The sequence below is a fragment of the Acetobacterium bakii genome, from assembly GCF_001263355.1.
In the GTDB taxonomy this organism is placed as follows: domain Bacteria; phylum Bacillota; class Clostridia; order Eubacteriales; family Eubacteriaceae; genus Acetobacterium; species Acetobacterium bakii.
This window is the reverse complement of record NZ_LGYO01000067.1, coordinates 1-57,671: the sequence shown is the minus strand read 5'-3', so window position 1 is coordinate 57,671 and position 57,671 is coordinate 1. Positions and strand designations below refer to the sequence as shown.

The following is a 57,671-nucleotide window of genomic DNA, read 5'->3' as shown; positions in this document are numbered from 1 at the left end:
CCCATTTTCCGGCATGGCAGCGGCGGCATCAATGATCTCAACTTTGGAAATGCTCCGGTCGGTATCAAGATTTAATATAATTGAGGATATGGCATACGCTTCTTCATTGGTATTGACATTCTGAAATTTTGAAGACAGGGACATCAGTGCATCTTCCCGCTCCCGGTAGTCGAAGCCCGCAATGGATTCATAAATTTCATCGATGGAACTGTCGTAGCTCCCATCGGCAATGGAAATAAAATGGGCCCCATTTAATCCGATATTTTTATTTTCAATAAAGGTATCCAGATTTGAAAGCACGCTGATGCCAACATACAGAAAAATGGTAGCCATGGCAATCAAAATGATCAGGGTGGCGGTGGCGAGTTTCGCTTTCTTGATATTGTTTTTTGCAATCATAAAAATATTCATGGCTACCAGCCCATGCTTTCAAGAAACTCCCGCAATATCTGATGTCGCTCCGGGTCATCTTTCACGTATATCCCTAGGTTCAGTTCATCGATAATGACCCCATCTTTTAAATACAGAATGCGGTTAGCCCGCCTTGCTGTTTTGATATCATGAGTAACCATAATCACGCTTTGTCCCGCGGCGTTGACATCTGTCATCACATCCAGAACATTGATGGCATTGGTGGAATTCAGGGCGCCGGTGGGTTCGTCGGCAAAGACGATTTCCGGAGCGTTGATCAGAGCTCTGACAATGGCGACTCGCTGGGCTTCACCTCCGGATAGCTGGGACGGATATTTGTGATAGCATTCTGCGGTCAACCCAACTTTCAGCAGCATGTCTTTGGCTTTTACAGCAATTGCTTTTTTATCCCGGCTCACCAGCAGTCCACAGATGATGATGTTGTCCAGAACACTCATGGTTTCATTGAGATAAATCTGCTGAAAAACAAAGCCGCAGTGTTTTCGTCTAAAAATGGCCAGCTGATCATTGGAATAGCCCGAGATTTCCTGACCTTTAAAGGTGATGGTGCCCAGGGTCGGCTTATCCATGCCCGACAGGGCATAGAGCAGGGTCGACTTGCCGGATCCCGAGCTGCCCATAATGACAGTAAAATCCCCGGCTTTGATATCAATGGTCAGATTTTTTAAAACATGCTGCATGATGCTACCGTTTGAATAGGTTTTGCTGAGCAATTCAGCTTTCAGAATTGTATTTTTCATTTTGTTTCTCCTCGAATGATTAATTGATCCATTCATTAGTTTAACGATAAGGACCATGGTCGGCGTTGCGCTTTCCATGGTCCTATTATATATGAATCCTTCTTAACAGATCTTTTTCCAACTCTTATTAAATCCTTAGCTGTTTCTTAACAATGCTGTTTCGGAGTGCCGGCAAGCTTAATATGCAGCTCCGCCACAAAGCCATTGTTGTTGTGGCAGTCAAGACGGCCTGCCATGGCTTCCATAAACTGCCGGGCGAGGTAAAGGCCAAGCCCGGAGCCTGGGGTGTTTTGAATTGTTTCGCCGGATCCCCGAAAGAACTTTTCGCACAAAAGGGGACCTTCGTCGGTTTCAAATCCGGGGCCGTAATCCCTGATTGTTATGGCCAGAAATTTTTCGGACTGATCGATGCAAAACCTGACATCGATGAAGGTGTCCGCATACTTACAGGAATTGCTGATGACATTGTCAATGACCTGACTGAGCCGTAAGGGATCGCAGCGGATCAGGCATTCAGGTATGGCGTTTTGAAAACGGATTTTCCCGTAATGATTGATATCCCCAAACATCCGGGTGATGATGGTGCTGGGTTGTTCGCTCACCGTGACTTTCAGCATTTCCAGTTCTTCCAGGGTTGCCTGAAAGAGGTTGCTGATGAGCGCATCGATGGTATCAGCCCTAGTATTGATGACCGCAATTTTTTCAATGCTTTCTTTGATGGCCGTATTCCCGGCACTGGTTTGAGTGGTTATCGTCTGACCCAGCTTGGCCTGGAGTAATTCACAGATGGCCTTAATGGTAGCCACCGGTGTTTTGATGTCATGGGAAAGCTCGGCCACCAGTTCCTTTTTGCTGATGTTGGCCAGGTATTCGCCCTGGCGGGCCTTTTTGAGTTCTTCCCGCATCAGGTCAAAGCTCTCGGTAAAGGCCCCGAAATAATTGCCCCGGTCCATTGGCAGCCTGAACTCCAGATCCCCATCGGCGATTTTTCCGGCAAACTGCTGCATCACCGCAAAGGGCCTTAATACCCACACATAGACCATTCCCAGAGTAACATAGACCAGGGCCAGAATGCCCAGCACCAACAGCGTCAGCAGGGCCAGCAGTTTTTCCTTAATTTCGTTTTCCGGGTTGACAAAGAGGACTTTGCCCCGGCTGGCGGCCCCGTCGGAAAGGCCGGGAACCGTGAGATCCACCATGGTCTGGCGGTTTTTAATGGCCTCAAATACCGCGGCGTTGTAGTTTTCATCGGTTTCAAAAACCAGGTTATAGGACAAGCCGTCCATTGCGCCAGTTCGGGCCAGCCCCTCGCTCTCAGCAGTCAGCTGTTTTTCAATGGTCTTAACCGTATTGTTAACCTGAATCACATCAATGGCGCCCAGACCGGTCTGGCTGATATAGGCAAACCCCAATCCGTAAATGGCCAGCAGCACCGCCGTAAAGCCGATGATCAGTCCCTTTATTTTCATAACTCACCACTGGTTTCCCAGGTGTCCGGGGTTTCAAATATGTACCCGGTGCCCCAAATGGTTTTGATAAACTTCGGTTTGTTGGGATTGTCTTCGATTTTCTCCCGGACTTTGCGAATGTGCACATTCAGGGTGCCGTCGCTGAAAAAGGCATCCCCCCAGATATTGGCAAAAAGCTCATCCTTAGTGATGACCCGGTTGCTGTTTTCAAAAAGGTATTGAAACAGCTTGAATTCCTTTGTTTTGAAACCGGCGTCCCTTCCATTGACAAAGACCTTCATGGCATCGGCATCAATTCTCAGATTCCCGCAGCGGTTGTGATCCTCAATCATAGCACCCGGATCAGCAGCATTTCCCCCGCTCACCGCAAACCGGTCACAGCGTTTGATGATCGCTCTGACCTTGGCCAGCAATACACTCAGAGCATAGGGTTTCTTGATGTAATCATCCCCGCCGATGTTCAGGGCGATGAGCACATCATCATCACTTTGCCGGGCACTGATAAAGAGAATCGGCACCTCGGTTATTTTACGGAGTTCCTTACATAGAGCAAAGCCGCTGTCATTGCCTAGATTGATATCCAGCAAAATAAGTTTGACCCCATTGTTTTTGATAAAATCAATGCAGCCCTGGGAATCAGTGATATAGGCCGCTGTCACCCCAAACATTTCAAAATATTCACTGGTCGCCTTTGCCAGCTCAACCTCATCATCCACGATTAAACAGTCAACGTTCATAGGTCCTCCAATCCGGTTTTTCAATCCACAATAATTATTTTTCACAACGCCGCTTCAGCTGAAAGCTGCTTTTCCAAAAATGCGATGCCATTGCACAGGATTTCGCTTTTCAATTTGGGGAGCTGTATTCTTCGGGCAACCGTTAAGCCCTTTCATTTCCTTTACCAGAAGATACCCAGGCAACTCACATCGGTACCCTGATCCACCGGTACTGTAAATGGTGCATCAATGGCCGTCACAATGGCACCGCCTCCGGCTAAATTGGTCGTGCCGCCGATATACAGTGGGGTTGAAATCCCATTAAAGGCCTCTTCACCATTAAAACCAAATGATCCCGTATCGGCCTTAAGAACCATTGCCGCTCTGTAATTGGTTAAAAATTCGCCAAAGGTCAGCTGGGGATCAATATATTTCTGAATGACACTCTCAACCGCTGCGTTGCCATTTCCAGGGTCCGTAATGATTTCATTAAACACCTTCACCCCGTTTCCGCTGCCCAGAGCTTCATCCACCTGGGTCCGGAGATATTGTCCAAAGAAATAGGAAAGGGCATAATTTAAATTGTCCGCGCTAGTGTTCCAATCAAGCAGGGATTTCCCATTACGAATGGCGTCCGATTTATTATAACTTGATAGTCTCATCGTGTGAACGTCTTTACAATCCTGGCCAGCTGATTCCGCCAAAACCTGATACATATACCCGGCTGCCTCGGACAAGGCTTCATCCAGCCAGGTATCCATATATCCGGATTTTTCTTCGATTTCATTGCGATTGAAATTCACCATATGCTGGAATTCATGAGCCAGTCCCACAAAGATTTGGGACACATTCGGATTGTTTACATCGTTTCCCATGGTTGGATAGGTATCCATGCAGAAAATTTCCATGCGGTTCGAATCCGCTCCATCATATAAGTCCTCTGGACTGAAATATCCATTGCAATATGCGTCACCGGGAATAGCATAATTGTCTTGAATATCAAAGCACAGGATGGCAATCTTACCATCGGCGTTGACATCCGATTCAGTATAAAAATTTTCAGTGATTAATGGATAGATGCTATCATCAAAGGCTTCGCCGATTAAGCAGGCATCGTCATCGGTGATGAACATGGTCGGGTTATCCGCATCAACCCAGACTTGCCCATGAGTGCCATTATAGGCCAGTCTGGCATGGGTTTGATCCATATTGCCGGTTATGAAACTATAGGTATAAAAGTCTTTGGTGCTGTTCAGTTCATAGACTTCACTGGTTTTAAGAAGAGACCCATTACTGGGATCAATGGGTCGCTGACCCGCCGAGGGTTCAAAAGGAAGTATTGCATCGAAGCCGTATGAAGCCAGATCTAATTCTGACGTTTCCATCACGTCAGCACCCGAACTCAAAGTGCCGGTTGACTGGGTGTTTTCAATATCGGTAGACTCATTACTGATTAAAAGCTGGTTTCCCAGCAAAACATTGCCCTGATCATCCACACTGGCAATGGCGGTGGCCGCTTCGGTAAGTGGGCTGTCTACATCACCGGCGGTGGCTTTGACCTTGTAATAATAGCGCTTTCCGTCTTCCAGATTGGGTACCACATAGGTGACTGCGGCTATTCCCGCTGCCACTTCGGTATAGTCCCCATCACTACTTGTTGCTGACTGATAGATAGTGTAGCTGTCGGCCCCATTAACCCCTTTCCAGGTCAGGGAAATGGCATGACTGGCAGCTTTTGCGTTCAAACCTTCCGGTGCTAAACCGTTTTTAACCAGTCTGATTTCAATGGCCTCGAGCCGGAGACTCTGACCTTCGGTTCCGGCACTCTCCCCATTGGCAGTCCAGGTGGTGTCCCAGCCTTGATTCTGAACGTGAGTCCGGTATTGTACCGCATAACCCGGCATCGCCACCAGTCGAATCTGAATAGCTTCCAGCCGCAGGCTCTGGCCCTCGGTTCCGGCTCGATTGCCGTCACTCGTCCAGGAACTTTCCCAGCCGTTGTTCTGGACATGGGTGCGGTATTCAATCTTAGCCCCGGTTGGCAGATTTGCCCCGGTGAGATTAATCTCAATGGCCTCCAGGCGCAGACACTGACCTTCTGTTCCGGCGCTACTGCCATTGGCTGCCCAGTTGTTTTCCCAACCGTTGTTCTGAACATGGGTGCGATAGGTGACCCCCAGATCCTGGGTGGCACTGGTTCCCAAAATGTCATTCGATGTTTCTGAATCCACGGTCTGTCTTTCCACGCCGGCAGCAAAAACACCGGGTGAAAAGACCATCAAAGTCAGGATAAAAACGATTACAATCAAGGAGTAAAATTTTTTCATGTGATTTTTTCCTTCTTATCTAAAATAAATTTTTGCAATTGCTGTGAAAAAAATCAGCAAGTTCAGGTTTGACAATGATATGCGCCGGCTTAATTTGATTGCTGGTCCCGGCTTTTTTATTCAGCATATCAAAATAGCGGCTGTAGGTCCCAGTTTTCAGATAACAGAGTGTCAGTCTTCCCATCTGCTTTGTGTCGATATAAAAGGCGATGGTGCTGTTGGCAAAGTTGAGTTTATCTTCCAGCATATGACGGTATTTGTTTTCCTGTGCCTTTGTGGCTGGAAGCATCGGGGTTTCAATGAAAATAACATAGCAGGGCGGTTCGGTTTCCTTATCAACCCAGACGCCGTAATCGATGATATCCATGCCGGTTCCCTGGGACAGTTCCTTGACCGCATAGCTGAAATGTTCCTCTGTGGTTTTTTCGCCCACAATGTTGGCGCTTTTATCTTTCCGGCCGGCAAAATTAATGATCGGCAGTTCATTCATAAAGCCTTTGATTAAAACCATGTCCCCCATTCGGTAACGATAGAGCCCCGAAAGATTGGTGACCACAAGTTCATAGTTCTCGCCCACAGTCAGCTGATCCATGGTTAGCGGTTCACCGCCATCCTCGGGAATAAATTCATAAAAGGCACCATCCTGTACTAACGGAAAATCACCGCTGTTCATTTTGTCGGCAACGGCAATGCCACACTCCGAAGCGCCGTACCCGAAATAGGAAAACGGAAGATCTCCCACATATTTTTTAAGCTTATCCAGATAAAAGGCAAAACTGCCGGTGAAGATGGCGGTTGTAAATGAATAACGGGGCCAAATTTGCGGCAATACCGGAGTATCAAACCCTTTTTTGAAGATGGCCCGCAATTCCGCAGCACGTTTTGGATTTGGTTTAAGATAAGGCCTTAATTCCCTGCGATTCGCCTCGGATAGCTGCACCCCGGCGCTGATGATCCCCTTTTCGATATCATCGCATAACAGCTCCCAATACTCTTCGAGGTACCGCATGTGTTCATAGACAACAATGCCGTAAATGGCATTGATATAGGTGACATCTCTTTTTTCAATTGAAAAACGCATTTTCAGATATTTCATATCCATATTTTTGATATCCGACGGGAATATCACCGGCAGCGGTGTCGCACTGATCAAACGCAGAAACGGTTTGATTTTTTTAAGCGGGGTCTCAGTGATGCAGCCCAACTCCGCCCCATTGGAAAGTCTATCCGCGGAATATTCCTGCATGAACAAAACCGAGCCAGTCGATAATTTTTGGGAACGTTGTTTAAAGTATTCCCAATCAATGGCAAACGGCGTGAATATCGTATATTTTGTCATTTCCAGGGCTGCTTTTCGGGTAACCGGAATCCGTTTGGGGTTTCCGGTACTCCCGGAACTGTCCGCATAAAAATCAACCGCCGCAGCGGTTATCAGGTTCGTTTCGCCGTCAAGCATCCGTTTGATGTATCCATCATAGTCGCTGTAATCCGACAGGGGAACCCTTCTTCTGAAGTCATCATAGGAATGGATCTCGGCAAAATGATATTTTTTTCCGTATGCGGTGTTTCTGTTTTTGTGCAGAAGCCGCAGGAGTTTCCGATGGCTGCGCTTGTTGGCATTTTTCGAATTTTTTCTTAACTCCAGCATAATACAACGTCCGATCAAGGTCATGATCTCATACATCAGGTATTTCATTGGTTCTTTCATCTAATCCCCCTGTTTGACTGTGTCAGCCGAATCACCGATCAAAATACAGTTGATGACCGCATCGGGAATCAGTTTCCTGATGTCGCCTTCGATTGTTGCATTTCTCTGCAATATCTCTCTGGCGGTCAAAGCATCATCATAGCCGATGAATAAATCAATGAAGGTGGTACTGGCCGATACCCGGGTATGATAGGTCTCGAAAAGTTCATACAGTTCGAAATTCACAGCCAGGACTTTTAAAATTTTCTGGGCCACCTTTTCATCGGTACATTTGTCCAGCAGTGAATTGACACTGGTTTTAATGGGCTCCAGACTGACATAAAAGCAATACCCAATAATCACCAGACAGATAATGTACTGAAACCGGTAAATGCCCATGCTATCCGGGAACAGGGTGACCAGAGCCATTGCCCCAAGGGTTACCGCCAGCTGCAGACCCTCATTGAAACAATCCACAATCTGAGACTTAACGATGCCATTGTCACTGCGGCTTTTCTTTTTCAGAATGATAATAACCGCGGCATCATAGAGGACAACCGCTGATGAATAGGCAAACGCCAGAAAACCAAAGGAAATATCCATATCCACATGGATAAAGTCGTTCACCGCCAGCACTGCCAGGATGATCAGGTTCACATCCTGGATAATGAATCCCGCAAAGGTGCTGATGGCCTCGAATTTTCCCAGGCCATATTCATAGGCATAGGATTTATTGTCCGCCTGTTTTTTTAAGACCAGGGCATACATGCCGAAGGTCACCGTGGAACCAAAGTTGGCCACAACCTGAATCAGAAACAACAGTGAACCCGTTGAAAAATAGAGATAGGTCATAAATCCCAGTGCCAACACACCGGTTATCAGGAAATTCATTAAGGTTATTCTGAACAGTGCTCGGTAGTCATTTTTTTCGCTCATCATTATGCCCTTCTGCGTTATTTATAAATTCTATTACTTCATCTATTTTGAAGCAAACTCATTTTATAAGTGCAAACCGTTTTCTGTTGTTTGTATATCTCTTAAATGCCTTAATCTGTTGTCTTTTTTAGATGGATCCATAAAAAAAACCACCGGACAGCCTAAAACCGCCGATGGGATCAGTCGTTTGGTATTTCATCAGAAGCATTATATGCCAATGCTGATCGTCTTAATCACACTGTTTGCCCTTGGCCTTTATGTATAATCCCAACCCCAGCAATCCCATTATTGCGCTGATGGGTACCCCAAGGGAGCTATTGGTACCTGTTTTGGGATTATTTGTTGAGGCCGTCAGTACTTTCTCAGTGCCAGTTTGGACCGGCGGAATGACCTCATAGGCTGCGGTCACCTCAACAACACCCGCCGGCATGATAAAGGTTGTACTTGCAGCTTTCGGATCGGCAAGGATGACGTCGCCGCTTTCAACCGTCCACATCGTCAAACGCTGTCCTGTTTCAGGAGTGTTAGCTTCGATTGCAACACTTGAGCCGACTTCATAATCACCGCTTCCGGTGCCGCCGTTTACCGTAACAGCATAGGTTAATGGCATGTCAACCGCTAACACCCAGCCATACCAGTAACCCTCCCGGGCATCACCATCGTTAACGGCATTGTATTTATCCACAGCCGCCTGGGTGTTGCCGCCAGCAATGGTCAGGGTGGTACACGGACACAGTGCAAACCCGTTGATGCCAACAGTCGGTGGCGCTGCTCCCACTGTGAGGTTGGCAAAGGCCGGGCATTCATTAAATGCTTCCGCTCCAATTGCAGTTATACTTGGCATTGTCACCGTGGTCAAGGCCGTGCAGCCGGCAAAGGCCGATTCTCCGATTGACATTGCCCTGGGCAGGTTCACCGTGATTAAAGCTTTGCAGCTGGCAAATGCGGCATACCCGATTGCCGTTGCCGCGGGCATTTCGACTGTGGTTAAGGCTCTGCCTCTATTAAATGCCATATCGCCAATTGAGGTAACCACAGGCATTTTTACCGAGATTAAAGCCACACAAGTATCAAATGCACCTTCGCCGATTGATGTTGCAGCCGGCATTTCAGCCGTTGCTAATTTTTCACAGTGAGCAAATGCTCCGACGGCGATAGTTTCTGCTGCCGCTATGTTGATATGAATTAAAGCATCGTCAAAAGCAAAGGCACTCTCGTCGATTGAGGTTACCGCTGGCATTTCGACACTGGCTAAAGCTGTGCAGAAATTAAACGCCCCGAAGCCAATTGAGGTAACCTTTGGTATATTAACCGTTGTTAAAGCGTTGCAATTATTAAATCTCCAGTCACCGATAGACGTGACATCTTCGGCGGCAAACAGCACTGTGACAGTATTTCTAAACGTCGTTTTATCGATTGCAACACCGTCTGTTTTGGTATTGTCGGCATTGGTTTCATAGACGATACCGTCACTTCTTAAAACAGCGAAGACATCTTCTGCTGCCTGTACCGGAATTGTCATTTGAGGCAACAGCCCTATCGACAATACCAGGGCTAAGACTAAGGACCACATTTTCTTTCCCTTTGTTTTACTGATTGTTTTTTTAGTTTCCATGTCTTTTCCTCCTGAATTTCTTCCCTATGTTGCAAAGCACCATTTTAAAGCAGATTATTCTACGCTAATACTATCACATAAACAGACGCGGTAACAGTACTCAACATAAATAACCGCTTTGCCGTCATATTTTTCATAATCAATGCATTTTTTGGTAAACTAAAGAAAACAAAAGCGATATAAAAGCGAGACGACTCCAGTTCCGCAGAACCCGAATCGTCTCGCTTTGTTTTAGTGCCTCACCAATAAATTAAGTGTCCCTGTTCCGTATCGGCACTCAGTCATTTGTTTTAACCAGTCTGATTTCAATGGCCTCCAGCCGCAGACTCTGACCTTCGGTTCCGGCGCTGTCGCCGTCGGCGGACCAGGCAGTTTCCCAGCCTTGATTCTGAACGTGAACTCGGTACTGCACCGAATACCCCGGCATATCCACCAGCCGGATCTGGATGGCTTCCAGGCGGAGGCACTGTCCCTCTGTTCCGGCGGGCTGACCATCTCTTGTCCAGTCCGTTTCCCAGCCAGTATTCTGCACATGGGTTAAGTATTCAATGTGTGCCACGGCTGGCAGATTTTCCCCGGTAAGATTAATCTCAATGGCTTCCAGGCGCAGGCTCTGGCCCTCGGTTCCGGATCGATTGCCATCCGATGTCCAGGCGGTTTCCCAGCCGTTGTTCTGGATGTGCGTCCGATAGGTTACGCCATCAGGTAACGTGATTTCGTTTTCGGTCCATTGGGCATACAGGGTTGTCGTTGCTGCGGCAGTAAAGTCTGCCCCGTCGGCATAAGCTGTGCCAGTGCCGTCTTGTTTGGTGTTCCAGCCGGCGAAGCCGAAACCGGTGCGTTCAAATGTGTTTTTAATAAGGGCCTGTTTCGTTGATTCGGCGAAGACCTGTTCCTTCATGATACCGGTACCACCGTTTTCGTTATAAGTTAGGGTATATGTTTGGACCGGGCTTGGTCCTGGGCCAGGATCAGGAACAGCTTCAGCATACGCAACGGCGTAGGTGGAGAATTTTTTGGCGCTCAGTTTAATGGTTGCGCCGTCGTCAATCAGCTCAATTTTCTCGCCCTGTGCATTAGGAATTTTGGTAATCGCCTCGACAGCCGAACCATGGTAGCGATAAATCGTATAATCTGTTTTGCCTTGCAGGGAAGCATCAAGTGGGATCAATACCTCAATCAGAGAAGGCAGCTCGGGAAGTGAGTCTGGCGCGGCCGAACCGATTGTTTTAAATACGGAAAAATCAATAAACATCCCCACGGTTCTTCCAGTTGCTGCTGCAGCGGCGGTTATATTGCCAACATTTGGCGCCGTTTCGTCTTCTGCTTCCGCAGTAAACTTGATCTCAACCAAATCGCCTGCTGCTGCTAAAACTTTATCTGCATCGGTAAACTGCTGTTCAAGATTTCCGACAACAATCGCCGGCGTATTTTCTTTCACCACGACCTCACTGTTCATCTTTTCGTCAGGAAGGATGATGGCACTTGAAAAGCCGGGATCGGCATTATTAATATTTACAAGGGTTGTCACCACAACACCATTCTTACTGACCACCAGATTATAGTTGCCGTTGGGCACGTTATTAATGGTAAAACCCCCGTCTACATCAGTTGTGATGCTTACGCCGATCTGAGCGTTGCCCTGCATCAGCTTAACAACCGCACCAGACAACGGTTGGTCTGCGCTGTCCGCAACCGTTCCCGACACCGTGAACGTGTTTTTGTTGTCGGTCCACTGAGCATACAGGACGACACTTTCTGTTACGGATGCACTGAATTGTGCACTGTCGGCGTAGGCGGTGCCGCTGCCGTCGGCACTGGTGTTCCAGTTTTTAAAGCTGTAACCAACACGTGTGAATGTGTTGACACTCAGGTTTTGTGGACTGCCGGCGCTGATCTGCTGTGAAGCCGTGGTGCCTGCGCCGCTGTTGGCATCAAAGCTGATGCTGGTTACCGGAATGGCCTCATAATTGGCAGTGACTTCGACTGTCTTCCCCGGCATGGTAAAGGTCGTTTCTGCGTCCGTGGCTTTAGCAAGCACAACGTCGCCTTTTTGAATCGTCCATTCCTTGAAGCGCTGTCCGTCTTCCGGTGCGGTCGCTCTAATGGTGACCGTTGTGCCGATACGATAGTCGCCACTTGCTGTCGCCTCGTTTACGGTTCCCTTGTTTACCGTTAGTGGATAGGATAACGCCCAGCCATACCAATAACCATTGGGAGTACTGGTATCCGCTGCCTCGTATGCGGCTATAGCCGCAGGCGTTTTGCCGACAATGGTGAGATTGGTGGGTTTGCATGCTTTAAACGAATCTTTGCCAACCGTTGGTGGGGTTGCCCCCACGGTGAGGTTACTCAATAGCGGACATTGAGAAAATGCTTCCATACCGATTGCTGTTACCGTTGGCACTTCCACCGTGGTTAAGGCTCCGCAACCAGCAAATGCGGCAGTACCGATTGAGGTTACCTTCGGTATTTCCACCGTGGTTAAGGCTTTATCATTTATAAATAACTGGTCGTTAATTGAGGTGATCAAGGGCATTTTTACCGTTGTTAAAACCCTGCAGTTAGCAAATGCAGCGATTCCAATTGAGGTTGCCGCCGGCATCTCAGCTGTTTCCATTTTTTCACAGTTAGCAAAGGCGCCGGCGTTGATTGTTTCTACCGCTGCCATATTGATATGAACCAATGCGTCATCCATCGAAAATGCCCCCTCGTCGATTAAGGTTACCGCTGGCACTTCGACGCTGGTTAACGCCTGGCAGCCATTGAAAGCCTCTTCCCCGATTGCAGTAACCTTTGGCATCGTAACGGTGGTTAAAACCTCACAATTACAAAATGCCGAATCTTCAATTGATTTGACATCATCTGCCGCAAACAGATGTGTCACGGTTGTTTGAACAGTCGCTTTATCGATTACCACGCCGTCTGTTTTGGTATTGTCCACATTTGTAGTATAGACTCTGCCGTCATGTCCTAAAACACCGTAGCCTGGTTCTGCCGGCGTGTTTTCGGTCCACTGGGCATACAGGGTTGTCGTTGCTGTGACGTTTGATGCGCTGAATGCTGCACCGTCTGCGTAGGCGGTGCCCGTGCCAACGGCACTGGTGTTCCAGTCTTTAAAACTGTAGCCGGCCCGGCTGAATGCGTTTTTAGTAAGGTTCTGCGGACTGCCTTCGCTGATCTGCTGTGATGCCGTGGTACCCGTGCCGCTGTTGGCATCATAGCTGATGCTGGTTATCGGAATGACCTCATAATTGGCAGTCACTGCGACGGCGTTGGCCGGCATGGTGAAGGTCGTGGTTGCCGCGGCGGCATTATTAAGAGTAACGCCTTCGCCTGCAACCGTCCATGTTGTGAAGCGCTGTCCGGCTGCCGGTGCGGCCGCTGTAATGGTGACCGTTGCGCCTTCGCCGTAATTACCGGTTCCGGTGCCGCTGTTGACCGTCAGGGTTTGATAAAGGACAATCGCCCCCAGTTGGATGTCTGCGTCATTGACCGTCACTGGCGTTGTGACCGTGAAGCCATCTTTACTGACCACCAGGCTGTAACCGCCTTTTGGCACTTGAACAGAACTAAAGCTTCCGTCTGCACCGGTTGTGACGGCGGCGCCGATGGTGGTGTCGCCCTTCTTAAGCTCAATCTTCGCACCGGACAGCTTGTCGCCGTTGCCGTTTACGACGGTTGCCGATACCTTGTAGGTGTTTTCGGTCCATTGGGCATACAGGGTTGTCGTTGCTGTGACGTTTGATGCGCTGAATGCTGCACCGTCTGCGTAGGCGGCGCCCGTGCCAGCGGCACTGGTGTTCCAGTCTTTAAAACTGTAGCCGGCCCGGCTGAATGCGTTTTTAGTAAGAGCCTGTGGACTACCTTCGCTGATCTGCTGTGATGCCGTGGTACCCGCGCCGCCGTTGGCATCATAGCTGATGCTGGTCACTGGAATGACCTCATACTCAGCTGTTACCGTAACAGCATTTCCTGGCATAGTAAATGTTGTTATTGCATCCGTTGCCAACACAATCCCATTTTGAGTCCATGATTTAAATCGTTGTCCTGTTGTTGGTGGGGTTCCCGCGGTGATCGTCACTTCAGTGCCTTCAGCGAAGTGACCGCCTCCGGTTCCGCCCGTTACAAGAAGATCGTAAGCGTTGGCTTTGAGTGGCCAACCGTACCAGGAATTGTCAGAAGTACCACTAATATTTTTGTATTCCGTTATTGCTGCCAATGTATTACCACCGACAATGCTCAGATTAGTACAAGGACAATTAAAAAACGCAATGTCCACACCCAAAACTGTTGGTAGCTCAACATGTGGCGGTGTGGTGCTCACGATAATATTTGCAAAAGATTCGCAATCAGCAAACGCACCAACTTTAATCTCGGTTGCTTTTGGCATATTGACACTTTCTAAACTACTGCACAAGCTAAAGACACCCGTCGAAATTGTCGTAACCTCCGATAAATCAACCGAGGTTAAGCCCGTACATGAACAGAAAGCAAAAGCATCAATTGTTATTACTTTTGATAAGTCAATTGTCGTTAAACCGCTACATTTAAAAAATGCGTGATCACCGATAGATGTTACTTTTGACAAATCAATCGTCGTTAAATTGATACACTCAGCAAACGCCGACGGTCCAATTGCGATCGATGTTGCCTGTGATAAATCAACTGTGGTTAGGTTGATACACTTATAAAATGCACTATTATCAATTGCTGTTACATCAGATGATACGAATAAATGTGTCACCAATGTGTTTCCCATTTCTTCTCCATCTGTTTTAGTGTTATTTAGATTGGTGGCATAAACCTTATTATCATCCCTTAAAACACCGTAACCGGGTTCAGCAAGTAAAGACCACTGCGCGTATAAAACGATATTTACGGATGTCGTAAAGGTATCGCCATCAACATAATGTGTACCCGAACCATCAGCACTGGTATTCCAACCGGTAAAAGTGTAACCGGTGCGCGTAAATACGTTTGTGTTTATGGTTTGCGAAGGATTACTAACCTGTTGTTGTGGCATAGTTCCGACGCCCTCGTTAGCATTAAAATCAATGGTGATTATCGGTATGGCTTCATATTCAGCCGTTACCGTAACTGCATTACCGGGCATAACAAACGTCGTTGTTGCATCTGTTGCTTTTGCCAGTGTGACCCCATTTTGAGACCATGATTTGAAGCGTTGTCCATTTGGTGCTGTTCCCGCTGTAATCGTTACGTCGGTTCCTTGAGCGAAGTTACCGCCTCCGGTTCCGCCATTTACAGTCAGAGCATAAACATCAATCTTAAGTTGCCAGTCATACCAATAATTCTCACGGACATCGCCGTCATCAACGGCGTTGTAATCACCGATTGCTTTAATGGTGTTTCCACCATCTATTTTAAGATTCGTTTTGTTTGAACAATCTTTGAACACTTCAACCCCGACGGTTGGTGGGGTTGCGCCGACGGTTAAGTCTGTCAAAGCCGTACATTCCTCAAACGCACACGTTTCAAGTTCGGTTACTTTTGGTATACTGACCGTTTTTAAAGCCGTGCATTGGGAAAATAGTGACTCGGGAAGTGTTGTTATGAGTGGGAGTTCAACATTTTCTAAGCTTGTGCATAAACCAAACGCTGCAAAACCAACGGTTGTTACCGCTGAAAGATCAACCGTTTTTAATTTTGCACAAAGAGCAAACGCTAACTCATTAATAGTCGTTACCTTTGATAAATCAATTGTTGTTAAATTCGAGCACTCATAAAATGCACCCTTTGGTATCGAAGTCAACTTCGGAATGTTGACCGTTGTCAAACCAGAACAATTACCAAATGAACCCGTTCCAATTTCAGTCGCATTTTGCAGATCAACCGTTGTTAATAACTCGCAACCTTCAAAAGAACTTTCACCAACGCTTGTTACATTCTTTAAATCAATAGTCGTCAGACCGGTACAGCCATGAAAGGCGTCCTTTTTAATTATTAATGAAGCAACCTTTGAAAGATCAACCGTTACTAAATTAGTACAATTCTGAAAAACCACTTCATCAATTATTGTTACACCCGCATCGACAAACAAATGTTTCACTGAATTTCTATTAATTACTTGACCATCGGTTTTGGTATTATCCGAGTTGCTCAAATAAATCTTACCGTCATTTTTTAAAACACCATAGTCGTAAACCCATTGAGCATATAATGTAGTATTAGCCGATGCCGTAAAGAATGCATCATCAGCATAAGCGGTTCCTGACCCATCCGCACGTGTGTTCCAACCAGCAAACAAACAATCGACACCTGTAAACGCATTATGCGTAAGATTCTTTGTCTCAACGTCATTAAATATTTGAGCGAACATACGACCAGAACCGCCGTTTGCATTAAATGTTACCGTATATTGAGTAAACGCTTCAAAACCGGCACTAACAGATGTATACCGTCCCGGCATAACAAAGGTTGTTGTTGTGGCCTTCGCATCAGCAAACACCACGTCGTCATCACCAATACCACGATCCTGCATCGTCCCCCAATTTACAAAACGTTGTCCCTCGGGAGGTGTATTAGCTGTAACCGAAATCGTTGTTCCGGTCGGATATAATCCGGTATCAGAGGGACTATTTACCGTTCCATCAGTTACGCTAAGCGTATGTGGTAACGCCCAACCATACCAATAACCAACCCGTTCATCAGTCGGGTTAGCTATCGCATATGAAACGTCATATGCACTAACGACCGATTTGATTTCCGCGGTGGTCGTGACCCCAATAAATGAAATATTTGTTTTCGGACAACCTTGAAATGCATCTTCGCCAACCGTTGGTGGCGAAATAACAATAGCAAGATTAGCTAAAACAGGGCAATTATAAAATGCACCCACGCCTATTGATGTTATTGCCGGTAATCTAACCGATGTCAAACCATTCATAAAACCAAAGGCATAGTCAGAGAGTGTCGTAACCGACGGTAGATCCACCGTTATTAGGTCATTACATTTATTAAAAGCGTATTTGCCGATTGTTGTTGCAACCGGTAGATTGATAGATTTTAACCCACCGCAATTAAAAAATGCATAGTCGCCTACTTCCATTACCGCAGGCAAATCAACCGTAGTCAAACCCACACAATTAACAAAGACCTCTGTACCAATCGTTATCACTTTTGGTACTGTTATTGTACTTAACTTTTTACAACCAGAAAACGCTTTTTCACCGAGGGTTAGAGCCTCTGATAAATCAACAGTTGTTAAATTACTACAATCCATAAATACATATGCATTTACAGTCGTTACTTTTGGTAGCGACACTGTGGTTAAACCCGCGCAATCTCGAAAGGCTTCATAACCTAGTGATGTTACAACGGGAAAGTTTATTGTTGCTAAGTTAACGCAACCAGAAAAAGCACTCTCACCAATCGAGGTTACACTGGGGGCATTTACTTCAATCAAATTAAGACGATTAGCAAATAATACTGGAGCAATTGCTGTAACACCATCGGCAACATACAGATGCGTTACATCGGCGATATTCATTTCAACACCATCAGTTTTAGTGTTCGTCACATCAGTTGTATAAACTTTGTTACCGCTTCGCAATACGCCGTAACCAGGTTCTGCTGCCGGCGAAGGCGTATTTTCGGTCCACTGAGCATACAACGTCGTATTTGCCGTTGCCGTAAATGATGCACCATCAGCATACGATGTACCTGTACCATCAGCCGAAGTATTCCAATTGTTAAAAGCAAAACCGGCTCGGATAAACGTATTTGTCGTAAGTGGTTGTGCCGTTGCGGGTGCAAAACTCTGTGGTGACATAGATCCGGCACCATCATTTGCGTTATAACTCAGGGCATATGTTTGACCGACTAACTGCCAGCCGTACCAGAAACCCGGTGACCCGTTGGCATCAGCCGTTTCATATAAAGCTATCGCATCCGAAGTATTGCCACCAGCGATATTAAGCGATGTTCGTGGACACTTATCAAATACGTCAGGCATTACGCTTGGTGGTGTTGCTCCCAAAGTAATGTTATTAAGATTGACGCATTCGGCAAACGCCCAAAAACCGAGTGTCGTTACTTCAGGTGCATTAATCGTTGTTAACTTAGTACACCCATAAAATGCCTGGTCCCCGATTGATGTTACATGTGGCATATTTACTTCAATTAACGTTGGACAACTAAAAAACGATAACATACGAATGTTTGTTACATCATTAGCGACAAAAAGATGCGTCACTATATTCCTATCAATTATGCCTCCATCTTTTTTGGTATTATCAGCATTGGTAGCATAAACTTTGTTATCAACCCTTAAAACGCCGTAACCAGGTGTTGCCGGCACACTGGCTGTCCATTGGGCATAAAGCGTAGTATTTGCCGTTGCCGTAAAAGAAACGCCATCAGCATAAGATGTCCCCTGACCATCAACTGCTGTATTCCATCCAGTAAAACTATAACCGACTCGGGTAAACGCGTTTGGCGTCAAATTTTGAGGGGTGCCGGCGCTGATTACTTGTGACGTCGTAGCATCAACACCATTATTTTCATTAAACGTAACCGTGAAAGTAGCTACTGGATCAGCCACATACCAAGCGGTTACTTCGGCATCCTTACCGGGCATAACAAAAGTCGTAGTTACCTTATTTTTATCAACTAACTCAAAACCAGGACCTTTATTATCAATCGTCCAGTCAATAAAAGACATTCCATCTTCCGCGGGATTCGCCGTAACGGAAACAGTAGTACCGATGCGATAATCACCACTGGTGATTCCATTATTTACCGTAAGATGATAAGGTAATGCCCAATCGTACCAATAACCCTGAGTACCGAAAGCATCCGCTGATTCATAGTCAGACACACTATTCTCAGCAACCGTAAGATTTGTGCGAGGAGCTGCACCAAACGCACAGGCGTCAACCGTTGGCGGTGTCGCACCCAATGTTAGATTCGCAAAATTATTACAGTTATCAAACGCATAATCACCAATGGTTGTTAACTTCGGTGAATTTACACTCGCTAAAGCCTCACAACCAGAAAACCCATAGGCACCAATAAATAAAACCTCCGGCAAGTCAACACTGCTTAGCGAACCACAACCCTGAAATGAATTATTACCAATAGATATAACGTTGGGTTGAAACACAGATGTTAATTTGGAACAATTCGAAAAAGCTGAATCACCAATTGTCGTTACAGAAGGCATACTCACCGTAGTTAATTTCGGACAATATTGAAAAGCATTTTGTTCAATTGATGATACGCCATTGTCCACATACAAATGTGTCAATTCATTCCTATCAATCTCGTCGCCCGGTAGTTCCGTATTTCCTTCATTAGTTGCATAAACAAGACTGTCACTTTTTAATACGCCGTAAACGTTATCCGCAGCCTGCACCGGTATCGGCGGAAACAAACCCACCACCATAATCGTCACCAACATCAGGGACAAAATCCTCTGCCCCATTGTTTTACTAAACATTTTTTTAATCTCCAAATTATCTCCTTCTGATTTTTGTCATTTTATTCTGAATTTCTCACTTCATTGCAACGTTTTTGAAAAATGGCGCTATTTTAAGGCGATATTGATTAATCTGCCGCACTTTTGAAAGCAATTTTTGACACAGAGATAATCTTATCAAAAAAACAGGCCAGATAACCGTGCTCGACATAAATAACCGTTTTGCCGACATATTTAACATCATTACCGTAATTTATATGGTAAACTAAAGAGAAAAAGGCACGGAGCCAATATCGCGCCCTGCTGTTTTGCAACTTTTAAGGAGACCTCAACATGACCTATTTAATGCAAGTCTGGGAAATAATATGGCACAGTCCCGGAATCGTCATCGTCGCAGTTGGCGGGATACTCGTGTACGCCTGCTTCCTTCGCCCACGCTGGAAGTGGTGGTGCTACCCGGTGATGGCCGCGTTAAGCTTTATGGCCCTGCCCCTGCTGTCCGATTTATTTACTGCAGTGTACCATCAACAAAACGCTTCCAGTATTGTGATAGTGGGTCTCGGATATTGGATTAGCATTTTGGTCCTGATGACCTTCCGAGATCATTTTGGGGCGATTATTATCCTTCTTACCACCCAGGGCATCTTCAACCGATTGGGCACGTTCTGCGGTTATATTCTGCATATTCCCCTAAATGCAGCACTTGGCGGTAATTTGGCAATCAATCTGTCCGCGGCGCTTGCGCTTGGGGTGATGTACACCCTGATTTTACTGGTCAGCTGGCTGATGCTGCGTGAAAAAGGCCGTCGGCTGATTCAAACGTTGCTGCCGCGTTACAACTGGGCCGCCGTGGCCGGCTTCGCATTTTTTGCCAAGCTGATCATCGATTTCTGCTCGAACTTTGCCTTTAGGCTAAACCCCTCCTCCGATATCAAGATCATCTGGGCCATGATCGCCGTCTGCCTCTTTTCCCTGGCATTCCTCGGTTTGTACCTCTATGTCATTATGTCCACCCTGAAACATTCGGAACTGAAGGCCGCCGCAAACCGGCTGATCTTTGAGAAGGAGGCCCAGCAGCGGTATTACGAAGCCCAGCTTCATAATCAGGAGGCGCTGTTCCGGATGAAGCACGATATGAATGGACACCTGTCCACCGTCGCCCAGCTGCTTCAGGAGGATAACCTCGACGAGGCGGTGCTCTACCTCGCCAGTCTCGGGGATTACGCCGAGAGCCGTCAGCAAAAGCTATCTTCCGATGACCCTTATCTTAATGCGGTGTTGACCAACTATGCCGCACCCTTTGCTGAGAACGATACCACCTTTGAGCATGATATCCAAGCGGGTAAGTATGGCGCTGCACCCGATCGAAATGAGCCTGTTGCTGAACAATGCCCTGAGAAAAGCCCTGGCTGTTTAGCCACAAGATTAGTATAAAAAAAAGCCGCTAAAAAGCCATCAGCAACCATAAGGTTTCCGATGGCTTTAGTCTTTTCAATGGGTATCCGGCTTTATCGACATAAATAACCGTTTTGCCGTCATATTTTACATCATGACCGTAATTTCTATGGTAAACTAAAGAGAAAAAGGGAAGGATGTAACGACTCAATGACACTTAAAATTGCGGTATGCGATGATAACCCCAGCGACAGACAACGTTTGATCGCGCTGATTAAAGCAGACCATCCCGACTGCGCGTGCACTGCCTATGAAAGCGGTGAAATGCTGCTCTGGGATTTTGACAGCGGCGCTCACTTTGACATCATCTTCCTTGATATTTATATGGCCGGGATAACCGGTGTGACGGCGGCCCAACAGATTCGATTGACGGATGCTGAGACGCTGTTAATCTTTGTCAGCAGCAGCGATGAGTTTTACCGGGAATCCTATGATCTTTACGCCTTTAACTACTTGATTAAACCACTGACAGCAGACAAGCTGAACGAGGTTCTGGGCCGGGCCCGGGAACAGCTCAACCGGGATGCCGATCAGGTTGTCTACATCACTTTCATGGGCAACCTGCATACGGTTCGCTGCAGCCAGCTGCTGTATCTTTCGAGCAAACAGCACACGGTGAATTTTTGCCTGAAAAGCGGTGAAATTCTGAAATCCTATGGCAAACTGGACGACTTTGTCGCACAACTTCCTGATGACAGCTTCATCCGCTGTCATCAGAGCTATCTTGTCAATTTGAACCATGTCACCGCCATGACAACCGGTGAATTCACCATTGGCGACATCCGTATTCCTATTTCCCGAAGCTATTCCGGACAGGCACGAAACCAATATCGTGCCCTGTTGTTTCGCAACTTTTAAGGAGGCGTAAAATGACCTACCTCAATCAGGTCTGGGAAATGATATCCCACAATCCCAGTACGGTTACCGTTGCCATTGGCGGGATGCTGCTGTATTTCTGCTTCCTGCGGCCACGCTGGAAGTGGTGGCTTTACCCGGTGATGCTAGCACTGACCTTCTTTTCCCTGCCGCTGCTGTCCGTCCTGTTTACCACAGTGTTTCATCAGCCCAACGGCTACAGCGTATTGATGTCCTGCCTCGGTTATTGGATCGATATGATGGTCCTGCTTGCCTTCCGGGAGCATTTTGGCGCGACGCTTGCCCTTCTGTTCACCCAGGGTATTCTCAACCGCTTGTTCACCTTCTGGGGTTTTATTCTGCACATTCCCCTGAGTACAGCACTTGGCGGCAATCTGGAAATCGGTGCATCGGTGGCGCTGGTAATGGTGGTGATGTACACGGTGATGTTGCTTGTCTCCTGGCTGGTCCTCCGTGAAAAAGGCCGCCGGCTGATTCAAACCCCGCTGCCGCGTTACAGCTGGGTCGCTCTGGCGGGCTTTGCAGCTTCCGCCAAGCTGATCATCGATTTTTGCTCGGACTATGCCTTTGAGCTAAACCCCTATTCCGATAGCAACATCATCTGGGCGATGATCGCCGTCTGCCTCTTTTCCATCGCCGTCCTCGGTTTGTACCTCTACGTCATAATTTCCACCCTAAAGCACTCGGAACTGAAAGCCGCCGCGAACCGGCTGGTTTTTGAAAAGGAGGCCCAGCAGCGGTATTACGAAGCCCAGCTCCAAAATCAAGAGGAACTGCGCCGGATGAAACACGATATGAATGGACACCTGACCACCGTCGCCCAGCTGCTTCAGGAGGATAACCGGGACGAAGCGGTTCATTACCTCACCAGTCTCGGGGATTATGCCGAAAGCCGCCAGCAAGAGCTGTATTCCGATGACCCATATCTCAACGCCGTGGTGACCAACTATTCCACACTCTTTGCAACGAACGCTACTCCCTTCGAACTCGACATCCAGTCAGGCAAAATGGCCATGCACCATGTGGAAATGTGCATGGCCATGAACAACGCGCTGGAAAACGCCCTGGAAGCATCCCTTAAACTGCCGCCTGACTTGCGCTGTGTGAAATTGCAGGTCAAAACAAAGCAGAGCCGTTTTCTGTTCCGGGTCACCAATCGCTTCAACAGCGAGATTATCATGAACGGCGAGGTCCCGGGATCGACCAAGAAAGACCTCGGCCACGGCTACGGCCTCCGAAGCATCCGGGACGCAGCAGAATCGCTCGGCGGCTTTATTACCTGCAAAATTGAAGGCGATCTGTTCGTGCTGGATGTGGCGATATAAAAGAGTCCCAATCAATGCTCTGCATTTACTTTATTTGCAAATCAAAAGAACCACCTGCTTCACGGCAGGTGGTTCTTTTGATTTGAGCAGACAAACACAGACCTCTGAAAAGCACCCGGTTTCTTCCTTATGATCGTCCTTCCATTAATTTCGCATTCATTTTTTTGACACCGGCGCTGATTCCCCAAAACATTCCCAGAAAGGCCAAAGTGCCGATCATATATACCGGTTCGTTTTCCGCAAAAGCGACAATGAGATAAGTAATCGCCGCAACGATTACGGTGATGTTCAATCCCTTGGCTAATTTCCCCCAGCGCTTCAGCATTTCGTCAAAAGACTGGCTATCGGTATAAATGGCGTAGTCACTTTCCAATGTTCCGACTCTGATCGGTTTTCTGAAATAGCACCAGCCATTAAAGGTGGCATTTACAAATTCCCAGCCCTGTTCTTCGAAAAATTTAAGATAGCGCTTTTTTTCTTCATCATTTGATAAAACACTGGGATTGTAATCGATGCGGTTGCGGTAGGCGGCAGCTTCATCTTTTTTGTAGGTGCTGTGAAGACAGCCCCCTTTCACCAGCTGCCACCCCGCTTTTGATAATTGGTCCAGATCTTTTTCTTCCTGATCATAATCCCATGCGGCATAAGTTTTAAATGATGTTTTTTTTGTTTTACTCATTGGCTGATCCCTTCTTGATGATTTTTTCACCACTTTTAATGCAGAATATTAACCGTTCATATTCTGCCAGCAGAATTTCTTTCCCCGGAGCTGTGAGACAATACAAGCGTTTTCTGGCGTCAAGCGGATCATCGCTTTTAGTTTCCTGGATCCACGCTTTTTTGATCATATTGCCGGTGGCCCCGTACATGGTACCCGAGCCGATAGTGACTCTTTCATTGGACAGTTCTTTTACCTTTTGCATAATGCCGTACCCATGATTGGGACCCTCCAGCAAACACAATAAAATATAAAAATAACTTTCGGTCAGCGGTTCGTTTTTTATCAAAGACCTCATTCCTCTCTATGTCGTGTTGTGATATATCATAACACGTGTTATGTCGCCTGTCAACATATTTGCCGCACCGCCGAATAAATTCCTTGATTGATTTAAATATTCCATATAAAAAAACCATCGCCAGCCCTCAAGCTTCGATGGTTCATCTTTACATCACTTTGTTCTTTCCTGCATTTTTAGCCAGATACAGCCGTTCATCGGCACGCTGAAGAACCTTATTCAAATCTTCATCTTTTTCAAAAACTGCCACCCCAAAGCTGCAGGTAACCTGTCCGATTTTCTCAAAGATATGGTCGGCTATATACTTCCTCAGCCGTTCAGTAATTTCAATGGCTTGCTGCAAATGCATATTCGGAAAAATCAGCACAAATTCTTCTCCGCCCCATCTGGCGAAAATATCGGATTGCTGCAGATTTTTGCGGACGATATCAGCTAAAGCGATTAAAACCGCATCCCCCACCAAATGTCCGTACTGATCATTAATCCCTTTAAAATTATCAATATCAAACATGACCACCGATAAATCAGCATTTTTCTGCTGGGCGCTGTCTGCCAGCCGAGCATATTCTTTATTAAACTTGGCTTTATTGTAGATTCCTGTTAATGAATCGTTTTCTGCCCTATTTAATAATTCAATGGTGTTCAGGTACTGGATTCTTTTATAATAGTTGATGCTGTAGGAAGAAATACTGCTTAAAACAATAACGATTAATATGTGTACAATCGCCGCTGAAAACTGGGAAAATGGCACATCCGTAAAACAGAAAGCGGCAAAAACAAAATAACCGATGCTGACAAACAGTGCCGCAAAAATAGAATACCGCCATCTGTTATTAATCAGGAATATAACCAGAATAATAAGCATTACCCCAAAAGCCTGGATTAAAAAATCAGGGGCAGTATAGTGATTGGCAATGGAAATAAATGACAGGGAAATTATAATTTCATAGGCGGTAAACCAATAGATCAGGGAAAAATACTCGCTGCTGCGCTTCACTTTAAAATACAAAATAACCAGCAATCCCAGAATGACACTGCGGTTGAATAAAATCGCCATAAAAGCATTCACGTCGGTAATGAGAAAATAATCTGGAATAATAAATAGGAAGTATGCAATTCCCACTAATAAAAGAATGAATTTAACATAGTTTATATTTTTTTTAATTTCAGCATTGTAGAATTCTTTTTCCAATGCTTTGTCCCTGAATTCTCCAAAATAAATGGGTAATCCGTTGCTTTTTTTCCTATTCAAATTCTTCATCAGCTCCTTTTAATATGCTTAGCCAGCTCATTATTCTGGAAACAATAAATTTCTATGTAAATATTTGATAAGCAGTGATTAATTATATCATATACTTTTCCATGTGTGCTATCCTAAATACTAAGAAATTTATTAAAATTAATTATTCCGGTATACCGGTAATTTTCATCTGCCCAGCAGTCCAATCAACACTACGATCATCACACCGCCGATGCCGATTAACGCGGCGCTGAAATAAGAACGGCGGTCTCCGACGATCATTATTTTTTCCGGGTTTTCCGGCTGGCAGCGAATCCGGATAAGCTGACCCAGCTGATATTTTCCGTCATCCTGGGTTGACAGTGCTTCGGTTTGATAGGTCTTTTCGGCAATCGTATATTCCAGAAGCGGCGTATACTCATCATAAACCTGTCTTCCGGTGCGCACTTTATATTCTTTTATTTTTACCACCACCGCCTCAACCGCAATGCCCTGGGACTCCAGTTTTCTAATCCGTAACAGCTTGATCAATGACCAGGCAATGAGAATTATTCCCCCAAATCCTATGAGCAATCGAATAAATGCCATCATCGTGATTCTCCCTTCATCTGATAATTTATAACACTCCATCGCGGCCGTAAAGCTGCTGCTTATGGCCGCCTGATAATCCGCCTGCTCACACGAGCCACACAAGCCCCTTTGCGATGCGGCCCAGGGCGTCTTCAAAATGATTTCCAGGATTCAGCTCAAAGATCGTCTCCGCGCCCAGGCTTCGCAGCTGCTTTTCTGCCTGGATGGTATTTTCCTCGACAGCCCCCAGCCGCTGATTCCGGGTGATTTTCTCCCGGTCGCCCAGGGAAAAATAGACCCGGTCCGGTATCCGCTTTGGTTGATTTTTTTTCATAAATTCCCGAAAACCATCGTACCACAAGGATCCGGAGACGGATCCGATACTGCTGAAAAGATCGGCCTGGTAGATGGCGTACAGCGCAAACAAACCGGCCAGCGAATACCCGGCCAGGATCCTCCGGGATGGTGTAAAGCCAAGGCGCTCTTCCACCGCAGGGATAATAGTTTCGGTGAGTTCCTTCAGATAATTATCGGCACCCCCGGCGAAATCCTCGCCGCCCCGAAAGGCTCTTGGCCTGGCCCAGGGGGATAATTCACGGTTCCAGTCAACCCCATCGATTGCCACCAGCACCGCATTTACATCATCCAGTTTTTGAAAAAGCCGTTCCATATCCTCTGCATTTATGTGCAGATAGACGATGGTCTGATCCTTTAAATCATCATCCAAAAAAATCGAAACCCTTCGTTTCCCTATTTCCATGGTCTGTTTTTTCATTTTCTTAGCTCCATTCTCTTTATTATGGGCATCGTATGAATGCTTTTTTTCGGCAGGTGATGGAAAAAATCCAGGCCGATTAAATCACCGGTCTGGAATGAAAATTGTTTAGCGTAAATTGGCAGGGTCGTTCACAGTAATTTTCAATTTCCTGTCATTCTTAATTAATCATTACCCGGGGATTACATCTTTAAACAAAAACACGCCTTTAGTTCACCACCAAATCGATATCCCCGTGCTTTGGGGACTGAACGCTCCCAGAATACCCGGAGAATTCGGAATTTTGTTATTATTTTCGCAGTTTAATTCATTTATGTCCATTTAAAACCTATGTTTTTCTTTACATTGCCGCCGTCGCTGGTTAGAATTAAATTATCTATATCCCAATACGAAAGTAAGAGGAGATGTGTATGAGCGAAAAAGAAGGAATGATTGAACCCGGAATATTGGCAATCGACCCCTGGTTAAGTCCTTACAAGCACGATTTGGAGTTGCGCATAAAACGTTATCAAGAGGTAAAAAAAACGCTTCTTACTGATGTCAGCTGTTTAAAGGATTTTGCCAACGGACATCATTATTTTGGCTTTCATTGTACCAGCAAAGGCTGGTATTACCGCGAATGGGCGCCGGCAGCAGAGGCCCTGTTTTTGATTGGGGATTTCAATCACTGGGATCGTTCATCCCATGAACTGGTAAAAAAAGAAAACGGTGTCTGGGAAATATTTCTTCCCGGCAAAGGTTCATTGAAACATGAATCCCGGGTGAAGGTCTTTGTTGTCACCAATGGCCAGGGCCGGGATCGCATTCCCTTGTACATTAACCGAGCAGTACAAGATCCAAAGACCCTGGATTTCAGTGGTCAAATCTGGAAACCGTATCGAAATTACATCTGGCAGAACGCTGCTTTCCAAAGCGATCACACAAACGCTCCCCTTATCTACGAAGCCCATATTGGCATGGCTCAGGAAAAAGAGGCCGTCGGAACCTACCGGGAATTCGAAGAAAATATTCTGCCGAGGATCAAAGCCCTGGGATACAATACCGTCCAATTAATGGCCTTGATGGAGCATCCCTACTACGGCTCATTCGGTTACCATGTTTCCAACTATTTCGCCGCGTCCTCCCGTTTCGGGACCCCCGACGAGCTGAAGTCCCTTATCGACAAAGCCCACACCATGGGCATCAGGGTACTGATGGACATCGTCCAGTCCCATGCAGTCAAAAATATCAGCGAAGGGATTAATGAATTCGACGGCTCCGAAGACCAGTTCTTTCATAAAGGAAGCAGAGGCGATCACAGCGCCTGGGATTCCAAACTATTCAACTACGGCAAACCGGAAGTCATTCATTTTCTGCTGTCAAACCTGAAATATTGGATGGAAGAATATCATTTGGATGGTTTCCGGTTTGATGGCGTCACCTCGATGATCTACCACGATCATGGGCTGGGCACCGACTTTGATAACTATGGCAAATATTTCAGTCTGAATACCGATATCGAAGCCATCACCTATCTGCAATTTGCCAATGAGCTGATCAAGGAAATCAATCCCAGCGCTATGAGCATCGCCGAAGACATGAGCGGGATGCCGGGCATGTGCCTGCCCATTGAGGACGGCGGCATTGGTTTCGACTATCGCCTGTCCATGGGCATGCCGGACTTCTGGTTTAAGCAAATCGAAGTCAAGGACAGTGATTGGAACATGAATGCCCTTTGGCATGAATTGACGACCGGACGGCCCCAGGAAAAACGCATCGCTTATGTGGAATCACATGACCAGGCTTTAGTTGGGGATAAAACCCTAATCTTCACCATGGCGGATCAGGAAATGTATTGGCACATGGGCAAGAACAGCCAGAATCTGATCATTGACCGTGCCATTGCTCTGCATAAGATGATACGTTTTATTACTATCTCTGCCAGTACCGAGGGATACCTGAACTTCATGGGCAATGAATTCGGCCATCCCGAGTGGGTTGATTTCCCTCGGAAGGAAAATGGCTTTAGTTACCAGCATAGCCGCAGACAGTGGAGCCTTGCCGACAATCCAACCTTGCACTATGAAGAACTGAACCAATTTGATGGCGCCATGATTCATTTTATGGATGAAAAAGCCATGCTGGGCGTGGTGCCAAAACAGTTATGGCTGGATCAGGAACGAAAGATTATTGCCTATAGAAAAAATGACTGCATCTATATCTTTAATTTTCACCCCACCGAATCCTATCCCGATCTTGAAATACCGGTCCATGAAAATGGCCGCTTCAAGGTTTTCCTGGACACCGATGAAGAGCAGTTCGGGGGATATAAGCGGATCTCTCATGATGCCGTCTATGAATCTTATGCTTTGAAAATGAATCCGGAATTTATGGGAATTTCAATCTACTCACCAAGCCGGACCGCCCTGGTGCTGGAAAAAATTTAAGATCGTTTTTACTGTGCTGATAACGCACAGCCTAATAAAAAGCTGTGTAGCAGGACTTTAATGCGCTGCGCTGCATTTAGGCAAAACTATCATTTTCAGGCAAACTATAAATTATTTTAATAAAACCGCCGCATCTACATGGATGCGGCGGTTTTATTCAAAGTCAGCTGATTTATATTCATCTTCCGATCAGCTTAACATTGCCGCCAGTAACCCCAGCATTACCAGACCAAACGGCAAAAAGTACCAGCGGGCTTTTCGAAAGGGTTCATGCCTGATAATAAGATAGATGCCATAGCCGGTTATGGCACCAATGGTATTGTGGAGGATATCATCCCATTCGAACAATCCGGTTTGCGTCACAAGCTGGAGAAACTCCACCGCAGCCGAAACAGCAAAGCCGATAATTATTACCATCTTTCGTGTTCGTACTTCATCACGACCCAAATAGTTTTCATAGGCAAAGGGTGTCAACAGTCCCACCGGGATAAACATCAGACAATTCATAAAGACCTGTAAAGCCAAGCCAACGCTATGAGTCATCCAAATTTTTCGATAAGACCATAAGGGAATCAGCTTGTAATCAAAATAATCATTTCCTGATCTGCACAAGACCGTGTATGAAAATATTAAATAGATGTAAAACCACAGGGCTGTTCTAAACCACTTTTCTCGTCTGGTCCATTTGCTCTTATTCACAATTACCATCGCTGCAAGAATTACTACAACCACCAGTGTTAACAGTGATTTCCAGTTATTTAATGGATTATAATGCCATAAAAAATCCAGGGGGAAATTTAAATCATCCATTTTTATTACTCTTTAAGGTTTCTTTCTCCATGCCTTATTCCTTTCGCTGCTTTATTTGCTTAGGTAATCATTACCCCGGGTTTGAATTTTTAAACAAAAATGAACCTTAAACTCCCTACCAATCACATCATCTAAAATTTATTGAATGTATATCGATCCATCCGGGACACCGGTGGCGATCTGGGTTGTGATTGAGTGCACGCCGGCGCTGATCAAAAATGCTAAATTCACTAATCTCAGTCCGTTGCTGGAAACAAGCGGTCTGTAAATCAACAGAAAAAAGGCCCCAACCGTCATCGACGGTTGGGGCCACACCACGTTCAGCTGAAAAACAAATACGCTATTTTTAATTTATTTCACCAGACTATTGTTTTGTGTACTTAAACATCATCCAGGGTATCTGCCACCTGATTCACAAATAAAGCGGCAATTTGGGGATCAAATTGGAAACCGGCCTGACTCCGGATCTCCGCAAGTGCATCATCTTTAAGCCACGCCTGTTTATAAGATCGCTGGGATAAAATGGTGTCATAGGCAGCTCCCACCGCAATAATCCGGGACAGCACCGGTATCTGCTCACCAACCAGACCCTTGGGATAACCGGTACCATCCCACCGTTCGTGGTGACATAAAATAGCGCTGGCAATTTCAGCCATATCCGGCGATGTATTGGTAATGTGGTAGCCTATTTCAGGATGACGTTTGATCACCTTCCATTCTTCACCGGTAAGCTTCCCTGTCTTTTCCAGGATTTCTTTTTCAACGGTCACTTTCCCAATATCATGAAGCAAACTGACCGTTCTTAAGGTATCCATATCTTTTGCACTTAAAGCCATTGCCTCTGCTATTCGTTTACAATAGTAGCCGACACCATCCGCATGTATTTTCTCTGTTTCGCTCTTTTGAAATAAGGATGCCATAATGGTATTAACTGTTTTTGCAATGACTTCGGGCTTCATCATGAGTTTATTTTTATACATCAGATTTTCCGCTTTTTTGAATATGTCAATAAACGCCTCGGCGTTGGAATATTTTGTCGCCCAGCCAAAAGATACCGAAAGAATCCCCGGTTCCGCCTGGGATACCGCCATTGCCTCGTTCATCATCTGCACCTGTTTTTTCGCCGTCTGTTCATCAGTATTGGGCAATAATAAAACAAATTCATCGCCGCCCCACCGCACCAGCACATCCCCGTTACCACAACACTGATTCATGATTTCCCCGGCTGCTTTTAATAAACCATCGCCGGCTAAATGTCCAAATGCGTCATTGGTCATTTTCAGACTGTTGACATCCCCCATAATAATCGAAAGCGGATAATAATCGGCATTGTCCAATCTTTCACAGGCTTTCTTGAAAAAATGCCGATTGTACAAACCGGTTAATTCATCGTGATCACTCAGAAATTCTATTTTTTCATTCTGGGCCTTTCTCTGGGAAACGTCTCTAAAAATCAAAACGACCCCGGTGGTAATCCCTTCGGTGTCTTTAACCGGGGTAGCACTATCTTCAATGTGGAAATGATTGCCATTGCGACTGGTAATGATGGCATGATTGGTTAATTCATAGGGCAGATCAGTTTTAAGCACCTCGTCCACCGGATTTAAAATAAAATACTCAGGATTTTCATGTCTCAGATCAAAAACTTCTTTAAAATCTTTCCCCAGAGCCTCGGCACCGGGCCATCCCGTCAAGTCCTCGGCCACCTTATTGAGCAAGGTCACCTTTTTTTCCAGGTCAACTACAATAATTCCGTCCCCCACACTTCTTAGGATACGGTTCAGATTTTCATGGGTACACTCCAGCCGGGAGGTTAAAAGATAAACGACAGCGGCCACGAATAAAAAAATAAATCCGCGTAAAATTGGCGCCGGGAGCAAAAAACCATTGCTTAAATAATCGAGGATAATATGAAAAATGCCCAGAAAAATAGCTAACTGGATCACAAAACGTTTAAACCATATCCCCACCATAATAATTACCACATAAAATAAATGGGTATAGACCACATCAATACCCCTGTAGTAGTTAAAATAAACCGCAACGAACATAATCGTGATCAAACACAAACTAACCAGTACCAATCGTATTTGACCATTGATGGTAACTTGAATCTTTTCCAATAAAGTATCCCCTCATGCTTTCATCTGAGGAAATTATAACATTATTTTGAAAAATAACAACTATTTTTTACTATATATTGGCAATTATTTACTTTTATTTTTAATTAAAACCGAAAATAATCGGAAAGACAAAGGCTACAATTCCCAGCCACAGAGCATAAACATAAAGGTACTGGGTCTGGAATTTTTCAATTTTGAGAAAATCAATTTCTGTTAAGTTGCCCCGACCCCTTAAATAATCGCTCCAGGATCGGACATTGGTTTCCAAATCAAACATAGATTAATTCCTCCTTATTTTCAGCAAGCTTCAGCCAGGTTTTTGAAAGGGCGGAATGAACAATTCCCCATTGCTTTTTCCGGACTTCCAACTCTGCCGTCCCTTTTTCTCATATCAATCACAGCGCCTGAACCTGGTTTCGGCCATTATTCTTGGCCCGATAGAGGGCCTGATCGGCGCGGAAAATGATGGTGTCAACCGAGGCATCGTCACTAAAAACCGAAACACCCAGACTAATGGTAATACCTTCCTGTTTGGGAAAACGATTTTCACTGACTTCTTTTCTGATCGTTTCCGCCAGTTCCACGGCCACCTTTTCATCCGTATCCGGGAGGATCACCATAAATTCCTCCCCTCCCCATCGCCCTACGATATCTGCAGGCCGGATGCTGGTTTTAAAAAGCTCTGCCAGCTCCACTAATACCGCATCGCCGGCCAGGTGTCCAAAACTGTCATTGATCTGTTTGAAATTATCAATATCAATCATAATCAAACCAAAGACCGCGGTACTGTTTTTGGTCCGCTTTAATTGATGCTCCAGTTCAGCATCCAGTTTAACCCGATTATAAAGCTGGGTGAGTTTATCGGTTTCTGACAGTTTTTTAATTTCCCTCCGCATTTTCACTTTTTCAGTAATATCCCGACTGACCGCCAGTAATTCCATAAATTGATTGTCGTCATCGTAAATCCCAGATAACACGGTATCGGTATAGATACTCTTGCCATCCTTACGAACCTGACGCTGCTCAAAATTGATAGCATCGAAGGGTTCACCCTTTTCCACCATTTCCCGAATACTCTCCCTGACTCGATCCATATCCTTTTGGACCCCAGGGAGAAAATAGCCGATTGCCCGATAATCCCTCAATACTTCTTCCTGGGTATAACCGGTTATTTTTTCAACCGATGGACTGATGTAGGTGAAATTCCCGAACAGATCCACCGTCATAATAATATCACTAGCGTTATCGGTCAGCAAACGGTGCTTTTTCTCATTCTCTTTAATCTTATTTTCCAACCTTTTGATGGCGGTAAGCTCCTGGAGTTCACATGAAGGATTCTTTTTGCCCTTCAACTTGAGGATTTTCAAAAATTTACGTCTGGGAACTTCTTCATTAGACAGTTTACAGGCCTTTAGAAAAATCTGAAAAGAGTCCAGCACAAACCCATCCCCCGGGATATCGTAATGAACATCTCCGACGCGCAGGGCTTCGGCAACATTTCTGATGGTTCGCAGGCTTTGGTCCAGGGCTAAAAAGTCAGCATCCCCGGCGGCAATCGCCGGGAAATTATTATTCATTTTTTTATCATTCAAAATCCCACTAACATAGTTGATCATGGCTTTTGCATTATTATTTAACATTCTCTACCCTCATATTCTGCTCTCTTCGTTATACAAATGGAACTAAATGGAAATTTATGATATTCATCGCAATGAATGCGATTTCCGATCTTATTTACCTTAAGGTTGCCAACTCTTTAATAATACCATAAACGATGCATTGTTGCTTTTGAAAATTTTTTTTAAGCATTTAATAAACTTCTTTTGTATTATTCCATCAAACGTTTGCATAGATACTCATATTATATTCAATAATGGTTTATTTGCAATGATAATCCATGTAAAAATGTCTGTGTCCGCCAAATTCAGCGGCCAGAACGAAAGTGTTTTCTGCCTCCATCCGGGAAATGATACGGATCCGATTCTGCCCATTTATCTAAAAATCAATGAGGACTGTCTGCACAAATCCATCAAGGCCCTGGACGGGCTAGGATTTTTTGACATCGACGAAAATTAATTATCAAAGAAAGGGTTATGGGCGCAACGCCCATAACCCTTTCTTTCGCTTTTCTGTATATAATTTAATCTCAGGAATTAAGCAATGCTTTGACCAGATCTTCCTGCTGGAACAAAGCACAGCCGCCATTGTGTTCGCCGCCCACCAATTCCTGCTCCTGCAGCTTTTCGAAAAACGGTGATGACAAGACCTCTAAAATGGTATGTTCTTTAAGGCTGCGATCCGAATAGGGCGAAAACGGACAGGCCTCGGCGGAGCCATAGGGGTTGATGTGAAAAAATCCCCGGCCGGCGGCCAGACAGCCACCCATGAACTGCTCATCACCGGGAAACGACACAAACACCATGGAATCATAGACTTCTCTTAACTCATTTTGCCTGTTTTCCATAAACAGCCGCTCTTTTTCCCCGGGGGCCAGATGCTCGGTGGCCGGGTCGACCGGCACATATTCAATGAAAAACACGATCCGGCAGCCCAGGCCGGCCAATACATCCAAAAATTCCTTTGATGTCACTTCCAGCCTATTTTCGGTGGTGACGGTAATGGAAGTCCCAAATACTATTTTATGCTGATCCAGCGCTTTCATGGTTGTCAGCAGTTTCAGGTAAGTCCCTTTCCCACGCCTAAAATCCGTGGCCGGCTGGTTTCCTTCAAGGCTTAACACCGGGATCAAATTGCGGTGGGCGTTAAACAGCTTTAAATAATCCGCATCGATGAGGACGCCGTTGGTGAAAATCGGAAAAATAGTATTTTTCACACTGGCCGCCGCCTGAATCACGTCCCGTCTTAACAACGGCTCACCGCCGGCAAGCAGATTAAAGGAAATACCCAAATCTTTGGATTGCCTGAAAATATCCAGCCATTGGGCTGCCGTCAGTAATTCCGCGGTTTTTTCGTCATTGCACATGCCGTTATCCCGGGCGTAACAGCCTTTACAAAAGAGGTTACAGGCATTGGTAATGCTGGAAATAAGAAAGGTTGGGATATGCTGACCCGATGCCTCGAAAAAATTGCGTTTGCGGAAATTACGTTTGCTTACTTCTTTATATTTTAGCAGAAAAGCGGTTTCCCGAGGATTTTTAAAAGTCCCTTTTAAAATATCCCGGATTATTATTTCTATGGATTCATTCATATAGTTTGCAAGGTCAAAATGCTCAGTCATTAGTTTTTCTCCTCTATCACACAAATTAGATTTATCAAAACCCCAGGCTGCCATAGGATTGGCAGCCTGGGGTTGGCGACAAAATCGTCCCGTGGACAATGGTAAATCGTTGTCGGCTGCATGATCGTACAGGCGAGCCTGTTCGCCATGATGCCGACTAACTGATGTTACCATTGTCCCCGGGACTTACTTTTCTACTTTATCTCCAATCATCGGCGTCAATGGTTATACCAGTCTTTTAATTTTCATTCTGATGGATAATATATGTTATATTGCCAGACTCGGCCCAGGCCGCTGCGAATTGATCAAGTCTGTATTTAACGCGAACACCGGCATTGCTGCCAGCTGCCGGGTCATTGATAATGATATATTCGGTTCCATTTTCATTGGTAAACCCACAGACGACAATCAGATGACCGGGGGTTGATGATATGGGGGCGCCATCAACGACGGGTAAATTGCCACCGACATTGGCACTGTTTTTATAGGCCACCGCCGCGATGGCCGGATGACCGCTTTTAATTTCACGCTTCAGGCCGTCGATGGTTGAGTAGTCGACATAGGCCCGATAGCCCCAGCTTGAAGCAAAGGCGGTATTAAAGGGCCAGTTGCCATATTCATCAGCTTTATGATCATATGCCCCTGCGGCGACCTGTTCGGGTGTTAGCTGGATGCCATAATAATTCAACACCATGGCCACGCTGGTGGGGCTGCAGATGGAATCGGCGATGGCCGGATCCCTTATCATCTGGGATAATTGGGGTACAGCCAGGACACCGACATTTGATAAATCGGGATTGTCCGGAAAGACTTTATTGATCCCCTGGGCTGAATTTCGCAGAGCTCCGGCTACCAGACGAACTGTCGGCGTCACACCGGGCTGATTGGAATACAACAGGACCCGATATTGAACGCTACTGGCCGTCTGGCCATTCTTCACCACCAGGGTATCGATATCAACATTGGCCACCGGATCGCTCATATCAGTAACCGACCTGTTTTGGATAGATGTGCCCCAGGTTCCCCAGGAGCGCCAGCTGGACCACTGGCCATTGGCGGTTAATGCGACCCGAGCCTGAACCTCAACAGTGGTGCCCGAGGGCGTATCACTGTTCCAGGAAAGCACCAGTTTATTAAAGGCACTTGTGCTTAAACTGTTTGATGTATAAATCCCACTTTGGGTACCTGCTTTCAATACGATGGCGCCATCCCCGGCATTCTCGGAAATTTCGACATTGTCAAAAACAGCATCGACAACATTAAAATCAGCGGGCGTTGACTTAATGAATAAATTCCCCGCAACGGTGCTACTTTTTTTATCGGAAAAGGCCGGGACTGCCGAGGCCGATGGTGCCCCCTGGCCTTTGGGTACGAGGACAATTTTTATGGCTTCCAGGCGATAACTGTATCCGGCCGTGCCTGCACTTTCACCGTTTTTAGCCCAACCCATCCAGCCAAAATTCTGGGCATGAACCTGATAATAGATATCAAAGCGATCGGCATCGGTACCGGTCAGCTTGATCTGGATGGCTTCCAGACGTTTGGATTCGCCCTGGGTTCCGCTCATAGCACCATCGCTTTTCCAGCCGCGATCGGTATCCGCTTCCCAGCCGATATCCTGGATATGGGTCTGGTAGGTCATCCCGAAATCAAAGCCCTGGGTATCCGGATCAATCTTAATGCCTTCTAAACGCAGGCTTTGGCCGAAAGTACCGCTGGCTTCGCCGTTGCTTTTTAAGCCAATGCCGGCGTCGACTTCCCAGCCGATGTTTTCAATTTGGGTCTGATACATCACCCCGGGGTAGGTTATAAAGGCAGGGGTGTCGGTGATGGTTGGCGGACCCTGATCTTTGGGGACAACCACAATTTTTATGGCTTCAAGGCGATAACTGTATCCGGCGGTGCCGGCACTTTCGCCGTTTTTGGCCCAACCCATCCAGCCGACATTTTGGGCATGGACCTGATAATAGATATCAAAGTCTGTCGCATCGGCTCCGGTCAGCTTGATTTGAATAGCTTCCAGCCGTTTGAATTCGCCCTGGGTTCCACTCATGGCACCGTCGCTTTTCCAGCCGCTTTCGGTATCGGCTTCCCAACCGACATCCTGGATATGAGTCTGATAGGCAATCCCCAGATCATCGCCCTGGGTATCCAGATTAATCTTAATGCCTTCCAAACGCAGGCTTTTGCCCGATGTTCCGCTGGCCTCGCCATTGCTTTTTAAGCCAATGCCGGCATCGACTTCCCAGCCGATGTCTTCAATATGTGTCTGATAGAAAACATCGGGACTTGATGCCGCTGCCAAAACCCCCGCCGGTGCTAATCCAATGATTAACAACAAAGCAAACATTAAGCCAATTCCTCTATTTAAACATTTTTTCATTTTTCCACCTTTGCAAAGTTTGTTTATTCTTAGGTTTATTGTAGCTTCCTTTGCCGTTTTTTTCAAGGATTATAAATAGTTGGGATTTTTAGTATGAACCATTTATGATAACGTTCTGGTTTATCACACACAATTAACAGCCCAGGCATTGCCTGGGCTGTTAATTGTGTTATTTTGGGACGGTGTTTCAAAAATCAATCGATCCTTTTCACATCAAGGAAAGCCTTCAAAAAATCATCCATCTTTTTCTTATCAACCAGAGCTGCCACATAATCATCGCACTTTTTATAATCATGCATCACATCCATAAATTTTTTCTCACAGCTCAAACAGAAATAGTCGCCATTGGGTGTCTGATCATCAGCTTCGTTTATTTTACAGATATCACATTTCATAATTGTTACTCCTCTTTAAAATTTTATTTGAACAAAAGATTATTGCAGTGGTCGCAGCGGTCGTTTGAAATCGGGTTCTCGGTTGAGCATACATTACAGTAGATGATGTGGTCTTTGGATTTATCATATTTTTCATAGGTCGATAAGCCCACATGGTAGCGCAGTCGATCGCCGATTTGAAAATAGTCGTACATTTCCCGTCGGTTATGATAAATCATGTGATGCTTCTTACCGTTGGTTTTCTCAACCACAAGCACATAATCCATATCATCCTGATCTGAATCGTCGTCAGGCTTTTCCTGCTGATATTTTTCGGTGATGACGCCTTCCCAGATCTGTTTCCGTTTATTCTTTATGTAAAACCAATTGAGGCCTACCATTAACAGTCCAAGAACGGCCCCGATAATCAGCCCGGCCGCAAGGAGCATCGTTTCGAAAAACAGCCCGGCAAGCAGAAAACCAAAGGGAAATATCACCACTAGGGCCCAGAGATAACTAATCCCGGATTTATATTTCTCTTTTGCCGCAGCAATGATCTCGGGATCTTCGTATCGGGTTGACCATCCGACCAGACCGTTGGTTTCACTTTGGCTGGCATTAACCTCTTTTTCATTAATCAATGCTTTTTTCATATCCGTAACCTCCCTTTTTAATAATAATCATCGATGCGGTTTCCTCGATTTTAAAACAGCACATCACATCGTTTACCGTAATGTGGATATGAATCTCATTTTTCGAATATAACTGTTCCTAAATCCTATTACATTTAAACTCACCACATTAACAATGCCCATTTATGGTATCTCAGCTTTCAATCATCCGATCGATTTGCCTGACCAGATACTCCGGAAAGTGATCGTCATCGTGCTCGATGGCTAACAGTCGTTCCTTAATGCGTTCCCCCACTATTTTCGCCATGCCCTCGCTGCCATACTTATGCAGCAGCTTCAGTTCGTCGATGCGTTCAAATAAGGCGTCTTCACACCTGCCGACCAGTTTATAACTCAGAAAATCATCCTCCAGAAACCATCCCAGGGTTTTTTCAACATGCTCGAAGATCACTTCCGGATCGATGCTGACCTGGCGCAGAACCGTCTCTTTGCCAAGCACATCGTCAGAAATATCGCGGATCTGAAAATCCAGATTAAAGCCCTCGAAAGCCGTGAGAGCCCGTCCAAAATCGACAAAACCGACGGCCTTTCCATCAATCATCAAACTGGCATTATCAAACTCATCCGCTAAAATCTGACAGGTTCCGATGCTGTTCAGGTCATATAAAACCTCATCGATGCAAATGGCATTACTGATCCAATCAGACTCGCTCATACATGAAAGAGTGCGGTATGATAATCCCCTTTCAATCTTTGCAATCAGCATTTTATAGGCGGCTAACTGGCTGACTGCAGGTTTTGCAATGATCATAAATTCATATCCACCGCAAATTTCCATTGCCTGCCAAACGGAAATATCCGCCGAAACCATATTTATAATTTCAAATTGATGGTTTTGGCCATCCATGTCTTTCACGGTGACGATTTCCGAAAATTTCCCGGTATTATCCATGCCCGGCAGCTCATCCATGATCTCATGATGACAGGCCAGACAAAAATCTCCGCGATTTATGATATGAATGGTGGCTTCGTTTACTTTGCATTTATTGCATTTCATTGGGTTGTTTCCTTTCGATGGGAGTATCTGATGTTTTTATTTCCCGCAAGTCTTATAATCAATCCCAGAGTTTTTTCACAATCATTTTAATCACCCGTTGTTCACTTTTTTATAATTTATCATAAATGTATGCTAAAAACAATTAAATTCTGGGATTGTTTTTTTATTAACCATCTCGGGATTCATTACAAAATGATGCAAGCAGTTTATTTAATAAGCAGTAGCGCGGAAGGGCATTAACAGACCATTCATTTGCTCCTTTAAGTTGACATTGAGCATTAAAAGTGGTATATTAATGCATGTTTTTCTGGCAGTTATTCGAAAATCTCTATTGCAATGTCAGAATTTGAGGAGTCATTTATGGAAATATTATTTTTTGTGGTTATCGGCGTCATAGCTATCTTTATTTTTGATTTATTCTCCAGCCGCAAAGCCCGACGAAAGTCCCGGCAGCGGTTAATCGATGGGTTTGGTAACGCACCAACCAGTTTCGATACGGATATCTGGGGCAGCGTGACCGATTATTGGGATCGCAAACTTAAGTATGAAGCGCTTGATGTATTTATTGATGACCTAACCTGGAGTGATCTGGATATGGACGATGTCTTTAAACAGCTGGACACCTGCCTAACCTCGGTTGGCGATGAAGTGCTGTATGCCACCCTTCATGAGCCGCAATGGGAGGTCGAACCGCTACAGCAAAGAGATCAGCTGATTACTTTTTTTACCGAAAATCCCAGGGAACGCCTGGAAATTCAGATGATTCTTGCAAAACTGGGCAAGGTAAGCTATAACGACGTTTCGGCCCTTATTTTCGAAATCCGGATGAAGGCCTTAAAGAACCCGCTGGTCTATACGGTCCTGTCGATTATGCCGCTTCTGTGCCTCGGCATCTGCCTCATTAATCCCACTGTCGGCCTGATCAGCCTGGTCCTCTCAATGCTTGTTAATGGGGGTATCTATTACTATTTCAAAAAGGAAATCGCCCGAAACCTGATGACGATTCAATATCTGTCGGCCATTCTCCGCTGCTGCAGCCGCTTGTCGGGCTATCAGGCAACAGGCAGCCTGAAGCTTTTAACGGATCAGCTGGGCCAGGACAATGTGCCCTTTAAAGCCATTGCCGGCAAACTCTCAGGGGTCATGATGGGGGGCAGTTCCGATCTAGACCTCTTTCTGGATTATCTGAAAATCATCACCCTCTACGATTTTCGCACCTACAACAAAGCCATTGCCCTGGTGTCGAAAAATAAAGAAGCGTTTCACCGCATTTATCAAGGCATTGGCGAGCTGGACATGGCCATCGCGGTGGCCTCCTTTCGAGAAAGTCTGACCGGCACCGTGACACCAACCTTCACCGAAGCGTTTAACGTCGTGGCCACCGGTTTATATCATCCCCTACTGCAATCGCCGGTGCCCAATGATATCAGCCTCAACCAAAACAGCCTGATTACCGGGTCCAATGCGTCGGGTAAATCAACCTTTGTTAAAGCTCTGGCCATTAACAGCATCTTTGCCCAAACCATTTATACCTGCACCGCCAGCAGTTTTTCCCTTGCCCACTGTTTACCCGTTACCTCAATGGCCGTCCGTGATGATATTTTAGCCGGTGACAGTTATTTTATGGCGGAAATTAAATCCCTGAAACGGACTATCGATCAGGTGCACCGCTATCCCTGTCTCTGTTTTATCGATGAAATATTAAAAGGGACCAACACCATCGAACGGATTGCGGCGTCCTCAGCGATTCTGGATTATCTAGACGGCGAAAATTGCCTGTGCCTGATTGCTACCCATGATATCGAGCTGACTAATATTTTAGGGAACAGTTATGATAATTACCACTTTCAGGAAACAATTACCGACGAGACCATTCTCTTTGACTATCAGCTCCATACCGGCCCGGCCCAGACCAAAAATGCCATTGCTTTATTAAATTATCTGGCCTTTGACCCAGCCATCATTAATAATGCCAACGAACTGGTGGATAGCTTTATCGCAACTGAAAAATGGACGGTACTTGCCTAGCGAAAACTGTTTGTCAATGCCCTGGCTGAAATTAGCCGATAAGTAAAAAAGACACCGCTGTCCCAGGATAGCGGTGTCTTTTTTACATCCGCCGATTATGGCGTGTATAGGGCATCAAACCCATACGCTTGACGGGTTTGTCAAGCTAAATTAGAAGGCGGATGTTTTTAAATAGTCTTTCATTTAGTTCTGCTTTTATTCAAAAGTTTGATTATTTCATCCAGATGCCATTGTATCGTACTAAGCGCTTTATTTTTCTTGACAAAAGGTCGATAGCAACGTCCCAGGTGATTAATCATCGCCCCTTGAATTTCCAACAATCTGCACACTCCCCACCCCCGACTCTCACATAGGGACGGGTATCAGCCGCCCGAAACGTAACGGCGACAACAAACGCATGCCTAAACCCTTAACGTCCCAGGCATCAGGATAGTATTTTCCAGCAAACTTTGACGTCGTTGTAGGTCCGGGCTGCGTTTGCTATAAGATTAAAATTGATTCAAACAGCACTCAAATATTAATTAACTCTTGAAATTTATTTTAAATGATATATAATGACAAAATAACACTTTTAGTCATCTTTTAATCATTAATTGCAATTAATAATGATTTACCTTTTTTTACCTTTCTTTTGTAGTGATTTGACTATTTTCCGATTTATTGAGTGTTTTGGTTTGCTTATAGCGATATAACAATCGCCGGGAGTATTTCTTCGGGGCAATCCACATTTTCTAAAAAATTTTGCAGAGCAGAAAGGATTATCTTGAATATACTTAAAAAACTCTATCCTTATACGATTGTAATTGCATATATTCTCTACAGCATTACAATTGATAATTTAAAAGGCATAGCTGCAACAGGTAATCTGGATAATCGTTTATTCGGTTATTTAATTTTCCCTTTGATGGGGGTAGGGCTAGGAATTGTGCTTGATTTATCAAGTAGAAACACAGCTTCGCTACGACTTAAAATAAAATTCAATTACCTTATTATCGCATTAATTTTCGCATTCATTCTATATAGTCCCTATACGTTATTTAGTACTCAAGTTCTTAATCTTTTTCCGTTCCCTATTCGATCTTTATCTGTCCAAACGCCTCATATTCTTTCAATATTGATTGGTTATTTCTTATCAAAAGGATTTCTTAGGAGTTTAGAGTAATACTAGACGTTAGAGGTATTAATTATTAATCAAAAAAACATCCGCAAGTAGAATTGCTGGGATGTTTTTTTACTTTACGTTGATTTAGGTTCGTAGAGGCGGGTAAAGAGAATCATGGCCAAGGACATGCTGACCTGATACGATTTAGTATCAATTTGTATCAATATAGCATAGCCGGGAAAGAAATCAAGTGCTGTTTGGGAATTGCCTTTATTCCTTGATAACCGTCCTGGTTCAGGATATTTGGCTACCAATGTCATTTGCATTTATTTCAGGATGATGGTAACGCCCCAGCTTCTTGGCATAATGAGTGACACCAATGGCTTGTACCGAACAATAGTTGAAACATGCATAACAAAAATTGCAGTTCTCATTGATCCACTCCGGTTTGCCTTCATTCATTTTGATGCGGCGGGTTGTACAGATGCTTTCGCATAAGCCGCAGCCAATGCAGCATTCATCAAGGATAAAATTAAGTTTTGGTTTTGATTTCTCACTGATGTACCAAAGCGGCTTCATCATCCAGTAAACAATCTTTTTCCGCCCTGAAGTCATGTTTAAAGAGGTAGTTTTGTCACTGATCGCTATCTTATAGACAATATCCTTTGTTGATGAATCTGCTCGTATTAACATCGTTTCAATTTTTTCCGGGGTAATCTTCAATTCCCAATCCATCGTCATCAATGGTTTAGGCGCAACGCCTTTTGGTGTATTGTTAATCATTTCAATTTCAAAATAGGCATCCAAAGGAATCTGCTGTCGCTTTAAAATCTTATACAGATAAAGTCCTGCCGCTCCCGGAGTTCCTCCATGGGTTGCAACTGCAAAGATATAAATTCCTGATCTAAACGCTAACTTTTCGATGAATTTTACCACAACACGCGGAACGGCATTCATATAAACAGGGTATATCAGTCCAATTTTTTCAGTCTCTTTGCTTATCGATGTATGAGCATCGTCTTTAAGCATCGGTACAACATCAACATCGGTTAAGCCTTCGGCAATTTTCCGTGCAATCGCCAGTGAATTACCTGTTCCGGTAAAATAAAACAATACTGTTTTTGCCAAAACACACCTCCAATTTTCGAATATCCCGAAAATTCCGTTAATCCCAGAGTTTTTTCACAATCATTTTAATCACCCGTTGTTCACTTTTTTTATAATTTATCATAAATGCATAAAAAAAACAATTAAATTCTGAGATTGTTTTTATTAACCATCGGCCTGATCAGTCTAACCCTTTCAGTGATTTTTAATGGGGGTATCTATTACAATTTCAAAAAAGAAAACGCCAGAAACCTGCTCACGATTCAATATCTGTCAGCCATTCCGGCAAGGCCATCCACAATGCCCTTGTATAGGGATTCCGCAGGTCCCCGCCGTTGTTCCTGAAGTTTTCAATGGGCGCCACCTCAACGGTGGTACCGGCACAAAATACCGCAATCCGATCGGCAATTTTCATGGTAGCCGCAATGTCATGGGTAATCATCATCGCCCCGCAACCGGACAGCAATGCTGTCACCAGCATCAGGAACTGTTTTGATTTATACTTGATCTAATGCGGTTTTGTCAAGCTAAAGATGTTTTTAACATGAGGGGAAACCATATAAAAAAGTCCCGGGGACTATTGTAACATTTAATTGTCCCCGGGACGGTTATATCATTCGGACCCTTTATCTGATTTAGTATTTATCCATTTCCATATCATCCAAAAATTTTTTTTGCTGGAATGATTGATTATTGTTTTTCATTGGCGGCTTTTTTGCCGTTGGCTGACTGGTTCTTTTCGGTGTATTCCCAGCTCGCTTCAATTGGAAAGCCTCGACCATTTGTTTGAGCATTTCCGCCTGGCCTGAGAGTTCTTCACTGGCAGCGGCACTTTCTTCCGCCGTGGCGGAATTGGTTTGCACCACCATCGAAACCTGTTCGATGCCCTGGGTGATCTGGGCGATTTCCGAGGCCTGGTCATTGGAGGCCTGGGCAATATCTCCGACCAAACCGGTCACCTTTTCAATTTCACTCAGGATCTCTTTAAGGCTGACGGCAGTTTCATCGGCAATTTTCGTGCCTGTTTCGACCTTGTCAATGGAGCCTTCAATCAGCACCGTGGTTTCCTTGGCGGCTTCGGCACTTCTGGCGGCAAGGCTTCGCACTTCTTCGGCAACCACCGCAAAGCCTTTGCCGTGCTGGCCGGCGCGCGCGGCTTCCACCGCCGCATTAAGAGCCAGAATATTGGTCTGGAAGGCGATATCGTCGATGACCTTGATGATTTTCGAAATATTTTTGGAGGAATCGTTAATTTCCACCATGGCACTTACCATTTTGGTCATTTGGGTATTGCCGACCTCGGCATTGCCGCGGACCTCCTGGGCCCGTTCATTGGCTTCATTGGCCCGCATGGCATTTTTCTTGGTTTCCCCGGCCACTTCTTCTATTGAAGCGGTGAGTTGCTGAATGGAACTGGCCTGTTCGGTTGTTCCCTGTGACAGCGCCTGCCCGCCATTGGATATCTGCTGAGCACCTATTTCCACCTGGCTAGCGGCAATGTTGATGTCACCCATAACATTATTGAGAGACTCGATAATCACGTTGATCGCATTTGAAATTTTGATAAAATCGCCACGATATTGCCTGGCGTTTTCAATGTCCAAATTCTTATCTGCCAGCTGCTGCATTTTGGTGGAAATTTCACCAACTACCGCATCCAAACGACTGGCAGTGTTGTTGACCGCTTCCTTTAAAACATTAAAATCGCCTTGATACGACCCCATTACCAGTACCTGCAGGTTTCCATTTGAGATGGCCTCCATCACTGCCATTACTTCGTTTATCGGTTTGGAAACTTCCACCAGAATATCATTCACGCCACCGACCAGCTCTTTCCATGCCCCCCTAAGTTTATGGGTATCCGCCTGTGTGGTTAAATTACCTTCAATCGCTGCCTGGGTCAGTAAACCAGCATCTTCAAGCATCTCGCCGATGGAGACTTTAACTGAGAATATACTCTTACCGATTTCGTTAAATTGAGTGCTGACCTCAGTGGTATATTCATCGGCTGAGGCAATGTTCAGATCAAAGTCCAGATTTCCTTCGGCCAGTCGGATCAGATTCGCAGCCAGCCGTTCAACTTCAACATTTTGGTATTCAGTCACTTTTGTCTGACCGGTAATGTCCTGAATAATTTCAACATGCCCAACTTTTTGACCTTTTCCATCATTGATGTAGGCGGAATCCACCTGGAATTTCTGACCCTGTTGTTCAAACAGGGTTTGGATTTTATTTTTCCTTAATCCTGCAATGGCGCAATTCTCGGTATTGCAGATATTGTTATTCCAATTGCTGCACTGTTTGCCCAACACCTGTTGACGTTTGACTCCCAACAACTTTTCAACGGGTTTATTGATAAATGTCCAGTTCATCTCTAAATCAGTTGCTGACATTGCAAACGGTACGGCATCCAATAGCGCTTCATACCAGATCATTTTATCCACTACGGTGTCCAGAGTTGCGTTGACACCGAGCACGACTTCTTTATACCCACCCTCAAATTTATCAGGATTGCCACGGGTATGCCATTGCTGGTTTACCGCAGCATTGGCCAGCATGGTTGACTCGGCAATCAAAGCACGAATGGTTTCAATGGTCAACTTGAGCGCCGGAGCAATTTCATCCTCGGGATCTCGAACCTCAATGTTGGCAGAGACGTCCCCAGCCGCAATCTGATTCATGGAACCGATAACGACATTCTGCAGATCATCGGCAAGCTGATTCATCGATGCGGTCATTTCACCAATTTCATCCTTACTGTCAATTTTTAACCGCTTTCCCAAATGTCCCATGGTCATTTCTTTAATCATATGATTCATTGCAATAATCGGTTTAGTAATTTTTCGGGTCAACAGATAAACTACCGTGCCGCCGATTAATAGAATCACTACGGCGATTATCAGAATAATGTTGCGCAAATTATTCATCACCGCCAAAACATCATTTTCATATTTTGCGACAACAAGGGTCCAATCAGTCCCGGGAATCGGTGCGGTTGCCCCAATTTTCGTTTCCCCGTTCAAACCATAAGTCAGCATGCCTGTTTGGCCTGTACCCATTTCTTTAAGGGCAATACCAAAATTTTTCCATTTCCCATCATTATCAATATCGGTAAAAACATTGGACTGATCCAGTAGATTCTGTTGATCGGGATGAGCCATAATCGCCCCTTGAGAATTGACAACAAAACCATATTCTCGAACCCCATCACCCATGGCACTGGTGCTGTCTTCCAGAAAAGTTGGCGGTCTTCGGCCCACCAGAAGACCGATGACCTGACCATTGCTGATAATCGGCGCCACCTCAAAAATACAGGGCGCTTTGGTTACTTTGCTGATGGCGACATCAGAAATCGATAATTTTCCATCAAAACCGGCTTTGTACCAGAACTGACCCTCTGATTGGAATTCGCCGCCCCCCTTAATATATCTGGCATTGCCGTTCATATCCATCACAGCGATGTCCTCATACCCCAAGTGATCCACATCACCAATGATCGAGCTTACCTGAGTGTTCCAATCCATGGTAGCCGTTCTTTCTCTTCGGGCAACTCCCTCTAAAGCCGATAAATTACCCGTGGTAATCGCACCAATATGAGCAGCCCCTTCGGTAACATAAGCCTGAGCATCGGCGTTTGATTGCTCCATTATCGAGGCGCTACCAAAGTTAATGGCTAACAACCCCAAAACAAGCACTGCAGCAGCCAAGATTAATAGTATAAAGACCACTAATTTTGTCGCCAAATGCTGATTAAATTGACCTTTACCCGCTGCTCTTACGTTTTTGCTTTGAATTCCCTGGGCCGACGTTGTTTCTTTCATTTTCTCCCTCTTTCAATTGTATATTTTCACAAAATCCTTATGCTGTCCACGGCTAATCCCAAAGGATTATCACACTGCCCTGAATTATAGGAATTTTGAGACTAACTAAAATTTACTGGAATTTTCCAGTTATATCTTAACCAAAAATCACCATTGCTTCTAATGGCAATATAATTTTTCAAAATGTTTAAAATCTTACAGGATCGCTTCCTGACGTTCGGCAGACAGTCGACATTATATTCCATGATAACGTTACCTGTCTACCGTAAATTTTCGCTATAAACTCTTTTTTGATTCAAATTCCTCTTTTCACTGGAAATAATCAAAAATCACTTGCAAATGAAAGCTTTTTTTCTTATAAAAAAAAAGGGCAAGCGCTTTTTCTAAAGCCCTTACCCCCGATCCCATGTCTGTTATTCAAATTCACGAAAACCGCAACGACAGGATTATTCAATTTTTGATTTAATTACGTATTGAATGTCGAATATGCACTTCTTTTGTGATCTGGTTTTTTCTATTTTCAAGCTACGGTATAATCTTTAATGATCATACTCTCAATGCCAGCCCAAAAGATCATCCATACATCTTCTGCATAGTTTTTGATATCAAACTCCCCGTGGTAGATCATTGTTACATCTAAAGTACCATGAAGCATTGCCATGTAAGAACGAACAATCGGCAAACAATATGTTTCTGCCTTATGATTATCACTAAGAGCGTTCTCCACAATCTCTCTTAGTCTGTTTTCTAATTGATGTTCATGTTGTTTTAAAGAAGACTGGCTTCTTTTGAATAAATTTTCGGTCTCATTAAGTAGTAGCCATTTCCAAAACCTCAACCTCGTTGTATCACTATAGTAATCAATAATTGACATGAAAATAGTTTTTAATTGCTCTTCAGGACTCAGATGATTCAAATCGTTAAACTCCGCCTGTTTTTCCTTGAAATATGTCTCAACGTAGATGTTGACCACCGCAAAATACAGCTCATCTTTGCTTTTAAAGTAATTGTAAATAGACTGTTTTTTTATGCCTGCTGCTTCGGCAATTTCTGATAACGGGATGCTGTAACCTTTCTCTGCGAATTTCTGGTATGCAACTTCTAATATTAGCTCTTTACGCATGAATAATCTCCTTCAAATTGACTGACGTCATTACCAATTATTATACAGCATGATTATTAATTATATCCTTATAAAAGAACTTTCCCTCCGATATAGTGAGGTATCGAGTTTATCATTGACTATCTCTGGATTCTTGCCGCAAAAAACACTCAATTCAGAGTGCATCCGACGGTCTTTTGTTCTCACAGGTCCTCCTCACCGGTCCTTTCGTTTGGATAGATAATTACGATCGCATAAGTGAAGGGGCTGGCTCGTTCATCTTAAATATTTACTATTGGAGCAAAAGCAGATATAATGATTAAAAAATCAAATTTGATTTTAAGGAGTTTTCATGGATCATACTTTTTTTGAGATTCTTCCCCTGGCCATTGGGGCGGCCTTCAGTCCCACCGGCCTGTTATTTGTAATGATGATTTTAAGCGGCAAAGAGAATTCAAAAAAAGGTGCGCTAGGCTTTGTTCTGGGTGGGACCTTATTATTGACGCTAGTGGGGCTGTTTCTTTTTTTCACCGCCCAGCCGGTTATGAATGCAACCAGACACCCAAATCTTACCTCCAGTATTATTGATATTGGTCTGGGTATCTTGATTTTACTCATTGTGGCTCTGTCCTTCTTTTTTAAGAAAAAGCCCAAAATCAAAGCTCCTAATAATAAAAAAAGACCTTATCCGATTATTGGCTTTTTTTACATGTCCATCAATCTTTCTACCCTCATTCCTTTTATCGCCGCGGTTAAAATCATATCCGTGAATAAACTGGCGCTCTGGGATAACTTTGCCATTTTTCTTGTGACCGTCGTGATCACCATGTCGATGATTGCGTTTCCCGTTGTGATCAGCTATGCCATGCCTCAAGAATCAAAGAAGATCCTGGACCCGATGAATGCTTTTATAGTCAAAAACGGAGCTAAACTAGGCGATGTTTTTTTTGCACTGGTTGCCGTCTATCTGATTTGCCACGGTGTGATAGGGCTAATGAACATAATCTAGCCACGCTGATTTCCAGTATGCACAGGCGTTGCGGTGTTGACCAACCCATGATTCTGTCAATATTGGGCATAGCAACCTACAACGACGTTTCGTCCCTTATTCTCGAAATTCAGATCAAGGCCTTCAAGAACCACTGACCAGTGACGGGAAGATCACAGTCACTGGTCAGTGCTTTTTTTTGTTATTCTATCCTAAAATCATAGTGCTACACTTCTTCCCGCATGCCGATCACCGTGACGTTGGTGTGTTTATGTATGCATGAGCATCGCCCTACGGTAATTTGCTTAAAACACAACTGATTATTTACTTTTAGCGCAACATCAGCTATAATTAAGCAACTAAAGAAAGAAGGTACTTACTGTGTGTACAAGTCTAACCTTAACGACTAAGGATCACTTAAACCTGCTTGCCCGAACCATGGATTTTGCTTTTGTGCTGGAGCCGGAACTTATTTTTGTCCCCCGCAAATATCCCTTTGTTTTTGAAATGGATGCATCCAGTCACTCAGTAACCTACGCGTTGATGGGGATCGGCCAGCAACAGGATAATACCTATGCTTTTACCGACGGGGTAAATGAAGCCGGACTGGCCTGTGCCACCTTGTATTTCCCCGGCTATGCCCATTACAGCGAAGGTATTATTGCGGATAAAACCAACCTAGCCTCCTATGAGGTCGTGGGATGGCTGTTAGCCAATTTTGCCACTATCGATGAAGTTAAAGAAGCCGTTTCCCAATTAAATATTGTCAATGCGCCGGCTAAACTTTTTGGGGTTGTTACCCCACTCCACTGGATAGTCACCGATAAGAGCGGCGCTGCCATTGTCATTGAGCCGATGGAAAGCGGCCTGGTCGTTTATGATAATCCCCTGGGCGTGATGTCCAACAGTCCTGATTTTAATTGGCATATGACCAATATCCGCAATTATATCGGCATTAATCCTTTTAAAATTGAAGCACTGAAATTAAACGGGCTCACTTTTGCACCCTTTGGCAATGGTGCCAGAACCATTGGTTTACCCGGCGATTACACACCGCCGTCACGATTTATCCGGGCTCTTTTTGGGAAAGAGGCCATTAACGAGTTAGATAATGAGGATGAGGGCATTAAGGCGGCCTTTCATATTTTAGCATCGGTTGATATTCCCAAGGGCAGCGTCATCACCGATGAGGGTGTTGACTATACCCAATACACCGCCTGTATGGTGTGCAACACCGGTACTTACTATATCAAAACCTATGATAACAACCAGATCATCCGGGCCTGTCTTTTTAATGAAGATTTAAATGCCGACGCACCTAAAGTCCGGCTAATTCCGCAGACACAGCAGTACGGCAAATTAAACTAGCCATTTTGACGTTGCGGGCGGCTGCTGGCTGCCCCTGCGGGCTGCTGCTTGGCTGCAACAACATAAAGGGACGGTTCTTTCGCATCCGCACAAATGGCATCTGCATAAAAGAACCGTCCCTTCGATTAAATTAACACCTCTAGCAATCACTCCAATGCCAGTCGCTCGTTGGTGTTGCAAAGGATAAATTGATTTTTTCAGCGTCAAATTCTGTGCTATAAAACTCATGGTACAAATATTCTGCTTCTTCAAACATGTCAAAGTGAAATAGCTCAGGATGTAGAATATTTGCAATATTCATCAAACCTAGAATCCATCTTGGACTTCCGAAATCCCAATTGGGATAGGTATGCGTATATATTCTTTTTGAGTGAACCGCCTTTATTTTGATTCCTTTTGTTAAGCACTCCTTATAGAAATCATCGATTGAATTGGATAAAAACGACGATATAAAAATCACTTCCGGATTCAATTCATTTAGTTGCTGGATGCTTATGTTCATTCCCGGTCGTCCATCGCCTTTAACTTCTTTGTTGACACTAATTCCTCCTGCTGCTTCGACCAGTTGATTTTCAAATCGTTCGCCTTTAAGACAAAACAGCGGTTTACCCATGACATAATAAACACGCGGTTTGGATGTTACCTCCTTAAGCTTTTCTTGTATTTCGTCATACTTGCTCTGCATATACGTGCTCAATTCCAGTGCTTTTTTTTCAGTACCGGAATACTCGGCAAATTTCCGAATGGATAAAATATATTTTTCAATTGACTGCAAGTCATGATGCCAATTATTCATATTTTTTCCGGTCAGCATGCGCTCCCAAATACTAACCACATCTGAAATCTTATCCACACCGGAAGCGATCAGAATTGCCTTGATCATGTCCAATCCCCTTGTGAATGGATACCCTCCTTCAAAAGCTTCTTCCGTATATTCAGCTCTTTGCTTTAATCCTTTGATGGGAATGCTTTGTTGACACGCTGGACATTTTTGATCAGAATCTAACAGAATATTTCTGGTCTTTGCCCCCATCGGTCCGTAAAAATCCCGTTCTATTAACAAACATCCACAGTGATGGCAATAGGTATTTAGAAATTCAGTGCCGGGACTGTTAAACAGATATACATACCTTAAGTCCTTTTTTAATGATATCGCTAACTGTTCGGCTTCTCTTATTGTCGGTTCAAGTGCCGGGTCGGCCCCCTCCAGAGGGATATATCTCATGATTTGCAGCGGTATATCATAGTTGGATTTATTTAACCAGGACGCAAAATTTTCGACGCTTTTTTCATCATTTTTTTTATAAGTACACGATACTTCAATGTGAATTCCTGCATCATAAAAAATTTCGATACTTTCAAGTACCGGGGTAATGGATTTTGCGCCGCATATCATATATTCTTCGTCTGAAAATCCCTTTAAGCCGATGTTTACATAATCAATATACGCTGCCATAATCTTTGCTGATTTTCTTGTAAGATAACCATTTGTCGAACAGCCAACCAGAAGATCAGCCGCTTTTGCTTTTTTCGCCACATTCTGAAACGTAAAATATGAAGCGATTGGATCATTCATTAAAAAAGAGATGCCGATACATTGTTCTTTTTGGGCCTTCTCAATGATTTGTTCAGTCGTCATATGGTGCAGTGCCGCACTATTTTGACCGATCTCCTGTACCAGAATCGTGGATATGCAGCCAGGACAATTGAAATTGCATCCTGTTGTCGTTATTTGAAGAAACTTCCCTTTGGGGTGGAAATGCAGCATTGGCATTGTTTCAATGGAAATGCCACATACAACTAGATATTTATCAGGCGCTGTTTCAATCAACTCCCCGTTATTTATTGTGTATTTTTTGCATAATCCGGTGCTTCCATCTTTTATCATACATTCATTGGCACATACATAACAATGATTTACTTTTTGAATATTATCCATAATCCAGCCTGCTTTCTACTCACTTCATAGTGACTGATGTCTGTTTGCTTCATCATATTTTCAAAATGGTTATATCCCTTTTCACCCGTTCTGTTTTTTCGGTCATTTTGCCATTCGGGATCGTGTTCTTTCATTTTTTCAGACACTTGTAAGAATAATTCCTGATTACCAAATCCGCCGCCGATATAAGCGCAGCCACCCGGCTTCAGAACCCGATAAATTTCATTAATCCCTTTAACTTGATCTTCCCAGAAAAAAATTGAACCCCGGCTAATAATCAGATCGGCCATATTGTCATCAAAAGGCAATTGTTCCACATTGCCCTGCTGAATTCTGACACGATCCGCAAGCCTCATTCGCGTACAATTAATTTGTGCTTCGTTTAGCATTTCATCTGATAAATCAAACAAAACGGCTTGAATATCCGGCGCAAGTTTCGCTAGTTCCAAACCCAGATTTCCAAACCCGGTACCCACATCGATACACACGCCACTGGTGATCCCGGTTTCTTTGATAATATTTTCAGCAATAACCGGATAAATCGGTGCAAAAATATTATTCACTACATTCTCAAAGCTTTTCACATTCATTTCTATAGCCTTCACCTTCTTATTTAGAATTTTTATAAACTTCTTTTTAGTTTCGTTTCCATAAATTTTTTCATATCTTTTCATTCTTTTTAGTAATTATCTATTTTTTTGTTCATTTATGTTTGTTTTTGTTGTGTTTCATTCGCTTTGTTTATTATAGATTGTATTATACTATAAATCAATACCTTAAATGATATAAAATATCACTCGGACAAGAGAACGTTTCGTCGTCTCCTAAAGTCCATAGAATTTAGGACAAAAAAAGCGCCCTGATTAGCGGGCGCTTTATATGTTAACAAACCTTTTCAATTTAGTTACTTTTTTCAAACATTTCTTTTCTGTGTCTCAAGGAAGGCTTAAAAAAGGGCATGGAAGTTGGTGCTAAAAGCAAAGCTTTGGAAGTTGCCAGAAAGGCTGTTCATGAAGGGGTTGAACTGCCTCTCATTGCTAAACTGACAGGTCTTACGAAAAAAGAAGTCGAAAAGCTGGCAAAGGAATTGATTGCCCCTGCTATGAACCGTTGCTGTTCAACATTAATTCAATGGTTTCAAAGCCCAACCGATCGATAGTTGTCGCAAATCGCTCTCCGGGCAATCCGTATTCTTTGTAAAAATAAATAATCTTTTCAATATGGTTTAAAACCTCTTCTTTATTTACATAAATCTGTTTCAGCGCCTTCCCCTGTTTGCCCTGTTTGCCCCATCGACCGCCAATCACAATTTTATACCCTTTGATTCCTGCGGTAATGGCATCAAAGGCGCATTTTCCTATGCATAGACCGCAATTCAGGCAAGCCTTTTCATTGATTTTCAGCTGATCATTTTTAATTTCTGCGGCATCGACGGGACAGGCCTCTACCACCGCACAGTTTTTACAACCTCTGCAAGATTCCTGATTAAAAACAGGGATCCTTTGTCCAATAATTCCGAGATCATTTAAATCCGGTTTAACACAATTATTGGGGCAGCCGCCAACCGCGATTTTAAATTTATGAGGCAGGGTTAATTCACGAAAACCGGTATAGAAACGATCATGAATTTCTTTGGCAAGAGCAAACGTGTCAATTAAACCATACTGGCAGGTTGTTCCCTTGCAGGATAAAATCGGTCGCACCCTGGCCCCGGTGCCACCGGTTTCCAGTCCGCCCCGACCTAAATGGTTTCTAAAATCATCAATTTTTTCAAAAGGAATGCCCTGGCATTCGATTGTCAGACGGGTCGTCAGTGCCAGCTTGCCATTACCATATTTTTCTGCCGCTGCAATGATGCATTTTGCTTGTTCAGCTGTAATCAAGCCATTTTCTGTAATCACACGCGCTGAAAAATTATCCGTTCCCTTATTATTCAAAAACCCCATTGCTTTTACTTTTTTTTCATCTTCTTTACTGATTGTAAGTGTAGCCATGATTATTTCTCCGAAAATAGCTGCTATTTCTATGTGTTTCTTTTCATTTCATGTACATGATGGTTACAGTATAACACTTGTTTTTATATAACATAAATGGTATTATTTTATATTATCCATAATAATTACCTATGGATTGAAAATGGAGGGAAAATGGATATACGCCATTTGAAAATATTTATCGCCGTTGCGGAAACGGGATCAATGTCAGGTGCGGCCAAGCAATTTTTTGTCACCCAGCCTTCTGTCAGTCAGGTTATCAAGGAACTGGAAAGCCATTTCGGTGTCCTTCTTTTTGAACGATTAGGCAAACGATTGTTCATTACCGATTCCGGAAGATATTTAAGCAGACAGGCCCGCATCGTCATCCGCCAGTTTGATGAATTGGAAGAAAGCATGTTAAATGCCGGCCGAACAGAATCAGTAAGGGTGGGTTCCACCATCACAGTTGGTGCCTGCCTGCTGTCATCATTAATGGCTGATTTTAAAAAAAGCAACCCGGAAATTAAAACCTTCAACTATGTAAATAATACAAAAATGATCGAAGAACGCCTTCTCCGGGCAGAATTGGACATCGCACTGGTGGAGGGGCAGATTAAACATCCCGATTTAGTGATTAAACCGGTCATTGCCGATTATCTGGTTATTGTATGCGGTCGACGGCATCGTTTTGCCGGACAGCAGCAGATCAAAATAAAAGAATTGGAAAAAGAAGTTTTCATTATGCGCGAGAAAGGCAGCGGCACACGAAAATTATTTATGGATTTCATTGAAAAAAATGGTTTTAACCTGAACATCGGATGGGAAGTGACCTCCCCAGAAATCATTAAAACAATTGTCATGAAAAACAATTGTCTAGCCGCCATTTCTATCAGATTGGTTGAAGAAGAAGCGCAAAATGGCGATATTTATGTGATTAAACACAATGAACATAGCTGGAATCGAACCTTTAGCCTGGTTTATCATAAAAATAAACATATCAGCAAAGGCATGCTTGGTTTTATGAATGTTACTCAGGCATACGGTAACACCGGGATAATAACAGATGTGCCGGTGGGCATGCTCATTTAAAAAATTCAGCAAACACAGCAGTACGGTAAATTAAACTAGCGATTTCCTACTCTGGTCCTTTATAGTTCAACGATCGGGCCCACTTATAAGATATTGCAACTGCTCTCCCAGTTTCGCTTTCAATATCTTATAAGCGGAAATTACCGGTATCTATGCTTGACCTTCAAATCAAGTAGTCGTTGTCCCAATGCGCTGACATCTTCCGGTTTTTTATAACTTCAATGCACTCCGATCAGGGTTATCGGGAGATTAATTTTGTGGTAATTGATATGGGGTCTGTTGTTGTTACAGCAATGAGAAACCGTGACCAGGGTATTTTCATAATCTGTGAAATCCGGGACAGGTTCCTAATTATTAAAAATTCTTCTTGCTTCATTGCAACTAATTTGCAATAATTGAATCATCAGTATAACCATGCTGAAATTTCTTTGCGGTAATCTGCATTTTCTGAAAAATTTGCAGAGCAGAAAGGATTATATTTTGAATTTACTTAAAAAGCTCTATCCTTTTACGATTGTAATTGCATTCATTTTCTACGGTATAATAATTGAGGAGTTAACAGCCATAGCTTTATCAGGTGATGTAAATTTGTTTTTATTCTTTCGTTTAATTATTCCTTTGATTGGGGTTGGGCTAGGAATAGTGCTTGATTTATCAAGTAGAAATTTAGCTCCACTTGGATTTAAAATAAAACTTAATTACCTTATCATTGCTTTTATTTTCGCATTCATTCTATATAGTCCATATACGCTATTTAGTGTAACAGTTCTAAATTTTTTTCCTTTCCTTATAAGGCCTATATCTGCCCAAACGCCTTATATTCTTGCAATATTGATCGGATTTTTTTTATCAAAAGGATTACTGAGGAGTTTAGAGTAATCGTACGGGGTAATGGGTATTAATTGCTGACTTTCTGATTGGGATCTTGATTTATCAAAAAAAGAGCACCGCCTGTTCCCTAATGGGCGGTGCTCTTTGAAATCGGTATTATCCATTCGCTGTGGCCTCGTTTCGCGAAAGTATGCCCGGGGCACATTTACACTTATAGCGTACCAAAGAGACCCAAAACATGAAGAATATGTCGAGAAAGCGGTTAATTATGTCGAGGACGGTTATGGCACCGGATTATGCGATAAGATTATTGGACATAATAAGTAACTCCTTAATAGCGGGAACTTGTTAATAAGGAGAGCGGATCTTTGTGGGGTTGAGGATAATAAGTGAGGTGAATATTAGAGTCGATTAAAGAAACAGTTAGGGATGAGAGAAAAGCTTTTTTCTCGATTTCAAAAATCAAAATATTTCGAAAATCAAAATAATGAAGACAAGAGGAGAATATTAAAATGAAAAAAATTTCAGTAAGCTTATTTACAATCATCATGATGCTTCTTATGGTTGGTTCATCAAATGTTTTTGCAAATGATGCGAGTGCTATGGGCGTGGAGTATCGAGCTCATATACAGGATGTTGGCAATTATCCAACTGACGGA

The 57,671-nt window shown here is 44.3% G+C and carries 44 protein-coding genes (1 of these 44 running past the window's edge); 14 read left to right on the top strand and 30 right to left on the bottom strand.

Annotated elements, in window-relative coordinates; translation table 11 throughout:
• The 9 genes from AKG39_RS18250 to AKG39_RS19870 all read right to left on the bottom strand — a co-directional run.
• A protein-coding gene (locus AKG39_RS18250) for an ABC transporter permease (protein ID WP_050741842.1) crosses the window boundary here: on the bottom strand, positions 1-411 show its 5' end (the start). Its footprint begins 1,959 nt before the window's first position; the window shows 411 of its 2,370 coding nt (coding positions 1-411); its start codon is at positions 409-411; the stop codon falls past the left edge of the window.
• Between the two features lie 2 nt (positions 412-413).
• Positions 414-1,172: an ABC transporter ATP-binding protein gene (locus AKG39_RS18245; RefSeq protein ID WP_050741841.1), complete on the bottom strand. Its 759-nt coding sequence runs from the start codon at positions 1,170-1,172 to the stop codon at positions 414-416.
• A gap of 146 nt (positions 1,173-1,318) precedes the next feature.
• The gene (locus AKG39_RS18240) at positions 1,319-2,641 is read right to left on the bottom strand and encodes a HAMP domain-containing sensor histidine kinase (protein WP_050741840.1); all 1,323 of its coding nucleotides are present in this window, start codon (positions 2,639-2,641) and stop codon (positions 1,319-1,321) included.
• Complete coding sequence (locus tag AKG39_RS18235; RefSeq protein ID WP_050741839.1) at positions 2,638-3,378, bottom strand: response regulator transcription factor; 741 nt, start codon at positions 3,376-3,378, stop codon at positions 2,638-2,640. The genes AKG39_RS18240 and AKG39_RS18235 overlap by 4 nt, the downstream gene beginning before the upstream one ends.
• Before the next feature lie 161 nt (positions 3,379-3,539).
• On the bottom strand, positions 3,540-5,684 hold the full coding sequence (locus tag AKG39_RS18230; protein WP_050741838.1) for a M30 family zinc metallopeptidase: 2,145 nt from the start codon (positions 5,682-5,684) through the stop codon (positions 3,540-3,542).
• A 19-nt stretch (positions 5,685-5,703) separates the two neighbouring features.
• Positions 5,704-7,392 (bottom strand): GH3 auxin-responsive promoter family protein, encoded by a 1,689-nt coding sequence (locus AKG39_RS18225; RefSeq protein WP_050741837.1) that lies wholly within the window; start codon positions 7,390-7,392, stop codon positions 5,704-5,706.
• Positions 7,393-8,307 carry a cation efflux transmembrane domain-containing protein gene (locus AKG39_RS18220; protein WP_160316225.1) on the bottom strand — a complete coding sequence of 305 codons (915 nt, stop codon included), beginning with the start codon at positions 8,305-8,307 and terminating at the stop codon, positions 7,393-7,395.
• Positions 8,308-8,536: 229 nt separating this feature from the next.
• Positions 8,537-9,922 carry a leucine-rich repeat protein gene (locus tag AKG39_RS18215; RefSeq protein ID WP_050741835.1) on the bottom strand — a complete coding sequence of 462 codons (1,386 nt, stop codon included), beginning with the start codon at positions 9,920-9,922 and terminating at the stop codon, positions 8,537-8,539.
• 277 nt (positions 9,923-10,199) lie between these two features.
• Entirely contained in the window at positions 10,200-19,382 is a 9,183-nt protein-coding gene (locus tag AKG39_RS19870) for a leucine-rich repeat protein (protein WP_126981287.1), read from the bottom strand.
• Positions 19,383-19,694: 312 nt separating this feature from the next.
• Between AKG39_RS19870 and AKG39_RS18200 the strand changes: the two genes are divergently transcribed.
• The 3 genes from AKG39_RS18200 (at position 19,695) to AKG39_RS18190 (ending at position 23,017) form a co-directional block, all read left to right on the top strand.
• A complete protein-coding gene (locus AKG39_RS18200; protein WP_050741832.1) occupies positions 19,695-20,795 on the top strand; it encodes a hypothetical protein in 1,101 nt (366 codons plus the stop codon).
• Positions 20,796-20,966: 171 nt separating this feature from the next.
• Positions 20,967-21,674, top strand: a complete 708-nt coding sequence (locus tag AKG39_RS18195) for a LytR/AlgR family response regulator transcription factor (protein ID WP_050741831.1) — start codon at positions 20,967-20,969, stop codon at positions 21,672-21,674.
• A gap of 11 nt (positions 21,675-21,685) precedes the next feature.
• Positions 21,686-23,017 carry a sensor histidine kinase gene (locus tag AKG39_RS18190; protein ID WP_050741830.1) on the top strand — a complete coding sequence of 444 codons (1,332 nt, stop codon included), beginning with the start codon at positions 21,686-21,688 and terminating at the stop codon, positions 23,015-23,017.
• 127 nt (positions 23,018-23,144) lie between these two features.
• On the opposite strand, the gene AKG39_RS18185 is transcribed toward AKG39_RS18190, so the two are convergent.
• The 5 genes from AKG39_RS18185 to AKG39_RS18165 all read right to left on the bottom strand — a co-directional run bounded on the left by AKG39_RS18185 (position 23,145) and on the right by AKG39_RS18165 (position 26,618).
• On the bottom strand, positions 23,145-23,696 hold the full coding sequence (locus AKG39_RS18185; RefSeq protein WP_050741829.1) for a DUF2812 domain-containing protein: 552 nt from the start codon (positions 23,694-23,696) through the stop codon (positions 23,145-23,147).
• Positions 23,689-24,024, bottom strand: a complete 336-nt coding sequence (locus tag AKG39_RS18180; RefSeq protein ID WP_242852666.1) for a PadR family transcriptional regulator — start codon at positions 24,022-24,024, stop codon at positions 23,689-23,691. The genes AKG39_RS18185 and AKG39_RS18180 overlap by 8 nt, the downstream gene beginning before the upstream one ends.
• Before the next feature lie 157 nt (positions 24,025-24,181).
• Positions 24,182-25,285 carry a GGDEF domain-containing protein gene (locus tag AKG39_RS18175; RefSeq protein WP_207642517.1) on the bottom strand — a complete coding sequence of 368 codons (1,104 nt, stop codon included), beginning with the start codon at positions 25,283-25,285 and terminating at the stop codon, positions 24,182-24,184.
• A 174-nt stretch (positions 25,286-25,459) separates the two neighbouring features.
• Complete coding sequence (locus AKG39_RS18170) at positions 25,460-25,864, bottom strand: DUF3592 domain-containing protein (RefSeq protein WP_050741826.1); 405 nt, start codon at positions 25,862-25,864, stop codon at positions 25,460-25,462.
• An 85-nt stretch (positions 25,865-25,949) separates the two neighbouring features.
• The gene (locus AKG39_RS18165; RefSeq protein WP_050741825.1) at positions 25,950-26,618 is read right to left on the bottom strand and encodes an alpha/beta hydrolase; all 669 of its coding nucleotides are present in this window, start codon (positions 26,616-26,618) and stop codon (positions 25,950-25,952) included.
• A 410-nt stretch (positions 26,619-27,028) separates the two neighbouring features.
• On the opposite strand from AKG39_RS18165, the gene AKG39_RS18160 reads away from it, so the two are divergent.
• Positions 27,029-29,044 (top strand): alpha-amylase family glycosyl hydrolase, encoded by a 2,016-nt coding sequence (locus AKG39_RS18160; RefSeq protein ID WP_201780299.1) that lies wholly within the window; start codon positions 27,029-27,031, stop codon positions 29,042-29,044.
• 189 nt (positions 29,045-29,233) lie between these two features.
• Here the strand turns inward: AKG39_RS18160 and AKG39_RS18155 are convergent, their stop codons facing one another.
• Entirely contained in the window at positions 29,234-29,854 is a 621-nt protein-coding gene (locus tag AKG39_RS18155) for a VanZ family protein (RefSeq protein ID WP_050741824.1), read from the bottom strand.
• Positions 29,855-29,999: 145 nt separating this feature from the next.
• On the opposite strand from AKG39_RS18155, the gene AKG39_RS20755 reads away from it, so the two are divergent.
• On the top strand, positions 30,000-30,122 hold the full coding sequence (locus AKG39_RS20755) for a hypothetical protein (protein WP_278277957.1): 123 nt from the start codon (positions 30,000-30,002) through the stop codon (positions 30,120-30,122).
• 112 nt (positions 30,123-30,234) lie between these two features.
• Here AKG39_RS20755 and AKG39_RS18150 read toward each other — a convergent pair whose 3' ends face one another.
• The 3 genes from AKG39_RS18150 to AKG39_RS18145 form a co-directional block, all read right to left on the bottom strand.
• A complete protein-coding gene (locus AKG39_RS18150) occupies positions 30,235-31,977 on the bottom strand; it encodes a bifunctional diguanylate cyclase/phosphohydrolase (RefSeq protein WP_050741823.1) in 1,743 nt (580 codons plus the stop codon).
• A 100-nt stretch (positions 31,978-32,077) separates the two neighbouring features.
• Entirely contained in the window at positions 32,078-32,254 is a 177-nt protein-coding gene (locus AKG39_RS20180; RefSeq protein ID WP_160316224.1) for a hypothetical protein, read from the bottom strand.
• 118 nt (positions 32,255-32,372) lie between these two features.
• On the bottom strand, positions 32,373-33,617 hold the full coding sequence (locus AKG39_RS18145; protein ID WP_050741822.1) for a sensor domain-containing diguanylate cyclase: 1,245 nt from the start codon (positions 33,615-33,617) through the stop codon (positions 32,373-32,375).
• A 265-nt stretch (positions 33,618-33,882) separates the two neighbouring features.
• Between AKG39_RS18145 and AKG39_RS19865 the strand changes: the two genes are divergently transcribed.
• Entirely contained in the window at positions 33,883-34,053 is a 171-nt protein-coding gene (locus tag AKG39_RS19865; protein ID WP_160316223.1) for a hypothetical protein, read from the top strand.
• A 70-nt stretch (positions 34,054-34,123) separates the two neighbouring features.
• Here AKG39_RS19865 and AKG39_RS18135 read toward each other — a convergent pair whose 3' ends face one another.
• The 5 genes from AKG39_RS18135 to AKG39_RS18115 all read right to left on the bottom strand — a co-directional run bounded on the left by AKG39_RS18135 (position 34,124) and on the right by AKG39_RS18115 (position 39,661).
• Positions 34,124-35,215 carry a radical SAM protein gene (locus AKG39_RS18135; protein WP_050741820.1) on the bottom strand — a complete coding sequence of 364 codons (1,092 nt, stop codon included), beginning with the start codon at positions 35,213-35,215 and terminating at the stop codon, positions 34,124-34,126.
• A 238-nt stretch (positions 35,216-35,453) separates the two neighbouring features.
• Positions 35,454-37,598, bottom strand: a complete 2,145-nt coding sequence (locus AKG39_RS18130; RefSeq protein WP_050741819.1) for a C39 family peptidase — start codon at positions 37,596-37,598, stop codon at positions 35,454-35,456.
• A 194-nt stretch (positions 37,599-37,792) separates the two neighbouring features.
• On the bottom strand, positions 37,793-37,993 hold the full coding sequence (locus AKG39_RS18125; protein WP_050741818.1) for a hypothetical protein: 201 nt from the start codon (positions 37,991-37,993) through the stop codon (positions 37,793-37,795).
• Positions 37,994-38,016: 23 nt separating this feature from the next.
• On the bottom strand, positions 38,017-38,625 hold the full coding sequence (locus AKG39_RS18120) for a hypothetical protein (RefSeq protein ID WP_050741817.1): 609 nt from the start codon (positions 38,623-38,625) through the stop codon (positions 38,017-38,019).
• 172 nt (positions 38,626-38,797) lie between these two features.
• Positions 38,798-39,661 (bottom strand): DUF7686 domain-containing protein, encoded by an 864-nt coding sequence (locus tag AKG39_RS18115; protein ID WP_050741816.1) that lies wholly within the window; start codon positions 39,659-39,661, stop codon positions 38,798-38,800.
• Positions 39,662-40,021: 360 nt separating this feature from the next.
• Here AKG39_RS18115 and AKG39_RS18110 point away from each other — a divergent pair, with 360 nt between their 5' ends.
• Together AKG39_RS18110 and AKG39_RS18105 are read left to right on the top strand one after the other, a co-directional pair.
• Entirely contained in the window at positions 40,022-41,689 is a 1,668-nt protein-coding gene (locus tag AKG39_RS18110; RefSeq protein ID WP_050741815.1) for a MutS-related protein, read from the top strand.
• A gap of 763 nt (positions 41,690-42,452) precedes the next feature.
• Entirely contained in the window at positions 42,453-42,851 is a 399-nt protein-coding gene (locus tag AKG39_RS18105) for a hypothetical protein (RefSeq protein ID WP_050741814.1), read from the top strand.
• A gap of 234 nt (positions 42,852-43,085) precedes the next feature.
• On the opposite strand, the gene AKG39_RS18100 is transcribed toward AKG39_RS18105, so the two are convergent.
• The 4 genes from AKG39_RS18100 to AKG39_RS18085 form a co-directional block, all read right to left on the bottom strand.
• Positions 43,086-43,919 (bottom strand): EFR1 family ferrodoxin, encoded by an 834-nt coding sequence (locus AKG39_RS18100; RefSeq protein WP_050741813.1) that lies wholly within the window; start codon positions 43,917-43,919, stop codon positions 43,086-43,088.
• 235 nt (positions 43,920-44,154) lie between these two features.
• A complete protein-coding gene (locus AKG39_RS18095) occupies positions 44,155-44,379 on the bottom strand; it encodes a hypothetical protein (RefSeq protein WP_050741812.1) in 225 nt (74 codons plus the stop codon).
• 154 nt (positions 44,380-44,533) lie between these two features.
• Entirely contained in the window at positions 44,534-47,719 is a 3,186-nt protein-coding gene (locus AKG39_RS18090; RefSeq protein WP_050741811.1) for a methyl-accepting chemotaxis protein, read from the bottom strand.
• A gap of 520 nt (positions 47,720-48,239) precedes the next feature.
• Positions 48,240-48,842 carry a TetR/AcrR family transcriptional regulator gene (locus AKG39_RS18085; protein WP_050741810.1) on the bottom strand — a complete coding sequence of 201 codons (603 nt, stop codon included), beginning with the start codon at positions 48,840-48,842 and terminating at the stop codon, positions 48,240-48,242.
• Positions 48,843-49,173: 331 nt separating this feature from the next.
• Between AKG39_RS18085 and AKG39_RS18080 the strand changes: the two genes are divergently transcribed.
• Together AKG39_RS18080 and AKG39_RS18075 are read left to right on the top strand one after the other, a co-directional pair.
• On the top strand, positions 49,174-49,830 hold the full coding sequence (locus AKG39_RS18080; RefSeq protein ID WP_050741809.1) for a GAP family protein: 657 nt from the start codon (positions 49,174-49,176) through the stop codon (positions 49,828-49,830).
• Between the two features lie 360 nt (positions 49,831-50,190).
• Positions 50,191-51,177, top strand: a complete 987-nt coding sequence (locus tag AKG39_RS18075; protein ID WP_050741808.1) for a choloylglycine hydrolase family protein — start codon at positions 50,191-50,193, stop codon at positions 51,175-51,177.
• A 139-nt stretch (positions 51,178-51,316) separates the two neighbouring features.
• Here the strand turns inward: AKG39_RS18075 and AKG39_RS18070 are convergent, their stop codons facing one another.
• Both AKG39_RS18070 and AKG39_RS18065 read right to left on the bottom strand, forming a co-directional pair.
• Complete coding sequence (locus AKG39_RS18070; RefSeq protein WP_050741807.1) at positions 51,317-53,116, bottom strand: radical SAM protein; 1,800 nt, start codon at positions 53,114-53,116, stop codon at positions 51,317-51,319.
• Positions 53,095-53,706 (bottom strand): class I SAM-dependent methyltransferase, encoded by a 612-nt coding sequence (locus tag AKG39_RS18065; protein WP_160316222.1) that lies wholly within the window; start codon positions 53,704-53,706, stop codon positions 53,095-53,097. Before AKG39_RS18065 ends, AKG39_RS18070 begins: the two co-directional genes overlap by 22 nt.
• A gap of 368 nt (positions 53,707-54,074) precedes the next feature.
• On the opposite strand from AKG39_RS18065, the gene AKG39_RS19860 reads away from it, so the two are divergent.
• Entirely contained in the window at positions 54,075-54,275 is a 201-nt protein-coding gene (locus AKG39_RS19860; protein WP_148568663.1) for a hypothetical protein, read from the top strand.
• On the opposite strand, the gene AKG39_RS18060 is transcribed toward AKG39_RS19860, so the two are convergent.
• Entirely contained in the window at positions 54,217-55,110 is an 894-nt protein-coding gene (locus AKG39_RS18060) for a (4Fe-4S)-binding protein (RefSeq protein WP_050741805.1), read from the bottom strand. The genes AKG39_RS19860 and AKG39_RS18060 overlap by 59 nt on opposite strands.
• 153 nt (positions 55,111-55,263) lie before the next feature.
• Between AKG39_RS18060 and AKG39_RS18055 the strand changes: the two genes are divergently transcribed.
• The 3 genes from AKG39_RS18055 (at position 55,264) to AKG39_RS19855 (ending at position 57,339) form a co-directional block, all read left to right on the top strand.
• A complete protein-coding gene (locus AKG39_RS18055; RefSeq protein WP_050741804.1) occupies positions 55,264-56,181 on the top strand; it encodes a LysR family transcriptional regulator in 918 nt (305 codons plus the stop codon).
• A gap of 414 nt (positions 56,182-56,595) precedes the next feature.
• Entirely contained in the window at positions 56,596-57,060 is a 465-nt protein-coding gene (locus AKG39_RS18050; protein WP_050741803.1) for a hypothetical protein, read from the top strand.
• A 96-nt stretch (positions 57,061-57,156) separates the two neighbouring features.
• The gene (locus AKG39_RS19855; protein ID WP_126981283.1) at positions 57,157-57,339 is read left to right on the top strand and encodes a hypothetical protein; all 183 of its coding nucleotides are present in this window, start codon (positions 57,157-57,159) and stop codon (positions 57,337-57,339) included.
• Positions 57,340-57,671: the final 332 nt, after the last annotated feature.

Excerpts from the sequence above, each read along its gene's own strand:
- AKG39_RS18245 (WP_050741841.1), bottom strand. The coding sequence starts at position 1,172 with ATGAAAAATACAATTCTGAAAGCTGAATTGCTCAGCAAAACCTATTCA.
- AKG39_RS18240 (WP_050741840.1), bottom strand. The coding sequence starts at position 2,641 with ATGAAAATAAAGGGACTGATCATCGGCTTTACGGCGGTGCTGCTGGCC.
- AKG39_RS18235 (WP_050741839.1), bottom strand. The coding sequence starts at position 3,378 with ATGAACGTTGACTGTTTAATCGTGGATGATGAGGTTGAGCTGGCAAAG.
- AKG39_RS18230 (WP_050741838.1), bottom strand. The coding sequence starts at position 5,684 with ATGAAAAAATTTTACTCCTTGATTGTAATCGTTTTTATCCTGACTTTG.
- AKG39_RS18225 (WP_050741837.1), bottom strand. The coding sequence starts at position 7,392 with ATGAAAGAACCAATGAAATACCTGATGTATGAGATCATGACCTTGATC.
- AKG39_RS18220 (WP_160316225.1), bottom strand. The coding sequence starts at position 8,307 with ATGAGCGAAAAAAATGACTACCGAGCACTGTTCAGAATAACCTTAATG.
- AKG39_RS18215 (WP_050741835.1), bottom strand. The coding sequence starts at position 9,922 with ATGGAAACTAAAAAAACAATCAGTAAAACAAAGGGAAAGAAAATGTGG.
- AKG39_RS19870 (WP_126981287.1), bottom strand. The coding sequence starts at position 19,382 with ATGTTTAGTAAAACAATGGGGCAGAGGATTTTGTCCCTGATGTTGGTG.
- AKG39_RS18200 (WP_050741832.1), top strand. The coding sequence starts at position 19,695 with ATGACCTATTTAATGCAAGTCTGGGAAATAATATGGCACAGTCCCGGA.
- AKG39_RS18195 (WP_050741831.1), top strand. The coding sequence starts at position 20,967 with ATGACACTTAAAATTGCGGTATGCGATGATAACCCCAGCGACAGACAA.
- AKG39_RS18190 (WP_050741830.1), top strand. The coding sequence starts at position 21,686 with ATGACCTACCTCAATCAGGTCTGGGAAATGATATCCCACAATCCCAGT.
- AKG39_RS18185 (WP_050741829.1), bottom strand. The coding sequence starts at position 23,696 with ATGAGTAAAACAAAAAAAACATCATTTAAAACTTATGCCGCATGGGAT.
- AKG39_RS18170 (WP_050741826.1), bottom strand. The coding sequence starts at position 25,864 with ATGATGGCATTTATTCGATTGCTCATAGGATTTGGGGGAATAATTCTC.
- AKG39_RS18165 (WP_050741825.1), bottom strand. The coding sequence starts at position 26,618 with ATGAAAAAACAGACCATGGAAATAGGGAAACGAAGGGTTTCGATTTTT.
- AKG39_RS18160 (WP_201780299.1), top strand. The coding sequence starts at position 27,029 with ATGAGCGAAAAAGAAGGAATGATTGAACCCGGAATATTGGCAATCGAC.
- AKG39_RS18155 (WP_050741824.1), bottom strand. The coding sequence starts at position 29,854 with ATGGATGATTTAAATTTCCCCCTGGATTTTTTATGGCATTATAATCCA.
- AKG39_RS20755 (WP_278277957.1), top strand. The coding sequence starts at position 30,000 with ATGTATATCGATCCATCCGGGACACCGGTGGCGATCTGGGTTGTGATT.
- AKG39_RS20180 (WP_160316224.1), bottom strand. The coding sequence starts at position 32,254 with ATGTTTGATTTGGAAACCAATGTCCGATCCTGGAGCGATTATTTAAGG.
- AKG39_RS18145 (WP_050741822.1), bottom strand. The coding sequence starts at position 33,617 with ATGTTAAATAATAATGCAAAAGCCATGATCAACTATGTTAGTGGGATT.
- AKG39_RS19865 (WP_160316223.1), top strand. The coding sequence starts at position 33,883 with ATGTCTGTGTCCGCCAAATTCAGCGGCCAGAACGAAAGTGTTTTCTGC.
- AKG39_RS18135 (WP_050741820.1), bottom strand. The coding sequence starts at position 35,215 with ATGACTGAGCATTTTGACCTTGCAAACTATATGAATGAATCCATAGAA.
- AKG39_RS18130 (WP_050741819.1), bottom strand. The coding sequence starts at position 37,598 with ATGAAAAAATGTTTAAATAGAGGAATTGGCTTAATGTTTGCTTTGTTG.
- AKG39_RS18125 (WP_050741818.1), bottom strand. The coding sequence starts at position 37,993 with ATGAAATGTGATATCTGTAAAATAAACGAAGCTGATGATCAGACACCC.
- AKG39_RS18120 (WP_050741817.1), bottom strand. The coding sequence starts at position 38,625 with ATGAAAAAAGCATTGATTAATGAAAAAGAGGTTAATGCCAGCCAAAGT.
- AKG39_RS18115 (WP_050741816.1), bottom strand. The coding sequence starts at position 39,661 with ATGAAATGCAATAAATGCAAAGTAAACGAAGCCACCATTCATATCATA.
- AKG39_RS18110 (WP_050741815.1), top strand. The coding sequence starts at position 40,022 with ATGGAAATATTATTTTTTGTGGTTATCGGCGTCATAGCTATCTTTATT.
- AKG39_RS18095 (WP_050741812.1), bottom strand. The coding sequence starts at position 44,379 with ATGCTGGTGACAGCATTGCTGTCCGGTTGCGGGGCGATGATGATTACC.
- AKG39_RS18090 (WP_050741811.1), bottom strand. The coding sequence starts at position 47,719 with ATGAAAGAAACAACGTCGGCCCAGGGAATTCAAAGCAAAAACGTAAGA.
- AKG39_RS18085 (WP_050741810.1), bottom strand. The coding sequence starts at position 48,842 with ATGCGTAAAGAGCTAATATTAGAAGTTGCATACCAGAAATTCGCAGAG.
- AKG39_RS18080 (WP_050741809.1), top strand. The coding sequence starts at position 49,174 with ATGGATCATACTTTTTTTGAGATTCTTCCCCTGGCCATTGGGGCGGCC.
- AKG39_RS18070 (WP_050741807.1), bottom strand. The coding sequence starts at position 53,116 with ATGGATAATATTCAAAAAGTAAATCATTGTTATGTATGTGCCAATGAA.
- AKG39_RS18065 (WP_160316222.1), bottom strand. The coding sequence starts at position 53,706 with ATGAATGTGAAAAGCTTTGAGAATGTAGTGAATAATATTTTTGCACCG.
- AKG39_RS19860 (WP_148568663.1), top strand. The coding sequence starts at position 54,075 with ATGGAAGTTGGTGCTAAAAGCAAAGCTTTGGAAGTTGCCAGAAAGGCT.
- AKG39_RS18060 (WP_050741805.1), bottom strand. The coding sequence starts at position 55,110 with ATGGCTACACTTACAATCAGTAAAGAAGATGAAAAAAAAGTAAAAGCA.
- AKG39_RS18055 (WP_050741804.1), top strand. The coding sequence starts at position 55,264 with ATGGATATACGCCATTTGAAAATATTTATCGCCGTTGCGGAAACGGGA.
- AKG39_RS18050 (WP_050741803.1), top strand. The coding sequence starts at position 56,596 with ATGCTGAAATTTCTTTGCGGTAATCTGCATTTTCTGAAAAATTTGCAG.